The following is a 57,671-nucleotide window of genomic DNA, read 5'->3' on the forward strand; positions in this document are numbered from 1 at the left end:
GAGAAGATATTTAATACTCTTAAATGGGCAGGCTATTTAAAAGATTGGGATGGTCCAACAGAAGGAGAGAAACCATCAGCATACATAGTGATGCTTCAAGATTTAACCTTAAGTAAAAATAGTCTTTGGGATTCTGGATTAGCTGCACAAAGTATTCTTCTTGGTGCTGTAGAAAAAGGCTTTGGTGGTTGTATGTTTGGAAATGTAGATAGAAAAACCTTAGCTGAAGAGCTGCAATTAGGAGAGGAATACTCAATAATTATGGTTATAGCTTTAGGAAAGCCAAAGGAAGTTGTTAAATTAGAGCCTCTTAGTCAATCGGGAGACATAAAATACTATAGGGATGAAGATGGAGTTCACCATGTTCCGAAGAGAGCTTTAGAAGATCTAATACTAGATAAATAAAAGATAAAATTTTTTTAATTAGGAAAATCCCCTTAATAGATATTTAGAATAACTTGTATATCTATTAGGGGGATAAAATTTTCCCAGCTAGAGAAATTACTTTATCAGTTCTTTAATTTTCAATAGGCTTTGATTTAAGCCTTTAATAGCAAGTTCACCCTTTTGTAGGTTCTTAAGATCACCTGAGATAGTCTTGTTTATCGTATCTAACTCATTAATTTTCTGATTTATTTTAGCTGAATCTGAGTTACTGAAACCATCCTTAAGTGAAGAAAATAAGTCTATGTATGAATTAAAATAACTTATTAGTTTCTCTACAGCTTTTAGTTCTTCTTCTATGCCGCTTATATAGCTAGTTTTAAGGATTTCTAAAGTACTAGGAGGCTTTAGATTAGAAACCTCAGTTTTAAGAACAATTAGCTCTTCCTTATACTTTTCAAGTATAGTCTTGCCATCCCCATATATTTGTGTAAGGCTGCTAAGGGAGTCAGATATTTCTGAAGCAGTAGTCAGTTCTGAAATATTTTTTACAGAGTTGACCTTTGCAAAAGTTTCATCTATATAATTAGAGGTAGTTGTACATTTCTTTATGAAACTTTCACAATACTCAGATAAACTATTTAAGTATTTCTTTTCATCTTCTTTAATGTTATCCGCTCCTTTTAAGACATATTCAACGGATAGGTCAATAGAAGCTAACCCTCCTAATAGAATTAAGTTTTTGTAATTTTTACTTTCTATAAAGCTTTTTTGGTTGGATATATTCTGACCATCTGTAAGAATAATCGGTGCATTTAATTTTGCAGCTAAAGCACTACCAGATAACGCATCAGGAAAATTTGAGCCATTTGCAATTATTGCAGTATCAGTTTCTAAATTAAAATAATTAGATATACTTAGTGAAGTGTCATACCTATCATTACCAGAGATTCTTACTAATTCACTGTCATTTAAGGTTGGCACAAGTTTTCTTAGTTCATCTACTACTGAGTCTTTAATAGAACCTTGTCCACCTATCAGGTAAATCTGCTCAGGTTGTAAATTAGAGATAATATCCTTTGCTCCATCTGGCAGGTGGGCGGAATCTGTCATCAATATTGGATACTGCTTTGAGGCTGCAACACTGGATATACTAATAGCATCCGCAAAGCCATATCCATTTGCAATGACAACAGGAGTTCCCTTTTTAACATCTATAAAATCAACTATAATTTTATTTGTTTCAAATCTATTTCCTCCACCTAACCGCACTACATTACTATATCCAAGATTTTTAAAATGACCTATAAATTCATCACTTATAGACGCTTGTCCGCCTAATAAATAAATAGTTCCATTTTTATTTAAATGACTTTTTATGTATTCTGTGGAATCATAGCTTTCCGCTACTGTGTTTCCTAAAAGTAATATAGGGCCATTAAATTTTTTTGAAAGTAAACTACCAGAAAGTGCGTCAGGAAAGTCTTTTCCACTGGCTAGAATAACGGCATTATGTAAGCTATTACCAAAATTAGTTGATATATTAACTGAGGTCTTGTATCTATCCTGTCCAAAAATTCTCTTAACATTGTAGAAGTTTTTTGCACTTACTGTATTTGAAATGCTAATTACTAGAATAGATGCTGCAATTAAACTTAATATCTTTTTCAAAGTATACACAACTCCTTTACTGTATAATATTAAGATTTTACCACAAAAATACAAAAAATAGTATAGCCTATTTAATATTTTGGATATATAGGTAGTTAATATAAACATATTAATATATTTATAAAGAACACTGCAAAATAAATATATGTTTAAAAGTACTTTATGGTATAATTTACCTAACAATGTTTGTTTAAGGGGGTTGGCAATATGAGTAGATATGAAAGAAATATGAAAATGCTTTCTAAGGAGGAAAACTCTAAACTAAAAAGTTTTAAGGTCTGCGTTATAGGTTGTGGAGGACTAGGAGGATACATAATTGAAATGTTAGGCAGATTAGGAATTGGCCGCATAACTGCAGTAGATGGAGATGTATTTGATGAAAGTAATCTAAACAGACAACTTTTATCAAATTGTAACAATTTGGGGAAAAGCAAAGCAATGGAAGCAAAAGAAAGAATGAAACTAGTAAATCCTGAGATAGAGGTACAGACTATAACTGATAGGATAACAGAAGAAAATATATTAAGTGTATTTTCAGATCAGGATGTAATAATAGATGCAGTGGATAATATTAAGACTAGATTTTTGATAAAAGATGCTGCAGGAAAGCTAAATAAGCCAATGGTACATGGTGCAATAGCTGGTTGGTATGGACAAGTCTCAACTATATTTCCTGGAGAAAAAACCTTAGAGAAAATTTATCCTAGAAAGGTGGAGAAGGGCATTGAGAAAGAACTTGGAAATCCATCTTTTACTCCAGCATTAGTTGCATCCATAGAAGTAAGCGAAGTATTAAAAATATTGCTTGGAAGAGGAGAACTACTTAGAAATAAAGTACTGCGTATTGATTTATATGATCAAGTTTATATGACATTAGATATGTAAAGATATAAAATCAGTATACTTTATTTAATATTTTTCATGTTAAAAAATGGAGCTTATAAAAATAAAGTTTAAGCAAGTTATTTTTATAAGCTCTAACGTTATCTATAAAGTTAAACTAAGAATAAACTGGAAGTTTAGAGCAGGTAGTCATCGGATAAATTCACACAATATTTTTCTTCTAATCTAATAGGATAATAGGATTTTTTTGCCTTTCTTAATCCCTCTATACCTAAGTCCTGCTCTCTATTAATAAATTTCACATCAGTAAAATACTTTTCTACAAAGGTCTTATTTATAAAAGAATAAATTCCCCTTATATCGGATCGTCCTTTCTCTATATGAATTATAGCCATGTCTTTGTTTACAGATTCTCCTATTGTAAAGGCAGATATGACATCATCTACATAAATAGCAATTCCCTTTAGATTAAGGACATCCATATTTTTTATCAGTTCTTTTATACCTTTTAGTTCATAGGATAAATATTCATCACCATTATATTTTTCCTCATGCCAGATTTCTGCAGCCCTTATGCAATCTTCTCTTACAGATTCTTCAGAAAGGTCTTTAACAGAATAATCATAGGTTTTAGTAAAATAATTATAGTGATTTTTCTTACTGTGTAGTTTTTTACCGGATAAAGTTGCTAATTTTGAACTATCATATATATAGTCAAAATTATCTATATCATCTTCTACTTCTATATCATCACCATAAATATCTTTTAATTCCTTTAAAAATGATTTTTCTACATCTTTAAAGAGGTATTTCATCTTATTCTTTAATCTGTACTCTTTCAGTATTTCAATTACTTTTTTAAGATTTTCATTATTGTATCCCATAGGCTGCATAAAATGATAGTTTCCTTTGAAATCTTTCTTTTTAATAATTAGTACTCCGTTATAAATTGTATATGTTATATCACAGCCTTTTCTCCAAATAAGAAGATTAGCAAAGGAATATTCGCAGGTATTAAAATTATATTCGTTTAAATATCTATCAAAAATCCATTTATCATCAATAGTAAGGGGACTAAAGCAGAGTTCTTCATGATTCTCTTCTTCTTGTAGTTCATTATATTCTATTCTGTCACAGACACCAATAGTATTCAATGTTAGCATAAATACACTCCCTGTCTTTTTATTTACAAAATTTGCTTATATTACTCTTTAATTATATAACTATGTGTATATATTAGTGAAGTATGCACTTTTATGTTTTATGGTATAAAAAAGATACTACTATATATATTAATACTTAGAGTATATTTTGCAAACATCAATATACATAAGTATAGTAAGTAAAACTAAGAAATAAGGACATGAAAAGGTTTTATATATTAATTTCTTCCCATTCTGGTCTTAAAATGCTGTATAAATACATATCATGCCTTTTTCCGTCTCTATGTATAAATTCTCTGTAAGTCCCTTCTTTCTTAAAGCCTAGATTTTCATACAATTTCAATGCTGGTTTATTATAGGATAATACATTAAGGCCAATTCTGTGTAAATTTAATTCTTGAAAACCAAATTCCATTGTAAGTGCCAGGGCTTCCTTTCCTATTCCCTTACCTCTATAGGTATTATCGCCTATACCTATATATATTACTGCAGTACCGTTGTTCCATAGTATATTTTCAAAACCAGTTACGCCTACAAATTTATCCTCCTCAATAGTCCTTATTGCAAAGATGTATCTATCATTTGAATTTTTTATTTCCTTTAACATTTCATTAAGTTCACTTTCACACTTAGGAATTGCCGGAATCATATCATAAAGTCTTAAAAAGTTAATATCGTTATACCATGACTCAAAAATAGCTAAGTCACTTTCCTTTAAAGAAGTTAGTCGTACATTACTGCCTTTTAGTAAATTATTTATTAGCATTTTATCACCTTTCCGTTATTTAAGTAGACTTTATTTAAGTCAAGGTTTATTATAACTTATCATAATATGTGTATACAACATTATAGTTTTTTAACTGATAGTTGAAAAAAATGTCTTATATAGATTTTATGCATTTACTACTGGCATACATCTACCCATTGAGCACTAGTAATACTTTGCATATCTGAGGGAGTAATTTTAAGTGCTGCATTTATGGCACCAGCAGCAGGGTAAACATATTCGAAGTTCTGGAGGGATATATCTAAATAAATGTCCAGAGGATTTTTCAAACCAAAGGGACATACTCCGCCTACGGGGTGACCGGTGATTTCCTCTACCTCACTAAGGTCTAACATTTTGGCCTTAGTATTAAATGCTTCTTTATATTTCTTATTATTAATTTTAGCATCTCCACGAACTACAATAAGTATATCCTTTTCCTTTAATCGGAAAGCCAACGTTTTAGCAATTAATTTAGGCTCTACTCCTATTGCACTTGCTGCCTGATCCACAGTTGCACTGACATCATCTAGTTCAAAAACAGGGTCCTGATGAGTTCTTTCAATAAAGTAGTTTCTTACACTTTCTATGCTCATTATATTACCTCTTTTCACAAACAATTATTATTTATTAGTTTATTTTATAAAACAGCCCTTTGTCAAGTGTTAGGCAATATGGATTAAAATGTATTTTTACATAATCATTTAATGAAAGTTATCTTTCTTAGGAATTTAAAAAGCTTATCTATAATAAGATAATACTAATGTAAATATAAGTTCAAGGAGATAAAAAATGATTAGTATTAGCAAATTATTGTGTGGAACTGAAAATTATGGAGATAGTTTACGTTATATTAAGGGAGCTGCAGAGCAAAAGTATGGTGTAAGTGAAGGTAGAGGTCCGGTAGTAGTTTGGAATTGCACAAGAACTTGCAACTTAAATTGTATACACTGCTATGCAGATTCAAAAAATATGAAATATGAAGGAGAATTGACCTTACAGGAAGGAAAAGATTTTATAGAGGATCTAGCAAAATTTAAAGTGCCAGTTATACTTTTCTCTGGAGGAGAACCTCTTATGAGAAATGATATCTTTAATTTATTAGAGCATAGCAGTAAATATAATATCCGAAGTACTATTTCCACTAATGGAACTCTTTTAAGCAAAGAAGTCTGTCTTTCTTTAAAAAGATTTAATGTTGGTTATATTGGAGTAAGTTTAGATGGAGTAGGAAGTAGTCATGATAAATTTAGAAGAACTAAGGGAGCCTTTGATAAAGCTCTGCTGGGAATAAGGAATTGCCTAGAAAGTGGACAAAAGGCTGGACTGAGATTTACTATAAACCGGCATAACTTTAATCAACTAGAGGACATTTTTAGACTAATAAAAGAGGAAAATATACCAAGAGTATGTTTTTATCACCTGGTTTATTCTGGAAGAGGAAACGAAATGATAAAAGAAGATATTAGCCACGAGGAATCTAGAGAAGTTATGGATTTAATAATAAGAAAGACTTTAGAGTTTGGAGAAAAGACTGAAATACTAACAGTAGATAATCATGCAGATGCAGTTTACATCTATTTGCAGGCACAAAAAAGATATCCAAGCCTAGCTAATAGGGTGTTAAATCTTATAAAGATAAATGGAGGAAATCGCTCTGGCATGGCTTTTGGAAATGTAGATTTTAGAGGAAATGTTCACCCAGATCAATTTACCTCTCATTATAACTTTGGCAACATAAGAGAAAAAAGCTTTAGTGAAATATGGAAAAAAAGCTCTCATCCAATTCTTCAGGGACTTAGGGATAGAAAACCATTGTTGAAAGGACGTTGTAGCCACTGCAGATGGCTTAGCTTATGCAATGGTAACTTTAGATCAAGAGCAGAAGCCGTTACTGGAGACTTCTGGGAATCTGATCCCGCTTGTTATTTAACAGATAAAGAAATAGAGAGTTGAAAGGAGTAATATATGATTATATCATGGAATACCACTAATAAGTGCAATATGTATTGTGAGCACTGTTATAGGGATGCTGGTAAGGAAGACAGCTTAGAGCTTACTACTGAAGAGGGAAAGGCACTAATAGAGGAAATTGTTAAGGCGGGCTTTAAAATAATGATTTTTTCAGGAGGGGAGCCTTTGATGAGGGAGGATATCTTCCAGCTAATAAGTTATGCCTCCAGCTTAGGACTTCGTCCAGTATTAGGAAGCAATGGAACACTTATTTCCCCTAGTACAGCATTAAAATTAAAAGAATCAGGAATTAAGGCTGTAGGGATAAGTTTGGATAGCTTGAATGCAAATAAACATGATAGATTCAGAAACTACAGCGGTGCTTGGAGAGATACATTATACGGAATGAAAAATTGTAGGGATATAGGACTACCCTTTCAAATTCATACTACAGTGATGGATTGGAATAAAGATGAGGTACTGCACATTACTGATTTTGCTAGTGCAATGGGGGCAATAGCCCACCATACCTTTTTTTTAGTACCAACAGGTAGAGGAGAAAATATTGAAAAGGAAGCTGTAAATCTAGATGATTACGAAAGACTGCTTTCAGATATCATGAAAAAACAAAAAGAGATAGACATTGAGTTGAAGCCAACCTGCGCGCCTCAATTTATTAGGATTGCAGAAAACATGGGGATAAAACTTAGATTTAGTAGAGGCTGTCTTGCAGGCTTAAGCTATTGCATCGTAGGTCCAAGGGGAGATGTTCAGCCTTGCGCTTATTTAAAGGAAGTAGCAGGCAATGTAAAAGAAACTGACTTTAGTACAATATGGAAGGAAAGCAAAATTTTTAAGGATTTGAGGACCTTAGATTATAAAGGAAGCTGCGGTAGATGTAAATATAAGAATATCTGTGGGGGATGCAGGGCAAGAGCTGCATATAACAATGATGGAGACTATATGTCAGAAGATACTTTGTGTATATATTCATGAAAACTATAGCTATTTCAAAAATCTTTAATATGTAAAATAGTTCATCCAGTATTAGGTGTTCTAAGGAGGTGCAAAAATGGATGAAATTGACAAAAAATTATTAGATATTACACAAAATGGATTACCAATGGTAAGTAGACCCTTTTTGGCCCTAGCGGAGAAATTAAAAATTGAGGAAAGAGAAGTTATATATAGGCTGGAAAGTCTAAAAAATAAAGGATATATAAGAAGAATGGGTGGGGTCTTTGACTCTAAGAAATTAGGGTATTGTAGTACACTTTGTGCCATTAGTGTACCGAAGAATAAGGTAGAGTATGTATCAAAGGTTGTAAATAGTTACGATGAAATCACACACAATTATATAAGAGATCATACTTATAATATGTGGTTTACCATTATAGCGCCATCAAGAGAAAGGATAGAGGAAATCATGACTGCTATTAAAAAAGAAGGTGAGGTTTTAGATATGATTGATCTTCCAGCAGTGAGGCGTTTTAAAGTAAAGGCTTCTTTTAAGCTTTCGGAGGTATAGCTATGGTAAATGAAGTGCAAAAAAAAATTATTAATAGTTTATCTAAGGATATGCCACTTTCGCCAGAGCCATATAAAGCTATTGCTATGGAACTGAAAATTACTGAAGAAGAGCTGCTGGATAACTTACAACAACTACATCAAAAGGGAATTCTACGCAGGGTTGGAGCAGTTTTATACCATAGAGAGGCTGGATATAAAGGCAACGCCATGGTTGTATGGAAAGTACCAGAAGAGAGAGTGGATGAAGTTGGAAAGATAGCAAGCACCTTTAATGAAATCACCCACTGTTATGAAAGAACTACAGGGGAAAGATGGAGATATAATTTTTTTACAATGGTTCATAGTTGTAATTTACAGCAGTGTGAAGTAGAGATAAATAAGATTTCCAAGGCTATTGGTATATATGACTATAAGGTTTTGCATAGTATTAAAGAACTTAAGAAAAGCAGCATGAATTATTTTTAATTACTAAAAAACTTAAATCACTGCAATTATTATGCAGTGATTTTTTATTCTTAGGCTTTCTTATAATTTGTTATTATCATCAGATTGTCAAAGTATACATAGTTAAAGATATGAGGAGAGTTTTGCGATTTTGCAGTAAGACCAAAGTTTGGATCTACAGAAAAGTAGTTAATACTAGATACAGTTAAACTCTGAAGAAAGTCATTAAAAATAAGTCTTTTTGAATAGCTATGTTCTGCATCTAGTTCATTAACTGCACAGTAGTATAGAAAAGTCTCATAATCATAAATTACTTTGTAATTTAAACTATAACCATTGTAAAGGGTTATTTTAATGTTTCCTGCCAGAGATTCTGTTTTAATACTATGAATTTTTTCTATTTGATATTGAGTTAAATTAGGAAAACTATTATACAAAAACAAATTCTTTGATGGTAAGTAATTAAAAAGAACTTTACAGCTATTGCTGGATATAAAGGCAAAAATGTGATTATCATAAAGTACTATTTCTTCAGTAAACCCATAATCCGTTTCAAATATTATAGTTTTACTGGGCATATTATAGATTTTCACAATAAGTTTATTTAAGTCTGCTATTTTCTCTGCTGAAAAATGCTTCTCTTCACAGTAATTAAGAAATACGTTGTAGGTGCTTAAAAATTTAATTTCCTTTCCATTCACAGATATAGAATGTATGATAAACACCCCCCAATTCCCCTTGATAATTTGTTAACAAAACCTATTAAGTTTTATATTCTATTATATGAAAAAGGAATAAAAACTGTTAATATGAAAAATATTTTGGAGATTGAAGGAATAGCAGAAACTTGAAAGAATAATAATCAAAAATAGATAGTATTTAATAGTATGATAGTAAGAAAAGAATTTCAAGCTAGAGTAATTTCAGTAAGCTACTTCCAAATAAAATTTTGCTTCTAAAACTATAATTAGAGGAGTGATAATATGTCAGAAATTCTTGTGAATGTAACTAGAGGACCTTTAGTAGAAAGTATTCATAGAGGAGACATAGCTGTAGTTGATAGCAAAGGAAAGCTATTGTATTCAACTGGTGACCCATATAAGGTTACTTATATGCGATCAGCAGCAAAACCAATTCAAACTCTAAATGTAATCATAAGTGGTGCAGCAGATAAGTTCAATTTAAATGATAAAGAATTAGCCATAATGTGTGCATCCCATTATGGTGAAGATTTTCACAGAAAAGTTATAGAAGGAATAATGAAGAAAATTGGATTACCTATATGTAATTTACTCTGTGGAGCTACTTTATCATTAAGTACCGAATATACAAAGGAATTATTGTGGAATCATGCTAAACTTAATCCAACTAATACAGATTGTTCAGGAAAGCACGCAGGAATGCTTGCAGTGTCACTATTTAAAGGTTATAGTGTAAATGATTACAACCTAGAAACACATCCAGTGCAAAAAGAACTTAAGAAGATAACCTCAGAAATTTGCGAAATTGAAGAAGAAAAGATTTCAATTGGCACAGATGGTTGTACAGTTCCTGTCTATGGAATTCCATTGTATAATATGGCATTAGGCTTTGCTAAGATAGCCAACCCTGATGGTTTATCAGATAAATACAAGATTGCTTGTAGGAGAATATTTAAGGCTATGAATGACTGGCCTGAGATGATAGCAGGTACTGATGGATTTTGCACAGAGCTTATAAAAAATTCCCATGGTAAGCTTATAGGAAAGCTTGGAGCTGAAGGGGTTTACTGCATCGGAGTAAAAGGAATGGATTTAGGTATAGCTTTAAAAATTGAAGATGGAAGTTATAGGGCAGTTTGGCCTGCAGTAATGAAGTGCTTAGAGGAGCTGAAAATATTAGAAGACAGTGAACTTAATGCCTTAGATAGGTTTAGAAAGGGAAAGAATTTAAACAATATAAAGGTTCAGGTAGGAGAAGTTAAATCTGTATTTAATTTAAAGAAGCTTGATTAGTCAAGCTTCTTTTAGGTTATTTTAATTTCTTCAATTTCCTTAACTTTTATAAGGTCATTTATGGCTTTAGCTTTTATTCCAAAGTAAGTAGTTCCCCAAACTCCAACTAATATCATAATGGACCCTAGAAGATGATAATATTTAAATTGCTCATGTAATATTACAACTCCCGCTACTATAGATACTATTGTAGAAAGATTTGAGAAAACAGCAGATTTTGATGCCTCTATCTTTGACAGAGTAAAGTTAACTAGTAAGAAAGCTATAACAGAGGACAGAATCCCTAAATAAGTAATAGAAATAATGAAATCTTTATTATGCAGAGGCTTAAAGTAGTCTAGAAGAGTACCATAAATAGCATGATTAATAATCAATACTCCATTAAAGACTATAGCACCTAAACCCATCATAAAATAGGTTATTTCCATAGGTGTAAAGCTTGAAGAAAGTTTTCTTGACATTATATTAAAGGCAGCAGCTGATATTACAGTAATTATAAGTAGAACTATTCCCAAAATACTTGTACTGCCAGAATCAGTACTGTTCATAAAGGCAATGAAACCAACGCCTGCAACGGATATAGATATAAATGCAAACTGAGCTTTGGAAGCTCTCTCTTTAAGAAAGTAAGATGCCATTATTGTAACAATTACAGGTATAAGGGCTATCATAACTCCAGCTAAAGAGGAGGATGAGAATTTAATACCATAGGTCTCAAATATAAAATAAATTACTGGCTGCATTAGTGCGAGAAAAAACAAGTTTTTCACAGGTTTATTTCTGTAATCAACTTTCACAACCTTAAGCAGCACAAGAATAGTCATTACTGAAAAAGCCGCTAGAAACCTAAAAGATAGCAGGCTAAAAGGAGATGCCACATTTAATGCCTTTTTAGAAAAAAGAAAGCTTAAACCGAATATTAAAGATGTAGTTGTAGCTGATATATAGGGCAGCCAATTATGATTTTTAAACATATACGTCCTCCGAAAATAAGAAATTATTTTACATACAGATATATAATACAATCAAAATATATGGCATTGCAATAAAGAATTATAAATTTAAGAATCTGTTATAAGAAAAGTATTAATTTTATGTTAAATAATTGTAACAAAACTAATAAAAGTAAGTATAATAAATTGAGTAGCAATTTTTATTTGATAAAAGTTAACCTTGATTTGTAGAGGAACTTCTAAATAGCTTACATATTATTAATTAGAGGAGTGAATCTATGAAAAGGAAAAAAATTTTATCTATTTCCATTATTATTGTTTTTGTTGTGTATATAGGAGCTTCCCTAATGCTTGTTAGTAAAAAACCGGATATTTCAAGAATATCTAAGGCTCAGCAGATAGCAGAGTATAGCAAACCGGCAGTTGTTCGTATTGTTAGTGGTGCACTTATTCAATGGAAGTATACTCCTGATTATGATTACTACTTTTACTATTTAGATTCTGCAATTATGGAATACTTAAAGGCCTATGATTACAAAACCTTAGACCTTGGCGCAGGTTCTGGTACAATTATAAATCCAAATGGGTATATAATTACAAATGCACATGTAGTAGAAGTAGCTAAACTGGATAATACTCAGATAATAAAAAGAGAAATAGCTCAGATGAGTGTAGAGATTTCACAACTTTTTAGCTCTAAGTATGGAGTCAACTTTAAACCAGAGGCCTTAGCTACTTATCTAGAAAGTCACTTAAAAGCAGAAGCTTTGGAGAAGGTAATAAAGGTTATTCTTCCAGGTGGAGGAGACTTCTTAGATGGAGAAATAAAAAGTTATGGAGCACCAGTTGGCGAGGGAAAAGATGTTGCTGTTATAAAAATCGAAAAAACAAATCTTCCATCCATATTGCTTGGAGATTCGGAAAAGGTTCAGCTTCAAAGCAATGTATGGGTATTTGGCTATCCTGCAGCAGCAGATTCTCAGCTTTTATCAAAAGAATCCATACTTGTAGTTTCTATAACAGATGGAAAAGTTTCAGCTACGGATAAGAAGTCTACTCAGGGAGCACCAGTACTTCAAATAAATGCAGCAGCTACCCATGGAAACAGTGGTGGTCCAGTGATAAATGATGATGGAAATGTGGTAGGACTTCTAACCTTTAGGAGTGAAAATAACTCAAAGGAGACTCAAGGATTCAATTTTGTAGTGCCAGTAAATACTGTAAAGGAATTCGTAAATCAGGCCGGAGCTAAGAATGAGGAAGGAGACATAAATAAACTTTATAAGGAAGGCCTTCAGCTGTACTGGGCAGGGTATTATAAGGACGCTTTAACAAAATTTGAGGCAGTACAGAGACTTAATTCAAATCACTCAGAAATTAAAAAGTTTATATCGGAATGTCAACAAAAGAGTTCACAGAGCAAGATATTATGGTCAAAGTATAAAAGTATCGCTTTTGCTACAGATGGATTGGCAGTATTATGTATAGCAGCATTAGTTTACTTTGGTTTTTTCAGAAAGAAAGAAGCTGTGAGGGAAGAGAATATAGCTAACAAGGAATTTGAAAAAAATCAAGAATCAGAAAATATTGCTAGCAGTTCTACTGGGGCAAATGAAGATTTAATAAATAAGCCTCAATTGCAGAAACAGAGCACAGGTGAAAACATTAAAGCAAAATTATATGTTATATCTGGTCCAATTGAAGGTGCTGTTAAAGAATTTGGAGAGGGTTCTATTGTTATAGGAAGAGATCCTAGGCTTTGTAACTTAGTATTTCCACCGGACTGTATCGAAATCGGTAGAAAGCACTGCATTATAGCTTACAATTCTGAAAAGCAGATTTTTGTTCTAGGAGACTGCTCTTCAACTAGCGGCACATTCTTAGGTTCAGGAGAGAGAATAGATTCCCAATCAGAAAAAGAATTGAAGTCTGGAGATAGTTTTTATTTAGGAAAGAAAGAGTATTTATTTGAAGTATGGCTAGAGTAAGTAGAAGAAGTTACTAAGGCGGTAGAAAAACTACCGCCTTAGTCAGTTTTTTTTGTATCAGTTTTATCGTTAGTTTCTTTTCTGCGATGATATTGAGGACACATCCTGGAGCAGCTGCCACATCCACTGCAGTTGTCATTACGATTTTTTATAATTTTATATATTGTGTAGAAGGCATAAAAAACTACAGCACCGGCAACAGCAACTTCCCCAAGTTCTTTAAGACCCATAAAAATACCTCATTCCTATATTATAAAATAAAAATGAAACTACCCAAGCGGCGGCAAACTGATAAAGTATTGAGATTAAAGTCATTTTAGTGCCAAATTCCTTCTTCATAGTAATTATTGTTGAGGCACAGGGAGTATATAAAAGGATAAAGATTACAAAGCTTAAAGCGGACATCGGACTAAAATATTCAGTAATAGTTATGGAAAGATTACCACCGTATAAAACACCTAAGGTACCTGCAATAACTTCCTTTCCCATTAGACCAGTTAACAATGATACAGAGTTTTGCCAATTTCCAAAACCTAAGGGAATAAAAACAGGAGATATTAGTTTCCCAATAAAAGCCAGAAAGCTTTCGTTGATATTTACCATACCATGTAAATTAAAATTAGACAATACCCAGGTTATAATGGACATAGAAAAGATAATAGTACCAATCTTTTTTAGGAATCCCTTTCCTTTTTCCCAGGTATGTATAAAAAGTAATTTTGAATTAGGCATTGTATATTCCGGCAATTCATCAATATAGGGTTCATAATCTTTTTCCTTAACTAGAAGTTTCAATATTAAACTCAAAAGAAAAGCTAAAATTACGCCAGTAGAATACATAAATGCAAGAAGTATAATTTCTTTGCCCTGAAAAAATATAGTAGCAAAAAGCATGTACACAGGAAGTTTCGCATTACAGGACATTAAAGGTATAAGTAGGGCGGTAATATTGCGCTCTCTTTTATCTTCTATATTTTTAGCTGCCATTAAAGCAGGTACGGAACAACCAAAACCTAATATCATTGGTATGAACGACTTTCCAGATACTCCTCCCATATACATTATCCTATCCATTAAAAAAGCAGCTCTGCTCATATATCCACTGTCCTCTAGAAAGGAAAGCAGAGAAAAAAGAGTCAGTATAACAGGAAGAAACACTAACACAGAACTAATACCAGATAGTATTCCATCTATTAAAAGAGACTTAAACCATGGACTTTGATAATACAAAAGCTTATTGAGCAAAGGTATAGTATAATCGAAAAGTAAACTCCTTAGAATATCTGAAAGTGGAGTACCAACCCATGAAAATACTATCTTAAAAATTAAATAAATAATACCTATAAAAAGGGGATAAGCAAGGTACTTATTTAAAACAATTCTATCTATAATTTCCGTGGGCTTTTCAATTTTATGTTTATCAAGTTTTACACAGGAACTTAGCAGTTGCTCAATATATTTATAGGTATCTTTTTCAGTGTGTAGGTCTTTAGTTAAGGTTTTAGGGAAAATAAATTCATTGCTCTTAATATATTTATGTATGTGAGCTATCGTATCTTTGTCTGATTTATCTGCAATAATAACTGGTATACCAAGTGCATTAGACAACATGCCGCTGTCTATATGAATGCCATTTTTAGATGCTTTATCTAACATAGTTAAAATTAGCACCATTGGTATGTTAAGTTCTGTAAGCTGTAGTGTTAGGTAAAGGTTTCTCTCTATACTAGCAGCGTTAACAACATTTATTATTAAATCAACCTTATTTTTCTCTATATAATTGTTAAATATCTCTTCTGTTTTTGAATTTGTGTTTAAAGAATAAATTCCAGGGAAAGCTACTATTTTAGTATTTTTGTCTATATACCCTTCTTGTTTTTGGATCTTGGAATTTCCATCTTCTTCAGACTTTTGCTGCAACTCTGCTATTTTGTTGAAAAAAGTCTCCTGACCTACATTAGGATTACCAATTAAAGCACAAACAGTCATACTTTTCTCCTTATTTATAAGTTTTAAATAATATAATGATTTCAAATTTATCTAAGATAGATATAAAGAATAATCAAGTATTTTCCTTTATATCTATTATTATACGTTAACCTTACGCTTATTGCTACTATACAAGATCAATTTCTAGTACCATTAGATGAAAGGTTTTATATTTTATTTAATGAAAAGGATACCTTCAATAATTAATGTTAAAACTAATTGAACAAAAGACAAAATTACAACTAGCTTTGAAGTAATTTGTTATCCTCTTTTTATATTTGTTATAATAGGTTATAAAGTTTTTTATAGACGGGAGGAAGAATACATATGAGTCATGAGATTTATCAAAATAGATGGAGAATATTATCAGTGGTTTTACTAGGACCCTTTATGGCAACTTTAGATAGCAGTATTGTAAATGTAGCTCTTCCAGATATGGCTGAAAAGTTAAGTGTTGGAATTAATACAATACAATGGGTAGTAACCAGCTACCTAATAGTAATTTCTGCGTTGGTTTTAATTTTTGGAAGAATAGCGGATATAATTGGAAAAACAAGAGTTTTTCAGTATGGATTTGTTGTATTTTCTATAGGCTCACTTTTATGCGGAATTTCAACAACTATTGAATTTTTAATATTTTCCAGAATTATTCAAGCAATTGGAGCTGCTATGACTATGTCTTCTAACCAAGGGATTATTGCAGCAACCTTTCCGGCAAAGGAAAGAGGCAGGGCTCTAGGGTTATCTGGTACTACTGTAGCAATAGGAACGATGATGGGACCACCTTTAGGAGGAATTATGGTTCAGGCTATAAATTGGGAATCTATTTTTCTGATAAATGTGCCAATTGGCATAATAGCCTTTGTACTAGGGAAAAAAATACTTCCTAAGGAAAACTTAAAAGAAAATACAAATCAATTTGATTTTAAAGGTGCTGTACTGTTTATAGTAGCTATAGTAGCTTTATTTTGGGCGATGCTTAGTGGTGAAAAGATAGGTTGGACAAATAGATATATCATAACCAGTTTTACACTGGCAGCAATTTGCTTTATAGCTTTTTACACTGTAGAGAAAAAACAAGATAATCCTATGCTGGATTTTTCTATATTTAACAATAAACTTTTTAATGTAAGTATAATTTGTGCCTTTATATCTTTTATGGTTATATTTTGCAATAACATAATACATCCTTTCTATTTACAATACGTTATGAAGATATCTCCGGGAAGAGCTGGTGTACTTATGATGGTTTTTCCTATATGCGCAGGTATAGCAGCTCCAATAAGTGGGTATTTGTCTGACCGTATAGGAAGCGAAGTTTTAACTTTCATAGGTCTTACCATTACCACTATAGGTCTTATTTTAATAGGATTTTTAAACACCGAAGCAACTTATCTGCAGATAGCAAGCAGAATAGCAATTTTAGGCCTGGGAAATGGTATATTTCAGTCACCAAATAATTCTATAGTAATGTCTTTGGTCCACCGCAGTAAACTTGGCATTGTAGGAAGTATTAATGCACTGGTAAGAAATATGGGCATGGTGTTTGGAATAGCTTTTTCTGTAGCATTACTTTATAACAGAATGAGTTGGGAAGTAGGGTATAAGGTTATAAACTTTGTGCCAGGAAGACCGGATGTGTTTATTCATGCTATGAAATTTGTATATCTTTCAGCAGCTGCCTTATGTATTTTAGGAATGACACTTACTATTTTTAGAATAAGAGATAAGAAAAGAACACAGCTTGTGCTGCACTAAAGTACTTAGTGCAGCATTGAAAGGTAATTAACAATACTTTTAAAGAAATTAATATAGGACTTAGCATAATATTGTAGATCTTATTCAGTTAGATCCATTAGCTTAGCAGCCATAGAATTTAAATTATGTATTGCAGCATCCATTTGCTGAATTTGAGAAAGCTGTTCTTTAAAGGTATCTGTAGTTGAAGTTATGCTATGAGAAATATTATTTACGGATTTTTCGATTTTTGTTAGTGTACTATTAATTTCATTAATGGATTTGTTGCTTGAACTGGATAGCTTTCGTATTTCTTTGGCTACCACAGAAAAACCTTTTCCCTGTTCTCCAGCTCTAGAGGCTTCTATGGCAGCATTGAGGCCTAGGAGATTTGTTTGCGAGGCAATATTTTTTACAAAGCTAAGAACTTCATCTGTGTTTTTTGCATTATGAGCAGCTTCTTCAACTTCATATAGCACCGTATCATTTGCTTGGACAGCAGCCTCTATTCCAGAAGATATCAAGCTAGAAACTTTTGAAATATCTTCAATAGCTTCTGACAAGATTTTAGACAGCTTTAGAATCTCATAATGTCTTTTTAAACTTTTAACTAGAACTATACTTCCAATTATAACTCCCTTTTCATCTTTTACCGGAATTCCGGTGGCCTTGATTTCTACTCCAAATACTTCCTTTGGCACTATAAGAGATAGTGTCTTTTTGGCTTTAATGCATTCATAAGCTGCTCCACCTGGTCTTAAAGGGTCTCCAGGTTTAGCATTCATATTAATATTTTTACTATTTACTACCTTTATAAAATGTTCAGTTGAAGACATGGTAAAAGCGATTTCATCTTCAAAAAAATCCTGCATGTAGGGCATCATTTCATTAAAAGCCTGCTGGAGTTTACTTTCTATTCTTAGTTCTTCCACAATTATTCCCCCCTTAGTATGAATTAAATATTAATGTCTGTATTCCATATAGTTATATATATAATACCACAATAATTTTTACTATTAAAAAGGTTTTTATAAGTTTAATTAGGTGCAATTATATGAAAAATGATATAATATATAGAAGTAAAGTCAATTTTTAGAAAAAATATGCTTTGGGGGAATTATATAAATGACAAAAAAGAAGAGATATTTATTTACAGTAATGTTTTTCATGATAAGTACATTTTTTTTGGCTCAGCAAAAATCCCTTGCAGCTGAAGGTGAGAAAAAATATGTGCTTATATTGAATTCCTATAACGAAAGCTTCCAGTGGACAGGTGAAATTGTACAGTCAATAAAAGAATCTATAAAATATAACAAAGAAAAACTTTTTATTGATATAGAATATATGGATGGTAAAAGAAAGTGGAGTGAAGAATACTATGGAAAATTATATGAATTTTATAAGTATAAATATAACGACAGAAAATATGATGTGATAATTTGTAGTGACAATGATGCCTTGAATTTTCTTCTTAAATATAGAGAAAGTCTTTTTCCTAAAACACCAGTAGTATTTTGTGGCATTAACAATTTTAGTGAAGATAGTATAAAAGGAAAAACCCTATATACAGGTATAGTAGAAAATTTAGATTTTAAAAACACAATAGACGCTGCTTTAAGGCTTAATCCTAGGGTAAAAAAAGTAATTGTTTTAGCAGATACTACCACTACCGGCATGCAGGAAGTTTTACAATTACATAAAGTTATTCCTAACTATAAAAATTTAGATTTTATGTTTTACTACTGCTCTAATATGTCTGATATAAAAAAAACATTGTCTAGTGCAGAAAAAGATACTGTAGTACTGCTAATGGGTATAATAGAAGAAAGTCATGGCAAATATATACCTTCTAAGGAATTTGCGGAAATTGTTGCAAAATACTCACCGGTACCGGTATATACTCTATGGGAATTTAACTTAAATACAGGTGTATTAGGAGGTGCAATTACAAGCGGCAAATATCAAGGAGAGAAGGCTGGAGGGTTAGCAGGGGAGATTTTAAAAGGACAAAGTATAAAAAATTTGCCTATAATACGAGAATCTGAGAGTAGATACATGTTTGACTATAATGCTATGAGAAAGTTTAATATTAAAGCGCAAGATTTACCTACTAGTAGTATTATTGTAGGTAAACCAAGTACTAGATACAATATACCTAAAACATATGTTTTATATGGGCTGCTTGTTTTAATCATAATATCTATTATAGGTAACTACGTATTAGTATTTAACATAGCTGAGCGCAAGAAATCGGAATATCTTCTAAGAGAGAGAGAAGAACAGTATAGAAAGCTTTTTGAATTATCTCCAGACGCCATTTTGGTGAATAAAGATGGTATTATAAAGCTAGCTAATAAAGCGTCATTAAGACTTTTCGGAGTGGAAAGCTATGATCAGTTGTTAGAAAAATCCTTAGCTGATTTTATACCCTCCAGCATTGGAAATCCTCATCAGCTGAGGAAAATAGATAATAACTATAATAGTACAGTATTAAGAGAAGGAAAAATAATGAGAAAAAATGGAACTATTATAGATGTGGAAATATCAACTACTTCTTTTCCTTATAAGGGAGAGAATATGGTACTTACAGTAGAAAGAGACATAACAGATAGTAAGAGACTACTAGAGACTCTTGAATATGATAAAATAAAAACTGAATTTTTTTCTAATATTTCTCACGAACTTAGAACCCCATTAAATGTTTTATTAAGTGCAATTCAACTATGGGAATTATACCATAGGAAGGGAGAAGAATTTGATAAAAAAGGATATAAATATATAGATATAATGAAACAAAATTGTTTTAGATTGCTAAGGCTAATTAGCAATTTAATTGATATAACCAAAGTGGATTCTAATTACATCCAGCCTAACTTTGCAAGGCGTAACATAGTAAGTCTAGTGGAAGATATAACTTTGTCTGTAGCTGACTATATAGAAGACAAAAATATAAAACTTATTTTTGATACAGAGGTTGAAGAAAAATTTCTATTTTGTGATTCAGATAAAATAGAAAGAATAGTACTAAATCTACTCTCAAATGCTGTAAAGTTTACAAATCCAGGGGATTTTATTTGTGTAAATATTTATGACAAAGTTGATTATATTACCATTTCTGTTAAGGACACAGGAATAGGTATTCCTGAGGATAAGCTTCAAATAATTTTTGAGAGGTTTAAACAGGTAGACAAGTCTCTTTCAAGAAACAGAGAGGGAAGTGGAATAGGGTTATCCTTAGTAAAGGCTTTTGTAGAGATGCATGGTGGAAGAGTTTCTGTTAAGAGCAGTTATGGCAGTGGAAGTGAGTTTATTATAGAGCTTCCAGTTACAGAGCTGGCGGAAGAAGAGTGTGCGGTAGCTTTTGAAGAGAATAGTAATAAAAATTTTGATGAAAGAGTGACTATAGAGTTTTCTGATATTTATAAGGAGTAGGAAGCATAGTCTTTGCAATTATTATACACTGTGAAACTATAATAGCACTATGAATTTTAAGTGTATTCATAGTGCTATTATTAAAAAAATAAATCAGTTCTTAAAAAGTTTTGGTGTTTTCCATTTTCATTGAACCTCTGGAACTCTTAAGAGAATAACCTGAGGATATATATATGATTAAGACTTAATGCTGTTAGTTAATTAAAATGTCTTCAAGAAAGTCTAAATCTACTATTGTGATTAAATTCCTTTCAAAATCTATTATTCCTTCCTCCTTCATACTAATCAATTCTCTAGAGAGAGAGGGTCTTGGAATACCAAGCTGTTCCGCCATTTCTTTTTTTGTGCACTTTAGAGAAAAGGTTAGCTTATTTTCAATTTTATATTGGTCTAAAATATATGATGCAACTTTCTGTCTTATAGTCTGATAAGATATATTTCTTAGTTTCTTGTTTAGCATAAGAATTTTGTTAGATAAAAGTGTCATAAAATTACTTAAGAAATCAGAATTTATACTGCATAATTTCAATATGTTATCCTTTGATATAAACATAATTTGGCATTGTTCTGAGGCTAATATGGTTGCTGGGTAAGTATTTTTATTTGAAAATATTATAACCTCACCAAATATGTTTCCAACTTCTAATTTAGACATTGTAATTGTTTTGCCTGATCCATAAATTCTCTGAACTTCCACAGTACCTTTTATCACTATGCCGATACTTGAGCAGTGAGAGCCTTCAAGAGCTATAACTTCTCCTTTATTAAAATTGTTTAAACTATAATTAATATTTACTAGCGTTTCCTCTATAGATTTTTCGGAAAACCCCTTCATCAAAATACAATTTTTAAGTATATTTATTATTTCCTTCATAGAAAGTACCTCCTGATATTAAGTTTACTTGACAAAAGAATTATAGGTCTTAAAATATAATAGTGTAACATCTGTTACTGAATTTATATTTGTATTTTATTATAATAAAGTTATTAATACAAGTGGAGGGAACAATTATGATAAGAAGAATTGTAGATATAGATGAAAAAAAATGTAATGGTTGTGGACTATGTGTCCATGCCTGTCATGAAGGAGCTATAGAGCTTAGAGATGGTAAAGCTGTGCTTATCAGTGATGAATACTGTGACGGGTTAGGAGATTGTCTGCCAGAATGTCCTACAGATGCAATAAAGATTATCGAAAGAGAAAGTTTAGAATACAATGAGGAATTGGTTATGAAAAAAATAGCTGAGAAAAAACAGGCTGTAAAAGAAAATAGTTTACCTTGTGGTTGCCCTGGAACAATGGCTAAAAAGATAGAGAGAAAAAATCCTGTAGAAGAGACAAAATTAGATTGTGGCTGTCCTGGAACTTCTGCAAAAAAGATTGAAAGAAAGTCTTTAAATGTATTATCAGATATAAAACCAATGAAGAAGGTATCAACTGATAGTACTTCAACATCTGAATTAAATCAGTGGCCAGTTCAATTAAGACTTATAAATACACAAGCACCATATCTTAAAGGAGCTAATTTATTAGTTGCTGCAGATTGTACTGCTTATGCCTTTGCAGATTTTCATAAAGAATTTATAAAAAATCATATTACAGTTATAGGATGTCCTAAGTTAGATGATATTAAATACTATGAAGAAAAGCTAGCAGAGATTATTAAAGTAAATGATTTGAAAAGTATAACAGTAGTAAGAATGGAAGTTCCTTGCTGTGCAGGTATTGTAAATGCGGTAAAGAAAGCTATGCTTGATGCTCAAACTATTGTTCCTTATAGAGAAGTAACTATATCCACTGATGGAAATATACTATAAGTTATAGTATGGGTATGAGAATCTTTTGTATATAGAATAACCATGAAAAATTTTTATATTTAATTTATATAATTAAAGAAAGCACTATCAATTCTTAAATAGAATTTGAGAGTGCTTTTTATGTACATAATTTGATGAATATTTTCCTTTTCGTTTATGTTTACAACTTTTTTTATATATTGGCAATATCTTATTTAGTAAATACGGTATATATATATTTAAGGAGGAAAAAATACTTTTGTGCTTAACTATTTAGTAAACAAGGAGGAAAAGAATAATGGACGAAAAAAACAGGGAAATTTTAAAAAACTTTTACGAAAAAAAGGCAGATGCAGAAGTTGCAAGGGAACTAAGCACTGTTAAAAATCAACAGGACTCTTTGGAACATACTCTAAGTGAAATTAAATCTACTTTAGGAAATGTTATAAAGGATAAAAAGAATTCATCTGATAACCAGGGTCAGTCTCAACCACAGAATAATCAACAAATATCAAGTCAGCTTACACAGGAGATAGAAGGACTTAGAAACCGTGCGCAACAACAGCAGCAGCAAGTTCAGCAACAATTACAATCAACAATTCAACAGGCTATGCAGGCTTTAAATGAAGCTAATGATCAAATACAAGCAAACACTGCACTTACACAGGCTAACCAGCTTATAGACCAAGTTCAAGGACAATTAAACCAAATGGGACAGCAAGGACAGCAGGGGCAACAAAATCAACAAAATCAACAAGGTCAAAAACGCAATAATAGTTAAAATATAAAAAGATAGAAGGTTATTAGACATATGTTAAAAATAACCTTCTATCTTTGTTTTATATTAAATCAGAGTTAACCATTGATGTTTTGAGAAGTCCGATTTTCAAAATTACCATAGACAACAGGTTTATAGTTATTCACCATTATTCGTCCTTTACATAGAACTGTATGTATTTTAAATTTATTATCCATTAAAATTAAGTCAGCATCATAGCCTTCTCCAATTATACCTTTATTGTTTAGCTTTAAAAGCTTTGCTGGAGAAGAGGTTAAAGGAATAAGTGCCTCTTCAATAGATAAATCCTTATCTGATACACATTCCTTGATAATATCTAAGTTGGCAGAGGGTAGTTCAGTTGTAATTTTTAGAAGTTTGCCATTTTCATCAAATATTGGCATACTTCCTCCGGCATCGGAACTCATAGTAATATTGTAAGGAGATATACCTTCATTAAGCATGGTTTTATACACTTCTGCCGCACTAACTGCATCATCACCGCCTGGTTTTATTCCCGTTGTTATGTCTACAAACCCTCCACTCTTAGCGTATTCTACTGATTGTTTGTAGACAAGACTATTTCTATTTACATGAGTAGGCAGTAAGTTTTCAAGGGGAATTTCTGATTCGCTAGCAATATCAAAGACTGGAGTGAGTCCATTTTTTCCATCGCCAACGTGAATATGTAAGATACCACATTTGCCAGCAATCATTCCACCAACTCTAGCTTCACTAGCTAAGTGGATTAAATCATAGTCTGAAGGGTGACTGCCTCTATGATCAGAAATAGCAATTTCGCCAACACCAATTATTTTATCTACGAAGATAATATCCGTTCTTGCACTGTCTGTTATTGTTCTAGTAGGCATTTGGTAGCAACCGGTCCAGCAAAGGGTACTTAACCCTTCTTCTTCAAGACCTCTAGCTTTAGCTAATAGATTTCCCATACTTCTTGTACTACCATCAGTGCCAAGTAAGCCTATACAAGTAGTAACTCCGCTTAAGGTAAAGTCTGTTAAATTCAATTCTGGGGTTCTTGTTGCAAAACCACCTTCACCACCACCGCCTGTGATATGCACATGCAAATCGATTAATCCTGGCACAGCTATTAAACCATTACCATCTATTATTTGAATTTCGGGAAAGTTTTTAGTTGGAAGGTTTATTTCTGAAGATAAATAGACTATTTTATCAAAGCTAATTAATATATTATTTCTGCCTAAAGACTTAGGTGAAAAGACCTCTACATTTTTTATTAGAAGCATTGTTTCATCTCCTTTGATATTTGTAAATGAGTTATAATTCATAGGTATTTTTGCCAAGTTTTACTTTTTATATGCGAGAACTATTATTCCTAAAGAGTAGAGATAAGATTATGTAAAGATAAAGTTATACATTTAATATATTAAAATTATGTGTAAAATAGAAAAGATATGCTAAAATATTAATCGGAATTAAGTTTGTAGATATTACAGTGGTTTTTTAATAAGTTACAGAAAGGGTGATACAGTATGTTTTTTGTTGGAGTTTTTGGGATAGAGGATAAGCAAAAAGAGATAAAAACTATAAAAAACTTATCCTGTAAAAATTGCTCAAATAGTTCAGAATTAGTTCTATTCAAACAGTATAGTTTTTTTCATTTCTTTTTTATACCTATGTTTAAGTGGAATATAAGATATTACTTAATATGTAATGGTTGCAATACAATTTATGAAATTCCAAAGGAAAAGGGAATAAGGGCTGAAGAAGGGGATGATACTGCAATTACCTATTGGGATTTAAATAATGTTAACATACCATACTATGGTACTTATAATAATAAGCATAGATGTAAAAGTTGTGGAGAAGAAATAGAGGCAAATTTTGAATACTGCCCATACTGTGGAAAAAGACAATTAAGTTAATGGGATAGTCCTATAAGCATTCTATGTAGATTTTTAAACAATTTAAGAAGCGGCCTATAGGCCGCTTCCCTTAACATCCGTTATTTCCACCAAAAGGTATAACATTAAAACTCTTTCCGAAAAGTCCCTTTGTATAGACTATTTTAGCACCATCAAAGAGATAAGAACTATCAGGTTCAATTATAAATTTAATATCATCTATAGTATGAACTTCATCATCAGCTTGTGGCTCATCCAGAGCAGCACCTAGAACTGGGCCACCTCATCCAAAGCCTTTTACCATAAGTCTAACGCCACTTTTATTTTGTTTTTCTAAACTTTCTAATAAGGCGTTTTTTGTATTATCATCAAATAAAATATTCATAATCCAACCTCCTTACCCATACGGGGTATCTGTATCTTTATTTTATTATATTATTTAATTTATCCACTGTCAATAAAAATATGGTATGAAAATAATTTAGTAGTAACCTTAAAAATACTAACTATTAATATTCAACAGTTTCTTTGATATTAATACTTTTATGGAAAAAAATTCAATAATGTCTTTAAGTTTCTTTAAATTAATGCGAAAATTATACTAACAATATAAATAGGGGGTAAAACTATGAAAAGGAAAAAGGAAGAGAGTGGACCTAATCTGGAACGATGGATGCTTACCTATTTGGATTTAATTACTCTTTTAGCGGCCTTTTTCATCTTGATGTTTGCCATAAGCAACGTGGATAAAGAGAAATACAAGCAGCTTGCAATCAGCCTAAACCAGTCTATGGGCTCGCCAAATAGCAGTATTATTGATATGGGAAGTATTCCAGCTACAGCTAGTGAAAATCCACCTAATATTGTAGAAAATATTGAGCCAGGGGAAAAAGTAAAGCTTCAGGAGTTAAAGGAGAAAATAGATAAGTATATTAAAGAAAATAATCTAAGTGGGGATATAGAAACCACCATTGAAGATAGAGGATTAGTAATAAGTTTCAAGGATTCAGTGCTATTTGATAGCGGCACCGCCGTTATTAGACCTGAGTTTGAGAAAAAGGTTATTGAGGTAGGAAGGATGCTTACTACCTTAGGAAACAACTTTATAAGAGTTGAAGGACATACTGATAATGTTCCAATAAACAATTATCAGTTTGCTTCAAATTGGCAGCTTTCCGTTATAAGAGCTAGCAATGTCACTGAGTTTTTAATAAATAACTGTGGAATAAAAGCTGATAAAATAGGGGCTACTGGTTATGGAGAAAATAGACCAAAGGCATCTAATGACAATGAGGTTGGGAGAAGCAAAAATAGAAGAGTAGACATTGTAATAGTGAATACAAAATTTAATGAAGTTGAAAATAATAAGAATCAATAAAGTATACTAACACTGCGGCGGTACGTAGTGTTTTTTTTATATACCATTTTTAATTAACATCTAAAATACTGGTTTTTTAATAACTTTATTAAAAAAGCTACATAATATTACTGATAAAAGACGAACTTTAAGGAGGGTAATTCATATTGAAAAAAATATATATGAAAGAGGTAAAAGCTGGAGAGAGCGTAGATTCTACTTTTATGATATTGAAAAAGCTCTATCGTGACGGTAATAAAAGCATAGTGATTTTAGGAGATAGAAGTGGAGATACAAAGGCTTCTATTGAAGATAAGGAAGATATATTAAAAGTAGGCAATGTAATAAGGGTAAAAGGAACATTATCTAATATATTAGAAATTAAAAGCTTTGAAAGAATATCTGAATTTTCACTGGAAGATTATCTCCCTTATGTTGAAAGACCAATAGAGGATATTATGAGAGAAATAGACGAGATATCTAAGGAAGAATTTAAAAGCAAGGAAGCTATAGCGCTAAATGAATATTTTTTTAATAATCCTGTTTTTCTAGAAAAATTCAAGAAAGGTATAGGTGGAGTAAGTCAGCATCATAATTATATTGGTGGATTAGCAGAACATACCTTAAACGTAATGTATATTACTAAAATGCTAGCCTATAGATATGATGTCAGAAACAAAGAAATTGCACTACTATCAGCAAAGCTTCATGATATAGGTAAAACAGAGGAATATTTTGTGGAAGGACCTTTTTCCTTCACTTTAGCTGGAGAAATGGAAGGACATATAGTAATCGGAGTGAGGATGGTAGAAGAAGCTTTTAAAGCCGATGATAATTTTTATAGTGAAGATTTTAAAGAAAGAGTAAAGGGATGTATAGTTCAGCATCATGGTAAACTGGAATACGGCTCACCAAAAAAACCTAATACGGAGGAAGCGCATATTGTAAACTTAGCAGATCAAGCAGATGCTTTTTTAAATAAGATTTCACAGATTAAAAAAGGAGCAGCTCCTAATACTTGGTCAGAATATGATAGAAGAATTGAGGGTAAAATTTATATTTAAAATATAAAATCCAAATGAGGCTAGCCTTCATTTGGATTTTTATTTATGGAAAGGAGATAATTAAAAAAATTTATAAAACCTCTCTAATAACTCTCAAAATATTTTTATAAAATATTTTTTCTATTTCATCTTCTGAAAAACCATTTTTACTCAATCCATGGAATAGCTTATCCATTTCTGATATATTAGTAATTTCACTAGGTAGATCTACTCCGTCAAAATCAGAACCGATTGCTATGATATCGATGCCACCAATTTTTTTAATATGTTTAATATGGGTTATTATATCAGAAACTGTTGCAGGAATGTTATCTCCTAAAAAAGATTTTTCAAAATTTATGCCCATAACTCCACCTTTTTCTGCTAGAATTTTAATCATTTCATCTGTAAGATTTCTAGGGTGATTAGTTATAGAACGGGCATTAGAGTGGGAGGCTACAAAGGGTTTTTTAGACAGTCTAGCAACATCATAAAAACCCTTATCAGACAAATGAGATACATCTATAATCATGGACAGATTATTCATTTCACGAACTACTTCTTGTCCAAAGGATGTTAAGCCTCTATATACAAATTCTGGCTTACAGTTAGGATAGCCTATTTCATTAGGAAAGTTCCAAGTAAGAGTTATCAACCTCACACCTAATCTATAGAAGTTTCTCAGATTGTATAAGCTTCCATTAAGAGCGTCGCCACCTTCAATAGTTAAAAAAGCAGATATTTTTCCATTATTTTTATTTCTATTTAAGTCTCTATAGTTTTTTGCAATTGCTATACTGCTTTTATTTTTATCTAGTTCTAAGTAAAACTTATCAAGCATTTTTAGACAGCTGTCCAGGGGATTTTCAGTTTGCTTTTGATCAATATATAAAGCGAAAAATTGAGCTAGAGAGTTTCCTTTTTTCATTTTATCAATGTCTACGCTTAAGTTGTTTCTTAAGAGACCTGATTCATCTCCACGTTTTAAAAGCTCATATATAGTATCACAGTGAAAATCTATTAAATTCATAATCTAACCTCCTAAAGGTCATTTTTCACAATCTATTTATAAGGTTTTCAGAATTTTTGACTATTATATATTATATGCTATTTTATCATATAGGTAACTATCTTGGCGTATAGCTTCCCGTTAACCCTCTGATAGAAACTTCACCTGAAACAATTTTTTCAACTATTCCATCGGTGTACTGCACCGTTAATTCACCTTCATCACTTAAATCTACAGCTCTTGCATAGGTTTCCTTACCTCTATTGATTATTTTAATTTCTTTACCTAATAGAATAGAATTTTTTTTACAAATGCTAACGGAAGTTTTTATAGTTTCTTCCTTTTCAAACTCATCATAGAGTAGTTCAAAACTATTTAGTAGTTTACTGACAAGTTCTTTTCTTTTTATGTATTTTCCCGTTTCTAAGCTTATTGAAGTGGCAGTATTTTTTAGCTCCTCTGGAAAGTCCGAACTATCTGTATTTACATTTATGCCTATTCCCATGACTACATAGTTGACCTTATTTAATTCGCCACTCATTTCTGTAAGAATACCGCATACTTTTTTTTCATTTAATATTATATCGTTAGGCCATTTTACATAGGCATTTATATCTAGTTCATTAAGAGCTTTTATAACAGCAGCGGCCCCAACTTGAGTTACCTTCGGAACGTTAAGCGGATCAGTGTCCGGTCTTAAGATAATAGACAGCCATATTCCTTTAAATTTAGGAGAGGACCAATTACGACCAAGTCGACCTCTGCCTTCTGTCTGTTCCTCACTTATAATTACTGTTCCATGAGGGGCATTACTAAGGGCTAATTCTTTAGCTTTATTATTTGTTGAACCAAGGGTTTGAAAATACATAATGTTCCTGCCTATATATTTTGTAATTAATTTTTCATTTAACTCTTCAAATGAAAGCAGATCTGGGGAAGATATTAGTCTATATCCACGCTTTGATACAGATTCTATTTTATAGCCATCTTCTTTAAGTATATTTATATATTTCCATACAGCAGTACGAGTAACCCCTAATTCTTTGCTTATTCTTTGTCCGGATATAAAGCTTTTTTCATATTCCTTCAGCAAATGAAGGATTTTCTCTTTCATCTTATCACCTCTTCATATTGTCTTATTAATTATACTACAAAATTTTAATCTGTGTATTTATATAAATATATTTGTTAAGTTATTTACAGAAAAAAAGACACTAAATTTCCTTAGTGCCTTCTCAAAGATGAAATTCTGCTAAATACACTTCTCAATTAATTATATTTTATGCATTATGAGAAAGTTTTGAGCGTTTAGTAAATTTTTTGCCATTTCCATGTGCACCAATTTTTTCACCATTTATAATTCCTATATCTCCACCATGTTGAGGATACATCTTTCTTAGTTCAGCATTTGACTTATGGTCACTTCTTAAATGATTTTTATTGTTATCCATAAACAAGCACCTCCAAATAAAATCAAATTCACATTAATAATTTGCACTGTTGACATAATTATATACTAAGCAAAGTTTTTTACTAATGTATATAATGCTTTTATAATACAAATTTTTCACAGCAAGGAGATGATGATTTAGTTTAAAATTTATTTCATAATTCATATGTTCTAAAATTTAAAAAATTAGCTATAATTTTTATTATAAAGGCGTTATAATCTAGTTAAGGAACTTAATAATTAAATAGGGGGTTTTCTTATGTTAGACGGAAAAAAAATTCGTGAAATGAGATTAAGTTTAGGTTATACAACCTTAGATATTCAAAATCTCACGAAAAACCAAAAATTTGAAACTTCAATTTCAAAATCTTATTTAGAAGAGTTGGAAAGAGGAGATAAGAAAAATCCAAGTTTGGTAAAGGTAGTTGTTTTGGCCAAGGTATTAGGGTGCAAAGTGGACGAACTTATATTAAGTGCCTAATAGTAGAAGTAAAATAAGTATAAAACCTCTTTTTGTGGAAAATCTAATAAAGAAAGAGGTGATTTTATGAATGAAAAAAAGAAGCAGATAAGCTTTAATGATATTTCAAAGAGTTATTTAGTTGAATCTGGAGAGGAAGTGGAGAAAAGCTTTATAAAATCTTCAGATATTATAGAAGATAAGGATGGTAATTGTACTGTGTTAGGTGAGAAAATAGAGGCTAATGCATGCAGCATGTTAAAAGAGGACTATAAATTATAGTATTGTAAACAATGTTCTTAAAAATAGTGAATTTATGATAAGGCTGAGCCGCAAGGCTCTTTTTCTTTATATGAAAAATTAAGTTCTAAAGGAGGTGTTAATATGCTTGATATTTGTCTGTTAGGCTGTGGAGGAAGTATGCCTGTGCCGTATAGATATCTTACTTCCATGATAGTGTCTTATAAAGGAAGAAAATTGCTTATAGATTGCGGAGAGGGGACACAAGTAAGCTTGAAGATGCTAGGATGGGGAATGAAAACTATAGATACTATTTTATTTACTCATTTTCATGCAGACCATGTTGCAGGGTTACCAGGTCTGCTTTTAACAATAGCAAACTCAGATAGGACAGAACCGTTAAACATAGTAGGACCAGAAGGCCTTTGGGAAGTGGTAAATGGACTTAGAGTTATAGCACCGGTACTTCCCTATAAAATTAACATACTAGAGTTTAAAGGGCAGGGCAGAACTACCCAGAAGATTGGACACTTTAATATCAATATAATGTCTGTTGAGCATACCGTTCCTTGTTTTGCCTATTCTTTAGAAGTACCTCGAGGAAGAAAGTTTGATAAAAATAGTGCAATTAAAAATGATATACCTATGATATATTGGAATAGACTTCAGAAGGGAGAAGAAATATATCATGAAGGCAGACTGCTCACTCCACAGATGGTCCTTGGAGAAGAGAGAAAAGGACTTAAGGTTAGTTATAGCACCGATACAAGGCCTGTAGAAGGGTTGAAAAAATTTATAAATGAATCAGATATCTTTATATGTGAAGGAATGTATGGAAATGATGATGACATTTCAAAGGCTTTAGATAATAGACATATGCTTTTCTCAGAAGCTGCTGCTTTAGCCAAAGAGGGGAATGTAAAAGAGTTATGGCTTACCCACTTCAGTCCCTCTATGCCAAATCCTCAGGAGTATATAAAAAATGCTCAGAGTATTTTTTATAATACTACTATAGGAGAAGATAGACTTACCAAGACATTAAATTTTGAAAATTGAAAAGGCAATAGTGTTAGTCTACTGCCTTTCAAAGATCTTAAATTACTAGCATTTTTCCTTAAACTATTCATTTGTAAAAGATGCTTCTGCTAGAGATAGACTTTGTTCCTTAGAAAAGGAAGGTCTAATCCCATTAGCTTCAAGCTCTGTATAAAGTTTTTCCATACACTTCTTTGGTTGATAGTAGAACTGGCTCTCTCTTATTATAAAGAAATTCCATCCAACTCTTTGAAGAGTCATACGTCTATTATGGTTTTCGTCCCAATTTAAGGAGAAAGCAGTATTTTCACCACAACAGTCTACTGCTAGTCTGCTGTTAGTTCCTTCAATTACAAAATCGATCTTATACTTTCCAACTCTTACATCGGTTTTAACTTTATAACCTCTAGATTTCAATTCAGTATATATATCCTTTTTAAAACCAGAAGATAAAATACTATTACCTTCTACATAGATCACAGGTTTATTTTCATTATTGATAAAATAACCTAACAGTGACGCTCTTACACATTTTGAATTTAAGTCTTCAAAATCTACAGAGTGGAATAGGAACATTTGATTTTTAGCTCTACTAGAGGCAACGTTAAATCTTCTAATGTCTGACTCTTTAGTTAAGGCAGTAAACTTTGCATTTTTTGCTATTACAAGTGATAGAAACATAATGTCTCTTTCATCTCCTTGAAAAGAGTATGCATCGCCACAGAGAATTTTCCTATTTATCATTTCTTCAACACCAAGCTTTTCTTTTAACATGTTTTCTATAAGTTCACTTTGTGCTTCACCTAAAAGAGAGATAACTCCCATAGTCATATCCTTGTATTTATCATCTTTACAGCAGTCTATTACCTTATTTACTAATGCTTCAGCTTCCTTCTGATTAATATTTTTGCCACTATCTTTAAAGCCCTCTTCAACTTTGACAGAGAATACAGCAGGATTAAAGGTATCTCTTTTTTCAGGGCATCTTAAAGGTATAATTTCATTTGAATAGCATAAGTCATTACTGAAACCTATTATCTCAGGAGCACATCTAAAGTGTTCCTTAAGCACTAATCTGCTTGGAAATACTCTTAAGGCAGTATGATAAAGGCTTGTCTTTAAGTCGAACCATTCTCCATGAGGTATATCTTTAAGGTATCTGTTTATCAAGTTTTCAACCATTTCATTATCTTTACCAATAGCCTCAGGACTTATCTGACATTCATCGCCTACAATGACAGCTCTCTTTCCTCTAAGAAGAGCAGTTATTGCCGAAATATCACTTTGGCTGCTCTCATCCATAATTACTACATCAAATAAATCATTTTCTAACTTTATATTTTCAATTACTTTGTTCAAAGGCATAATCCAAACAGGGATCACCCCTTTACATTTTTCCATTTCCTTTTGGGCTAATTTTCTATATTTAGCAGCCTGTTTACCAGTACCTTTACCAATCCTTTTGATAGATTCTAACCAGGTAAATAGACTTCTCTTTTGAGATTCTGTTGTTCGAATTATTTGATTATACCAGGTCTTCTTAGCAACTATTTCTTTTATAAGAGTTTTTTCTCTTATTTTTTCAGCTTCCATATCTTTTTCAATTTGCTCTGGTCTTAATTTACAAATTTCATTTAATAAAGATACAGATGCTCTCCATTTCCAAGCTTTGTCCCAATTTATATACTCAGTATTTAAATCATTGCTTTCCCATTTTGTTAGCAGTTTTTTAGTTAGAACAGGGCAGGTCTCCTTTAATTTGCTAAGGATTCTACTTATTTGTTCTCCAGCGTCTTTTAATTCTTTAAGCCTCCATAGAGTATCATATAGTTTTCTGATTTTAATTTTATCAAAATCTGCTATCCAGTCTGATGCTTCCATTAAGTAATCATTGCTTAAAAACAACTTTCTTGCGTTTTCAATATATTTATTTAACTCCTCATACTCTTTTATATATTTTATAGATTGAAGGCCATTTAGCAGATACTCATAAGCCTGTTTATTGAATAAGTTCAAATCTACAGGTGTTTTAGAGTTTCCAAGCAGTTCTATAACGGCATTAGCATATTCTTCTTCCCAATCCAGTATTGATTGAAGTTCTATAACGTTGTCAGAAATAGTGCTTAACAAATTATTATCTGCTGTGGTTACTAATTTTCCCCCATATTCTTTTACTGTGTTATTCCACAAAGTCCTTAATTGTCTTTCTAAGTTTTCCTTTTCGATAGCTTTAGCAAATATATCACATTGTTCTTTTGAATTTATTGTTCTATAGTCTACTTCACACTCTTCTATTATGTAGTTAACATTACTATGAAATACCTTAAATATAGAGCTAAGTTTTCCTTTAGACTCTATATGTTTATAAATCACCTCAAAATCACTTTGAAGTTTATTTATATCCATATTGTTTGGAAATTTTATATTATGGGAATTTACAATCTGTTTAAGTACACTTATCTGTCTTACGTAATTATTTAAGTTTAGAATTATATCTTTCCAATACTCCTTAGAGGCATCGTTACTATAACAGGATTTCATAACAGATTTAAGCCAGCAGTTCTCTATTTGGCTTATTTTCTCTTTAGCCTTTATAGATAATTTTAACAGTTGGTCAAGATTACTTTCACTAGTATCTATAATCCAGTGATTTACATCTTCTCTGTACTTATGAATATTTAGTTCCAATTCCTGAAGCCTGTCCAGCTTATAAACTAGTTCTTCATAAGATGGAATTTTATAAAGCAAATCTCTTGTTTTATTTAACTTATCAATTTCATCTTTTTTACTTTCCCTTAGAAGTTTTATTAAAAGGTTAAATTCCTCCTCAGTAATGGGACATCTGGTTTTAAGATGGATTTCGTCTTCTATCCAATTATATTTTTCATTACTTCTTACCCATTTTGCCAATTCTGTTACTGATAGAGTCTCAGTTTTATAGCTTACAGTTTTATTTTCAAAGGATTCCGCTTCTTTTAAATCCTGCTTAAGGTGTTCTAGAGTTTTTCTACATTCCTTTAGCTCATTTTCCAATGGGGCAATTTCCTTTATCAATGAAGCTGGATCAATAGATAAGTTTTCAGTTATTTTTCTTACTGCTTCATCTAGTTCCTTTAAGGCCTTGGCATCATTACCAAGAAGGCTCATGCATAAAGCTTTAATTTCATCAGGAATTTTATTTGAAAGCACTTTAAGTGCCCTGTCAGTTTGGCTTGTAACTAAAACTCTTTTGCCATGGGCCATCAAGTGACATATTAAGTTTACAATTGTGTGACTCTTTCCCGTACCAGGAGGTCCTTGTACTACAACACCAAAATTTTTAGCTAATCTTTTAGTTATTTCTTCCTGTTCTTCATTTGCAGGAAGGGGAAATAGTAAATCTTTGCCGATGGATTCCCATTCATTGTAATCATCGTTAATTCCTACAGCGTTTATTTCTTTAACTAAAGCCTCTACTGTTTTTGGAATAGGCTTATTTTCATCTATATAATTTAAGATATCTCGTAATTCTATATCCCAAAGCCTTGTGTCTATATTCCTTAGAATAATACAAGGAGCATTATAGAAGGTTGGAAGCATTTCCGTTTTGATATCTGCTGTTGCTGTAATATCTTTTTTAAAATCAATTGATGAGGATGTATTACCTAGACTGTTTAAAATCCTTTGTAAAATATTTTCAATATCTTCTATTTTTCTTGCATCAATTCCCATATTCTTTATTTCAAGATTGATATTTATTAATTCATGGAGATTAGGTAAATCTAAACCCTCTAGCACTCCAAGCTCTAGATTCGTTATATTATTATAGGGCGTAAGAATAAATAGTCCTTTTTCAGCATTGAAGTTTAATGACATTTTTGTGGTGAAAATTGGATGTACAATTTTCTCATCATTTACTTTCCAAGTTAAAAGGCTGTGGCCCCAAACAATTTCTAAATCCTCACTATTTTTTTCTAATTCGCAATATATTTTAAAAAGTGAATTGTAAAGTTCTTTATGTTCTTTTCCTACCTGCAACCAATTTTCATCTTCATTTTTATTTAGCATACAGCCTTTTTTATTATATAAATCCGCTTCCCAAATAATCTTATTATATTTGGTTACATCGCGTATTATTTTTTTGTCCATGTTTTTTATACTAAGTAAGTATAAAAAAATATTTTTTATCTTCTCTCTTGTATTCAATTTGAACCCTCCTGTAAAAAATGTAACAATTCATCTTATTATACCATACTTAATGGATTTATTACTTTATTTTCTCAATAAATGTTATACCTGAGAGTTCCTTTGTCTAGTTGAGAGAGAGGTTTTATCCTATTAGATAAAATTTTGGTAAAAAGGGGAAATAAAAAACATATACTAATACTAGAGCAATTAGCAAGGAGTAGTGTATGTTAAAAAAACACTATAGAGGCATAGCATTAGCTAGTAAAGTATTTTTCTTAATATTAGGTTCTGTGCTTGTGTCAGTAGGACTAGAAATATTTTTAATACCAAATAATATAATTGACGGCGGAATAACTGGGATATCCATTATTTTAAGTTATTTAACAAGAGTGCCTCTAGGAATATTTATATTTTCACTAAATATACCATTTCTTATTTTTGGATATAGGCAAATAGGAAAAACCTTTGCCTTTACAACTTTATTTTCAGTAATAATGTTATCTATCGGAGTTACTCTTCTTAATCAAATTCCAAGGATAACTCATGATGTTTTACTAGCTTCCGTCTTTGGAGGAATAATATTAGGGGTGGGAGTTGGGTTAATAATTAGACATGGAGGTTCTCTAGATGGAACAGAAATAGTTGCTATAGTATTAGATGAAAATATAGCATTTTCAATTGGAGAAATAATTATGTTTTTTAATCTTTTTATATTAAGCAGTGCAGGATTGGTTTTCGGATGGGATAGAGCAATGTATTCCTTAATTACTTATTTTATTGCTTTCAAAGTAATTGATATAACCGTTGAAGGTTTAGATGAATCTAAGGCAGTATTTATTGTATCGGAGAGATATAAGGATATAACAGAAGCTCTAATGGCAAGGTTAGGTAGGGGAGTAACTTTACTTGATGGAAAAGGGGCCTATAGAAATACAAGAACTAATGTTATATATGTTGTTGTAACTAGACTGGAAATCGCTAAGTTAAAATCTATAGTACATGGTTTTGATAAAGATGCTTTAGTTACCATTGGAAATGTAGAAGTTACAGGGAAAAGGTACAAGAAAAAGCCAATACATTAGTTTTCATACTGAAACTGATAAGAGTTTACCTATCCGAATATGCAAATGATTTTTATCTGTTTATTAAGACGCTTAATAACGTTTTAATATTATGCTTAAAGAATAAATAACTTAAATTTGTGCATATTGATAGATATACTGATGAGTAAAGTAGGAGGATAAGTAGTGTTTACAGAAATATTTTTTTGCGAAAATAATGTAAGTAAGGGATTAGAAGAAATAGTAGAAAGGTTAGAAGAAGAATATCCAGATGTTATTGTGTATATAGAACCATGCTTAGGACGCTGCGGCCAGTGTATAGATAACTTATATGCTGTTATTGATGTGGAAATGATTATAGGGGAAAGTCCAGAGGAATTATACAAAAATATAAAAAAGGCATTAGAGGAGTAAAAAAGAACTCTAGCATTACTTATAAGTTGGAGTTCTTTTTATCCGATGACTACCCGCTCTAATACTCCCTCTTCTCCAAGAGGGAGTAAAGAGCGGCTACGTCCCTGGATTCGTTTAACTAAGGAATCAGGTGGGGTTGAAACCCCATCTGATTCGAGTTTTACTTCATTAAAAAGTGACAAAATTAATATATTTATATATTAACATAGAAAATAATGTATTTTTATGATATATTAAATTCATTAAAATGAAATACAAATATGACATCAGAAAAGAAGGGAGATAACATGGAAAACAAAACTACCTCATCAAATTTTATAAAAAATATCGTTATTGAAGACCTAAAATCAGGAAATTATAAAGAAATAATTACTAGGTTCCCACCAGAGCCAAATGGTTATTTACATATTGGTCACGCTAAGTCCATAATATTGAATTTTGAATTAGCGGATGAGTTTAAAGGCAAAACAAACCTACGTTTTGACGATACAAATCCAACTAAAGAGGATATAGAATATGTGGAGTCAATAAAAGAAGATGTTAAATGGCTTGGCTTTGATTGGGAAGAACTTCACTTTGCTTCAAATTATTTTGAGGAAATGTATAACAGAGCAGTACTTCTAATTAAGAAAGGAAAAGCTTATGTAGATGATTTATCTGCAGAGCAAATTAGAGAGCACAGAGGAACATTAACTGAGCCAGGAAAAGAAAGCCCATTTAGAAACAGATCTGCTGAAGAAAGTTTAGACTTATTTGAACGTATGAGAAAAGGTGAATTTAAAGATGGAGAAAAAGTCCTAAGAGCTAAAATAGACATGGCATCACCTAATATAAGTATGAGAGACCCTATTATATACCGTATAGCTCATGCTACACATCATAACACAGGAGATAAATGGTGCATTTATCCAATGTACGCTTTTGCACATCCATTAGAAGATGCAATTGAAGGTATTACTCACTCAATTTGTACATTAGAGTTTGAAGACCTTCGTCCACTATATGATTGGACAATTAAAGAATGTGAAATGGAAAATAAGCCTAAACAGATTGAGTTTGCAAGATTAAACTTAACTAATACAGTTATGAGTAAAAGAAAGTTAAAGCAATTAGTAGAGGAAAATTTAGTTGATGGCTGGGATGATCCTCGTATGCCGACTATAGCTGGTTTAAGAAGAAGAGGCTATACCCCAGAAGCTTTAAGAAACTTCTGTGGAGAAGTTGGAGTAGCAAAGTCTCAGAGTATAGTAGACTCTCAAATGCTTGACCATTTTGTTCGTGAAGACTTAGAGAAAAAGACTCCAAAAGTAATGGGAGTTATAAACCCAATAAAGGTTGTAATTACAAACTACCCTGAGGATCAAGTTGAAATGCTTGATGTGCCATACAATGTAGATATACCAGAGCTTGGTAGCCGCCAAATACCATTTTCTAGGGAAATATATATTGATTCAGAAGATTTTATGGAAAATCCACCTAAGAAATACTTTAGAATGTTCCCTGGCAATGAAGTAAGATTAAAAGAAGCTTATTTTGTTAAATGTAATGAAATTGTTAAGGATGAAAAGGGAAACATAGTGGAATTACAATGTACTTATGACCCTGAAACAAAGAGTGGATCAGGTTTTACAGGAAGAAAGGTTAAGGGTACAATTCATTGGGTAAGTGCTAAACATGCCATTCCTGCTGAAATAAGATTATACGAACCTTTAATATTAGATGAAGAAGATGACAATGAAAAGTCTTTCCTTGAACAGGTTAATCCTGATTCACTACAAGTGTTAAATGGCTTTGTAGAGCCAGCGTTGAAAAGTGCAAAACCACAGGATAAATTCCAATTTATAAGACAAGGATACTTCAATGTAGATCCTAAAAATACAACAGAGGATAAAATAGTATTTAACAGAATAGTACCTTTAAAGAGTTCTTTTAGAATTGAAAAATAGTTTTAATGGCGAAAAGCATGGGTTTAAATATCCATGCTTTTTCTTTTATATAAAACATTAGTATTAAAGAAAATTATAAGAGAACTTCTGTAGTTAATTTAAAAAATAATACAATAACTTACTTATATTGAAATTAATTATTAGGCTATTTATATTGAATTATCCACTATTAAATTAATACTTATGCTGGAGTTGAGAATACTATTAGTACTAAAACTTTATAAAAATTATGTAAGAGGATGGAGTCGTATATGATGCATATTAAAGGTGGTATTGAAAAAGCCTTATGGAGTGTTGCTATTCCAGGATTTGGACAATTGCTTAATAAAAAATATCTTAAAGGAACAATACTCATTTTTTTGGAATTTCTAATAAATGTAAAGGCTAATATTAACACAATAATTGTATTAAGTTTTTACGGCAAGACAGAATTAGCAGTAAAAGAAGCAAATTATCAATGGCTTATGTTCTACCCCTGCGTATATATGTTTGCTATTTGGGATGCTTATAGGGATGGTGGAGGGTATGATGAGCCTTTGCTATACTTGCCTTTTGCAGTTGCAGCATATGTAGAGACAATAGGTGTGATATATTCTAAGACTCTAAAAGCTTTTGGAGTTTTGTTAGGACCTATATTTTTACCTATGATTTTTATTTTCTTAGGGTTAATCATTGGTTTTTTTATAAGATTCCTGCTGCTTAGAAAAAACACTATGTTAAATATAAACAGTAAGACATAACAGTCCAATCAAGCATTTTTGATTTGGCAAAATATAATATACTACTGGATTCCGCACAAATTTCTGGTATAATTGTAAATTAGGTAGTTAGCTATTTTAGCTAATAAGAAAAATATTATTCTGTTTGGAGGCAAGTTATGTTTAAATGGAAGAATGAGTATGAAACAGGTGTGGAAAAAATTGATGAACAGCATAGGAAACTATTTGAAATTGCTAATAATGCCTATGAGCTTTTAAATAATGACCTTTATATTGATAAGTATGACAGAATTATTCAAATTATAGAGGAGCTGAAGGAATATACGGTTTTTCATTTTACCACAGAGGAAGAGTATATGGTTAGTATCGGTTATAAAAAAATCTTATCTCACAAAGTAGAGCATGATGATTTTATTAAAAAATTTGACGATATTGATTTCAATCGTATAGATTACGGTCAAAATGAATACATAATGGAAATGTTGGAGTTTATTTATAAGTGGATTGACGAACATATACTTATAAAGGATAAAGAGCATAGTCCAGGAAAAACTGCTTAAAGTAATTTAATAGTATTTAGTGTACAAATAAGCCTGTTTTTAAAGTTTTATAACAGGCTTATTTGTAAGGTTTTAATAATCTTACTTTTTAGTAAAATATTTACGATAGATTTTATTAGTACAACCATAATCAATTAGAACTACTTGATTATCTATTAGTCCCCAAGAGCTTAAATTTTTTACATCCCCATATAGAAGGTCAAAGGACTGTACTAATTGCTGAATATTTTTATAAAAAATATTATCTTCTCTTATTCCAAGTACATTGAAGACATTTTGCTTTCTCTCCTCTCTTTTTTTTGCAAGAGGAACTGCCCTTCGCATAATTAATATATCATCTTTGTACCATACTACTGGACATAAATATTTTTTTAAGTGATCCTGCACATGATTATAAATATAATGTTCAGTTTTACACTGTTTATCACCGCCAGCAAACTTTGACATCTTAATAACGTAATCATCATCCAATGCATATATAATTCTTCCAGCGCCTTCTCCTAAGTATTGAAAATTTTTATCAATCTCATCACTGTTCATTAAGAAAATTTCTTCAAAAAGCAACATTTCCAATGAACTCACTGTTTTACTACCTCCTTTCTCTATAATAAACTATTTAGAACCTAGGAATAGATTATAAACAATCATATACTTATGAACTTTATAAGTATATAATATTCAGATTGCAGTATTTGGTGATAATTTTCACAGAATTGGTTCAATATACAACCTCTCTCAAAACTTTTCAGTTGAGTTTTTATAGTCATTACCGAATAAATATAGTGTGATTATTATTAAAAACACTTCATTGTAATTAGACTGAAAAAAGAAAATTGGAGGGTAAAAGATGATTAGATATACTTGTCCTTGCTGTGGATATAAAACTTTAAGCGAAGAACCGCCAGGTACCTATGACATATGTACTATTTGTTTCTGGGAGGATGATAAACTTCAATTTGAAAATCCCGACTATGATAAAGGTGCAAATGGAGTTTCATTAAGACAGGCGCAGAAAAACTTTATAGAATTTGGTGCAAGTGATAAAAAGGTATTAAAGTATGTAAGAAAACCTAATAAAAATTCTGTAAAGGATGAAAACTGGAAACCATTATAAAAAGCATTTAATATGTTAACTTATAAGCCATGTATTTAGTTACATGGCTTATAAGTTAACATTGTAAAATCAGGTTTATCGGTAAAGATAAAGGCGAAGACGTTTTTTATTATGTAGTTCTCTTTTAGCTTTAATTATGGAATTAGATATAACCTTTGCAAAGGTATATACTTCCTTTAGCTTAATAACAGGTTTTTCTAGAAGTGTATACTCCAGTTTGTCTGCTACTATACAATTAATGCTTGTGTTTCCGATTTTTAAAGGTAAATTAGTTTTAGAAGACTTACCATATGTAATAGGATGATCTCTTAAATATAAGTGTCCTACGTCTTGCTTAAAGGATAGCACCGAGTCAATTGTTAGAATATGCAGCTTATCTTTTTTGAAATTTTCTAAGTTGCTTTCAATATTTAAAGTATGAATAGGAGAGTTTAAGGTTCCACATAGGCTAATATTAAGAGATTTTTTATTTTTATTAATTAGAGTTCCTGTAAGAGGTCCTAATAAATCTGCAACAGAGAAGCCTGTGCCTAAGCATAGAATTAATGTATTCTCCTGTATCAATTCATCTTTTATAAGCATCTTAGCAATATTATCCTCTGCATTTTTATCCGCTACATTTATCTTGTATGCAATCATAGTATATTCACCTTCTACTTATAATTTAGTTACAAAGATTGTTATTTTTATTATGTATTACTATCTCTAAATTTATAATAGGAAATTTCTATCTGTTGATTATTAATAAATTATAACGTCAAGATTTCCAGGGCAAAAAATTATTATAGACAACAAAAATGTTGACAAGCTAATTTGAAGAGTGTATTATAAATATATAATTAATAGCAATTAATATAAGCATGCGGGTGTAACTCAATGGTAGAGTGCTAGCCTTCCAAGCTAGTTACGAGGGTTCGATTCCCTTCACCCGCTCCAAAAAAAACTGATGACTTTTAGTCATCAGTTTTTTTATTTAAATTATGAATTTTTAAATATCAAATTTATAATCTTTACAACCTCATAAGCAATACCTGAGGCTATCAACGGTCCTACTGGTGCACCACCTAAAAGAGCTATTCCTACAATAGACCCTATTATAACACCAGACATAACGTCAATGCTGCCTTTCAAAAATCCAATACCTTTAGCAGCTAATACTGCTACAAATATTCCAGATAAAAGAGATACCATACCGTTAATGTTTAAAAGATTTTTTATGTTGGTAACAATAGAGTCTCCTGACTTTACTATTGGAACAAGCATCCACATCATTAAAAATATCATACCTACATCTAAAAAATATTTTTCTATAAACAGCAAAGGCTTTTCATTATTACTAAAGGTTAAAATTAAAATAATGATAGCTGCTATAGACATATTTTTATTCTTAGCAAAAAAGGAGAAGACAGCTAAAAGAATTAAAATTATTTTGCACAACATAAACTCACCTAAAAATTATTACTTACACTTACTATGTTATTTTATTATATTATTTTGTTTACAAATGTTTATAATTTTATAATGAATAAAGAGTATAAAGCTAAGTAAACGCATTATGGAAAACTATAAGAGGTATTTACAACTCTAATCCCACAAGAGTGGCTAGTGGAGGCATTGAAATTCATATTTTATCTAGCTATAATAATTATTGTGTCAAAAATTCAATATATAACTGAGGTGGAAAATCATGCATATGGAAAATAGACATAATACCTATAATACACTGCACCTCTGGCATAATTTTAGGCTTAAACTAGTAGGAGAGGGAATTATAGTTGGCGCATTATCAGGATTATTGGTAGTTGCTTATAGATTATCATTGCAAAAGATAGAAATGATAACCAAAAGTATATATTTAATGCAGCTGGAAAAAACATGGCTTATACCAATATGGTTTGTTTGTTTGATAATTGGAGCCTGCATTGTGGGGGCTATGGTGAAAAAAGACCCTATGATTAGTGGCAGTGGAATTCCTCAAGTAGAAGGAATACTATTAGGACTACTTACTGCAAATTGGTGGAAGGTAATTATAAGAAAGTTCATAGGAGGAGTTATTTCTATTGGAGCTGGTCTATCCTTAGGAAGAGAGGGTCCCTCTATACAGTTAGGAGCTTCTGTTGGACAAGGATTTAGTAAAATTTTTAAAAGGATAAAAATTGAAGAAAAGTATTTGATGACAAGTGGTGCAAGTGCAGGATTGGCCGCAGCTTTCAATGCTCCCCTGGCAGGAGTAATTTTTGCATTAGAAGAGATTCATAAAAACTTTTCTCCATTAGTATTAATTTCTGCAGCCTCTGCTTCAATAACAGCAGATTTTATTTCTAAAGAGTTTTTTGGACTAAAACCAGTCTTTCAATTTAATAATTTATCAGCACTTCCTTTAAATTATTACGGATATATAATTATATTAGGAATAATTCTTGGCTTTTTAGGGGCATTTTATAATAGTATTTTATTAAAAACTCAAAAGCTATATTCCAAGCAAAAGTGGTTACCTATTCAGTTTAGACCAATTATTCCCTTTATGCTAGCAGGAGTTTTAGGTTTAACTTTACCAGAGATATTAGGAGGAGGGCATGAATTAGTTATATCTTTAATTGAGAAGAGCTTTATGTTAAAATTTCTAATTGTCTTATTGGTAATAAAGTTTGCTTTTTCTATGATTAGCTTTGGGTCTGGTGCTCCAGGAGGAATATTTTTTCCTTTGTTAGTACTTGGAGCATTAATAGGTATTGTATATGTAAAAATTCTTATTTATGCCTTCGGTTTTGATTCTAATTATATAAATAATTTTATCATATTAGGAATGGCAGGTTATTTTACTGCTATTGTTAGAGCCCCAATTACAGGGAGTATCTTAATTACTGAAATGACAGGGTCCTTCACTCATTTACTTTCTTTAAGCACTGTTGCTATTATCGCTTATATTGTTGCCGATTTATTAAAATCTAAGCCAGTTTATGAGTCATTATTGGAGAGAATTTTAAATAATAACAATCATCATAATATAGTAAAAGACTCTAAGGCTAAAAATATAATTGAGATCCCAGTGCATCATGGTTGTTCCTTAGAAGGGAAAGAAATTAAGCAGTTTAATTGGCCTCAAAAATGCTTATTAGTAGCTATTAAAAGGGGAGAAAAAGAGATTATTCCAAAGGGAGATACGATTATTTATGCTGGGGACTATTTAGTTGTTTTGATAAATGAAGAGGATAGAGCAGAAATAACGAAAACTTTAGTTTATGCTGCGGAAACTCCTTAAAAAAGATTTTAAAAATTTAATATCTGCATTCTTAGACTGGCCTTTGAGGTAACCAAAACTAACCCCTATTGAGTAAACAATAGGGGTTAGTTTTAGTTAAAAAGAGAGGTTTAGGACTACTTAGTGAATTATTGCTTATAAATTGGCAATAATTATTAAACAGCAGCATAGTAATTTAGTATATAAATATAACAAATAATCTTATTTAGAGTAGGTGAAAATATGTCACACCACAATATTAAGTCTAGTTATAAAAAATTAGAGGAAAGGCTAAACCGATTTCCACAAGGAGCTCCTCCCTCTAAAACGCTATATAAAATTCTAAGTATTTTGTTTAGCGACAAAGAAGCTGAACTTGTTGCCCAGCTTCCAATAAAGCCCTTTACAGCAAAAACAGCAAGTAAAATATGGAATATGGAAGAAGCAAAAGCCCGTATAGTATTAAATCAACTAGCAAGCAGAGCTATATTACTAGATACAGACCATAACGGAGTGCAGGAATATATGTTGCCTCCACCTATGGCAGGTTTTTTTGAATTTTCCTTAATGAGAACTAGGGGAGATATTGATCAAAAACTTCTTAGTAAGTTATTTTATCAATATTTAAATGTTGAAGAAGACTTTGTTAAAGAGCTGTTTCTAAGTACAGAAACAAGACTTGGCAGGATATTTGTGCAGGAAAGTGTACTTTCAAATGAAAATGCAGTACATGTACTTGATTATGAGAGAGCTAGTGAGGTAATTAAAACCTCTTCTAATATAGGAATTAGCATGTGTTACTGTCGACATAAAATGCATCACTTAGATAGAGGATGCAGTGCTCCACTAGATATATGCATGACCTTCAACAATGTTGCAGCCTCGCTAATAAAACACCAGTATGCTAGAAAAGTAGATGTTTCAGAAGGTTTAGAACTATTACATCAAGCCTATGAGAACAATTTAGTTCAATGTGGAGAAAATGTAAGGCAAAATGTAACTTTCATATGTAATTGCTGCGGTTGCTGCTGTGAAGCTATGGTTGCAGCTCGTAGGTTTGGTATGCTGCAGCCGGTACATACTACTAACTTTATTCCTCAAGTTGATGTGAACACCTGTGTAGGTTGTGGTAAATGTGCAAAGGTATGCCCCATAGAAGCTATTGAGATGGTTAACTTAGAGAAGGGCAATAACATAGGGAAAAAGGCTAAAATAAAGGAAGATATATGTTTAGGCTGTGGTGTTTGCGTAAGGTCCTGTGCTAAAAAAAGTATTCAGTTAAAAAGCAGAGATAAAAGAGTAATAACACCAGTAAATTCAGTCCACAGGTCAGTTTTAATGGCCATAGAAAAAGGCCAATTGCAGAATCTTATATTTGATAATCAAGCCTTTGGCAGCCATAGAGCCATGGCAGCAATATTGTCTGTTATACTGAAACTTCCTCCAATAAAACAGGCAATGGCAAGCAAACAAATGAAGTCAGTATATCTAGAAAAATTAATTAGCAAATTAGATATATGAAGTTAAGACTTGAATCAGGTGGGGTTTCAACCCCATCTGATTCTTAGTCGTACGAATCCAGGGACATAGCCGCTCGCAACGTACTCTTGGAGAAAAGTAGCGAACCAAAATCTTTGATTTTGTGTGAGTCACTTTCACACCCTGCGAGGGAGTATTAGAGCGGGTAGTCATCGGATAAAATAAAGGTAGGCTAGCTCGGTGAATAGGTACAGAATTTAGCAGATAAAAATTTATACAATTAATAAAAAAACAAAGCTACAAAGTATATTATATACACTGTGGCTTTGTTTTTTATCATTAAAATAATGAGTGAAGCAAATAGGAGAAGCCAACTATAGAAGAAATAACTTACAAAAAAGTAAAAAACCAAGGGGTGGGAAAAATATTTATCATAATTGTTTAAAGCAATAGGATAAGCCTTTCTTAGTAACCATATTAAATATTATGGAAACCAAACAAAAAGTAAACTATTAAAAAATACATAAATCCATGCTTAACATAAATATAATATTAATAATATTATTATGAAAGGGCGTATATATATGTTTAATGTTTTTAAAGTTGAAGGTAAAAAATCACTAGGACTTCTTTTGCTGATAATAATTATAATTGAAGGGCTAGGTTTTATTTCTGGATTTTTAAGTATGACTAATATGAGTACATATAAAAATCTTATAAAGCCTACCTTTTCTCCACCTGGATGGGTTTTTCCTATAGTATGGGGCATATTATATTTGCTAATGGCTATCGCATTTTATCGTGTAATTCTTAAAGGAAAGTCAGGCAGTAATATAGGAAAAGCTAAACAATATTACTTTATTCAATTAGCATTAAATCTTATTTGGTCAATTATTTTCTTTAGATTTAAGCTTTATGGACTTGCTTTCGTAGATATATTACTTATGGTTATATTCATTTTATTAACTATATTTCAATTCTATAAAATCGATAAGATTTCTGCCTATCTATTAGTACCATATGTTCTTTGGGTGTCTTTTGCTGGTGTTTTAAATTTTTATATATGGATGTTTAATGAAATGTAAAAGAACTATTCTTATAAAAAAGCGATGAATTTTAAATGAAAGTTGGATATAATATTATCAAATATGTAAATAAAGGAGTAAGATATGCAGATATTAAACTTTATAGGTAGGGGAAGTGCCTTTAATACTCAGGAAGGTAATACAAGTTCATACATAAAACAAGAAAAAAATATGCTGTTATTAGACTGTGGTGAAAATATATTTACTAGAATAATGGAAAAGGGCTTAATGGAAAATATTAAAAATATGTATGTTCTTATAACTCATTTGCATCCAGATCATGTAGGAAGTTTAGGAACGTTGATATTTTATTGTTACTATATAAAGAAAATTAAAGTTAACCTTATATATGAGAAAGAATATGAACTTGTAAAAATGCTTCAACTACAAGGAGCAGCTAATTTTCTATATAATATTAGGAAGGCTGAAGAAACAGAAGGATTGGAAAGCTTGGATATTCTACAGTTGAAACCTTTTAAAATGGAACATGCTTCCGAGATAGATTCTTTTGGTTATCATATAGAATTTAAGGATAATAAAAAAGTTTTTTATGCAGGAGATACTAATAATTTAAGGACAGAGCTAATTGAAAAATTAGAAAGCTGCTACTATGACCAATTTTATGTTGATACTTGCTTAGCTGATTATCCAGGTAACACTCATTTATCATTGAATAGGATATGTAGTCTTATTTCTAAAGAATATAGAAGTAAAGTTTTTTGTATGCATCTAGATTGTCATGAGTTAATAGAAAAAGCTAAAGAAGAAGGATTTAATGTTGTAGAGGTGCTTTAGTGAAAGAAATACTAAGTATAACATTAAAGTAAGTTAAAAACTTTTTATTTAGTTGAATAAATTATTGATTTAAGTAAATAATAATAACAGAAAGTTATGAGAAGAACATAATGTTACTCTGCAAGGTGCAGTTGGAAGTTATGTTTCTTGTCACAACTTTGCTAAAAGGCAAGGGAGATAGCTTATCAAAAAGTTATCTCCCTTGTCATTTTTAAAATATGGTATAATAAAAGTCAATGTTCAAGAGAGAGGAGTATGAAGCTAATAATATGGAAGTACATATATTTTTAAAAGGAGAAAAAGATCCCGTTATCTATAAAGGAGATAGAATTGATATATTAGATTTTCAAATGAATGGGGTAAATTTCAAGCAGATAAGATACTTTAATAAAGGTTTTAGCAAGAGTGAATTAGTAGAAGAAACAATCATAGAAAAGATTTTAAAGAAGGATTAAAAAATTGACAGAAAGTTATGTATAAATCAAATATTTATGCATAACTTTTTTATATATTAAAGAAAGATTTAAGTGTTATTTAAGATATAGTTATGAGAATGTTTACAAAGAAAGAGTGTATAGTAGCTAGAGATACAGACTGATAACAGTGCAAAAATAAGCCCTCCTATAGTAAGAGTTTTATTTTAGGAACCTTCCTTTAGTTAATAATGGCATGTACAAAGCTAATTAATGACAATCAACATAATAATACATAAAAATGCATAAAAACTATTGAATAATTATATAAACCGTTATATAATTATTCATAGAGATATTATTATTGTAACTAGGCAGGGGGAAAATAAAATGTTAAAGAAGAGTTTAAAGAAATTTATTGCAATGTCACTAGTAGTAGGATCGATGGTTACTTTTGCTGCTTGTGGAAGCCAAAGTACTTCTACAAGCGGTAGCGGAGACAAATCCCAATCAGCATCTATGGAGAGAATTAAGAAGAATGGAAAGCTTGTACTAGGTACAAGTGCTGACTACCCTCCATATGAATTCCATAAATCAATAAATGGAAAAGACGAGATAGTTGGCTTTGATATTGAAGTAGCAAAGGAAATAGCAAAGGATCTAGGTGTAAAGCTAGAAGTAAAAGATATGAAATTTGATGGACTACTTGCAGCTTTAGATCAAGGAAATGTTGATATAGTTGTAGCTGGTATGACTCCAACTCCAGAAAGAGAAAAAAATGTTGATTTCTCTAATGTATATTATCAAGCAGTTCAAACTATAGTTGTAAGAGCTTCTGATAAAGACAAGATTAAATCAACAGATGATTTAAAAGGCAAGAAAATTGGAGTTCAAAAGGGTGCTATTCAAGAGCAAATAGCTCAAAAGCAAGTTTCAGGAGCACAGCCAGTAGCATTAGGTAAAATATCAGACTTAATGTTAGCATTAAAAAGCAATAGAGTTGATGCAGTAATAGTTGAATTACCAGTAGCTACATCAAATGTAAATGCTAATAAAGACTTAGTTATATCTGATATAAAGCTTCAAACTGAGGAAGCTGGTTCTGCAGCCGCTTTTAAAAAGGGAAGTTCAGATTTAGTAAAAGAGGTTAATAAGACTTTAGATAGATTAAAGGCTGAAAAGAGCGTAGATAAGTTTGTAACAGACGCAAACAACTTAGTAGAATAATTTTCAAGGAATAGTTCTAGTACCTTTATCATCTCCTATATAAAAAGGAGAGAGTTAACCTTAATTAGCAATAAAGAAAATGTTAGGCATAATCGGGGGCCTAACTTTTTCTTTCTACAGTAAAATATGTAATACTATGCCATACTAGGCAAATTTAATAACAATAAAAGATAGGGAGGACAAAATTTTGGATTTCAGTTTTTTATCTGAGTATTATTCATTTTTTATAAACGGAGTAAAGTTTACAATAGTCTTAGCATTTTTTACAGTACTTTTTGGATTTATGCTTGGATTACTTCTCTCACTAATGAGATTATCAAATAAAAAAATATTAAATGTAATAGCAGCATCTTACGTAGAATTTATTAGAGGAACTCCTCTACTTGTTCAGTTATATATAGTATTTTATGGATTGCCCCATTTAGGCATTGCACTTCCAGACTTTGCTGCAGGTATTATAGCGTTGTCAGTAAATAGTGCTGCATATATAGCAGAAATAATACGTGCTGGTATTCAAGCGGTGGATAAAGGTCAAATGGAAGCAGCAAGATCTCTTGGAATGAAATCAGGAATGGCAATGAGATATATAATTATACCGCAGGCAGTTAAAAATATTTTGCCAGCCTTAGGTAATGAATTTATAGTAGTTATAAAAGAATCTTCTATAGCTTCAATAATAGGTATACATGAACTTATGTACAATGCAGATACAGTTAGAGGTAACACTTTCAAACCATTTGAACCTTTAATAGTTGCTGCTATAATGTATTTCATATTAACCTTTAGTTTATCAAAAGTAGTAGGTGCCTTTGAAAGGAGATTGAAGACAAGTGATTAAAGTAAATAGTTTGCATAAAAAGTTTGATAAATTACATGTTTTAAAGGGAGTAGATGTACAAATAGAAAAAGGTGAAGTAGTTGTAGTTATAGGTCCTAGTGGATCAGGTAAAAGTACATTTTTAAGATGTTTAAACTTACTTGAAGAGCCAACGGATGGAGAAATTGTATTTGAAGGAATTTCAATAACTGATAAGAAAACTGATATAAATAAGTTGAGACAAAAGATGGGAATGGTGTTTCAACAGTTTAATTTGTTTCCACATCTATCAGTATTAGATAACATAACTATAGGGCCTAGAAAACTTAAAGGGATGACCGCTGAAGAAGCTAATAAGATAGCCTTTGATTTACTAAAAAGAATAGGACTTGATGATAAAGCAAATAATTATCCAGGACAGCTATCTGGAGGACAAAAACAAAGAATAGCTATAGCAAGAGCCCTTGCTATGGCGCCAGATGTAATGTTATTCGACGAGCCGACTTCAGCACTTGACCCTGAAATGGTAGGGGAAGTTCTTGATGTTATGAAGGAGCTTGCCTCTGAAGGAATGACTATGGTAGTGGTTACCCACGAAATGGGATTTGCTAGAGAAGTGGGAGACAGAGTCTTATTCATGGATGGAGGCGTAGTGGTTGAAGAGGATATTCCAGAGAATATATTCACAAATCCTAATCATCCAAGAACTAAAGACTTTTTAGCTAAAGTTTTATAGATGTTATAAGCAAGTTTTGCTTTAATAAAATTTTTATGAAAAATCAAAAGAATTGAAAGCACAGCTTACTATAAGCTGTGCTTTCTAAATATTAAAGGAGGATTATATGAAAGATTTAATAGTTAAAGAATTAGAAAGAATGAAAGAACAGCTTTGCAATATAAATGACTATATTTATAATAATCCAGAACTAGGAAATGAAGAATTTAAAGCAGTGGAAAAATTAACATCATTTCTGAAAGAAAATAATTTTAGTGTTGAATTAGGTATAATAGAAAGGCCTACGGCTTTTAAAGCTGTTTATGACAGCAAAAAGGAAGGTCCTAATATTGCCTTTTTATGTGAGTATGATGCACTGCCACAAATAGGCCACGGCTGCGGACATAATATGATTGGAACTATGGGAATAGGAGCTGCAGCAGCTCTAAGTAAGGTAGTGGAGGAGATAGGAGGGCAAATTACTGTTTTAGGTACTCCAGCAGAGGAGTGTGATGGAGCAAAAGTGGATATGGCGGAGAGAGGAGTGTTTAATAACGTAGATATTGCTATGATATTACATCCAGCAGAGTCTACTTTTGAAAGCGGCAACACTCTTGCTATGGACGCACTTCAATTTCAGTTTAAAGGAAAGGCAGCTCATGCCGCTGCTGAACCGGAAGCTGGTATTAATGCATTAGATGGCGTAATACAAACCTTTAATGGAATAAATGCTTTAAGGCAACATGTTACTTCTGATGTAAGAATCCATGGTGTTATAAAGGAAGGTGGAATTGCAGCTAATATTGTTCCAGATAACGCAGTTGCTCAATTTTACGTAAGAGCATCTACAAGAAAAAATTTAAACAGCGTAGTTGAAAAGGTTAAGAACATAGCTAAGGGTGCTGCTCTAATTACAGGAGCTGAGTTACAAATTAGCAATTACGAGATTTCCTACGATAACATGATAACCAACAAAACCTTATCTCAAACCTTTAATAACAATCTAAGATATGTTGGGGTGAAAGATATACTCCCACCTAGAGCCAGTTATGGATCTGTTGATATGGGAAATGTAAGTAATGTAGTCCCTGCAATCCATCCCTATATTGGAATTCATTGTGAAAATGCAGTATCTCACAGTAAGGAATTTGCAAATGCAACTATAACGGCGGCGGCTCATGAAGCACTTGTTAAAGGAGCAACTGCACTGGCACTTACAGGGTATGATGTAATTACTAACAATAATCTTTTAGAAAGGATTAAAGATGAATTCAGATCTAAGTAATAATTTTAGGAGAAAAACATTAATATAACTTTAAAGGGTTTTTCTCCATCATTAATATCTATTTGGTTGTAAAAAATATAAGCCACCTTAACAAAAATGTTACCCTTTTGGAGTTTTTATGTAAATAAAGATATCATTTCTTTTTTATTATTTAATAATGTAAACATTTAATGTTATTATTTAGTTGGTTACTATAAATAAAAGATATAGTTTACGGCAAAATAATATTAATAAATTCACCTTAGGAGGACGAGTTATGAAAAGGGGAGCAGTAGAAAGAAACTTTAGAAAAATAAAAAACCAAATAGGTCAGATAGAGGAAATAGTTAAGCATACTAAAACAAATGCATTATGGGAACATGAAGCAGCAATAAGAAAAAAAATAAGACTTTTAAAAGAATTTGAAGATGCAGGTATTAGAGATTATAATTATGTTTTTGACAAATACCTAGATATATTAGAGTATATATCAGAAAGACTTATAGAAGATTATAATAGAAAAAACAATACTAGCTTTAAGGTTCATGAAGTAATTAAAGATAACTTTGATAACTATTTAAAATCAGGAATTATGGGAGTACTGATAACCAGTCATATTCCAGCACTAGTATCTAAAGAATTTGACAGGGTATTTCCGGACAATCCAAAAAATGAATATGAAGATACCAGAAAGCTTAAAAGAAAGTTCTATCTTCACCTAGGAGAAACAAATACAGGAAAAACCTATAATGCTATGAGAAGATTAAAGGAAGGAGAAAATGGAATTTATCTTTCACCGCTTAGAATACTTGCTTTAGAAAATTTCGAAAGATTAAACAGTGAGGGAGTTAGGTGTAATCTCCTAACAGGGGAAGAAGAAATATTAGTTGAAGAAGCTAAACATATATCTTGTACAATAGAAAAATTAGACCTAGATAGAGATTACGATGTAGCAGTTATAGATGAAATACAAATGATAAATGATGATCAAAGAGGAGCAGCATGGACAAGAGCCCTACTTGGAATAAAGAGCAGAGAAGTACATATATGTGGAGCTTTAAATGCAAAAGATTTGCTTATTAGTATAATAGAAGATTGTCAGGACGAATATGAATTTAAAGAGTATAAGAGAAATATACCACTGGAAATGCAATATGAGAGTTTTTCCTATAAGAAAGCTGAAGATGGGGATGCTTTAGTGGTATTTTCTAAGAAAAGAGTATTAGAATTAGCTTATTACTATGCAGAATTAGGTATTAAAGCTAGTTTAATTTACGGGGATTTACCACCAGAAGTTAGAAGAAAACAATATGAACAGTTTATAAATAAGGAGACCACAATTTTAATAACTACTGACGCCATAGGTATGGGAGTTAACCTTCCTATAAAGAGAATAATATTTATGGATGTGAAAAAATTTGACGGAAACGAATTTAGGTACTTAAACTCTCAAGAAGTTAAGCAGATTGCAGGGAGAGCAGGAAGAAAAGGAATATATGAAATAGGCTATGTAGCATCCTATGGTGATAGTCAAAATTTTATAAAGGAAATGATAGATGCAGAGGATAGAAAAATCGAAGAAGCAGTGTTAGGTCCTAGTGAAGCTATTTTAAAAATCAAGAATTTATCTCTTAGAGAAAAACTAGCTTTATGGAGTACTAGAGAAGAGAAATATCAGCTATATAAAAAGATGGATATAGGAGAGTATTTAATAGTTTTAGATAGTATAAAGTCCTATAGGCTAGAACAAAGTATAGAGTGGAAATTATTAAAAATCCCCTTTGATGTATCTAGTTCAGCATTGATGGATACTTTTTTAAGTTATATAGATGAAGTGTTTATTGCTAAAAGTGCAACTATAACTAAACCACTTAGTAAATTTAAGGAACTTTATGAGCTTGAACTTTATTACCAAAAAATCAACTTATACTATTCATTTTCAAAGACATTGAATTTGAAATTTGATGAGGACTGGGTATATAATGAGCGTTTAGCTGTAAGTGAAGATATAAATAAGATATTAATAAGTATTTAGCATAAATGCTGAAAAGTAGCTGTTTGTAGAAACTAGTTCAAATCTTTAAATATAATTGACTATGAAGATTATTTTTTTACTATAAAAAAGTTTATTCATAGTCAATTAAGGACTACTTACTAAAAGGCCCAATTTCCATGTTTAAATATATCAACTATTTCTCCACTGTTAGTTTCTCCAGTAATATTAAGATCAGCAGATCCTATCATAAAATCAACGTGCGTTAACGAAATGTTTGCACCTGCTTTGCTAAGTTCTTCGCTGCTCATTTCACTACCACCTTCAAGGCAAGTTGGGTAGGCCTCTCCTAGAGCTAAGTGACAAGATGCATTTTCATCAAATAAAGTATTGTAAAAAATCACATCTGAATTGGAGATTGGCGAATCGTAGGGTACTAGTGCAACTTCTCCTAAGTAGCAAGAGCCTTCATCGGTGTCTAAAAGTTTTTTTAGGGTTTCATAGCCTTTTTCCGCTGAAAAGTCAACCACTTTACCTTCTTTAAAAATTAATGTGAAATTTTCAATGAGATTACCACTGTAGTTTAGAGGCTTGGTGCTTTTAACCTTACCATTGACGCCAGTTCTTAATGGAAGGGTAAACACTTCCTCTGTTGGCATATTTGCAACAAAATAGGTGCCCTTTGAATTATGTTCTCCACCACCAGCCCATAGATGTTTTTCAGGCAATTCTATAGTTAAATCTGTATCTTTTGAAAGAAAGTGAAGCTTTCTTAGTTTTTTATCATTTAAGAAATCTACTTTATTTTTAAGATTGTTTAAATGTTCACTCCAGGCTTCTAGTGGGCTATTTTTATCAACTCTTACTATTTTAAATATATTTTCCCAAAGTTTCTCCATAGCTTTTTCTTCAGGTAAATCTGAGAATACCTTTTTAGCCCAGGACCTTGTTGGAATTGAAACTACTGACCAAGAAACTGTACTATTCATTATATATTCTCTATATTTTTTCAAAGCAATAGATTTAGCTTTATTTGCTTCAGAAATTCTCTTTGAGTCCACATCTTTTAAAAGTTCTGGATTTGAAGCTGATATGGAAAGAAAGGCAGCATCATTTTTAGCAAGATATTCATAACCATCAGCCTTCCATTTAGGAAAACTACTAAAGGATTCCTCAGGAGCATTTAGAAACTTTATAAGAGTAAGTTCTTCATCATTCCATTCTACATGGACATCCTTAGCACCAGCATTATAAGCCTCTTTTGCAATAAGTCTTACAAAATCCGCGCATTCAATTGGTGAATTTATAACAAGTGTTTGACCCTTTTGAAGGTTAACTCCAACTCTAACGGAAAGTTCTGCATACTTTTTTAGAAAATCGTTTAAGTTATTCATTTTATCTCTCCTTTTTAAACTATAAATCCAATGATAATTATTAAGATTATACCACATTTAATTGATTTAAATACATATATTTAGCTAATGGAGGTAAATATATGCATTTATATATCTTAACTATAATAATTTTAATCTTCCTGTGTCAAATATTAATCTACCTACATATTATAACTAGTGTAATTCTAATTAGGAGTGTTAAGAGTGTATTTTAGAAATGAAGACTTTTATTACGACTACGAAGATGTTGAAGAACTAAGAGACTATGAAGAAGTATGTCCATTTTATGAAATGTGCCAGCAGTATGAGGAAGATTTGCTTATGAGACAGGAATTTAATCAGCCTCCAAGACCAGGATTTCCGAATTTCCCACCACCTCCAGGACAAGGAGCTCCAAACTTACCACCACCTCCAGGAAGAGTTCCTCAAAAACCATCAGCAGGATTTGGAGGACCTGGAGGACCACAGACTTTTGCAGTTTCTCCAGGCTCAATTAGACGCTGCAGAAACAGATTCGTATATATATGGCTGAGAAATGGCAATTCTTTTTGGGCATATTTAACTAGAATTGATAGAACAACTGCCTCTGGATACAGATGGAATGGAAGAAGATGGGTTTACTTTGGCGTTGACTTAAGAAGAATCGATGAATTTGTTTGTAGATAGTAAATAATATATTTAACTTATAGAGTAAATTAAAAAGGACCTAATGCTGACTATGGCATTAGGTTTTTTTATTTAATGCAGATAATATTTCATATTAATAGGAAAAATAAAAATTTAGAAGAAAAATTAACAAAAATTTGATATAATTACTAGAATAAGATAAAATTAATGCAGATGCACTAAAGATTTATTACTAGGAAGGAGCTTAAAAAATGGTTGCGATAAAAATATCAGATGACATTAGAAGTGTACTTGGAAAAGTTCTAACAATTGGATATGTTGAAGCACAGGTAGAGGTAAAAGACAGTAATGAAAAGTTATGGGAGGAAATTTCTACTGTTTGTAATAGAATTGCTGAAGATAATTCCCTTCAGGATGTTTTAAAAATAGAGAATATAGCTGCTGCAAGAGCTGCATATAAGAAGCTAGGAAAGGATCCTAGTAGATATAGGGTTTCCTCTGAATCTCTGGCAAGACGTGTAGTAAAGGGAAAAGGACTTTATAAGGTAAACAATATAGTAGATATTAATAATCTAATTTCAATAGCATCATTTCACCCTGTATGTGCTTATGATATGGATAAAATAGATTCAGAAATTTACTTAAATATTGGAGAAGAAGGAGACTGCTATGAAGGAATAGGAAGAGGAGATATTAATATATCCTGCTTACCAGTATTTCAAGACAGTAAGGGAAAGT

The 57,671-nt window shown here is 31.4% G+C and carries 55 protein-coding genes and 1 tRNA gene (2 of these 56 cut by a window edge); 37 read left to right on the forward strand and 19 right to left on the reverse strand.

All coding sequences use genetic code 11. The features are described from left to right. Positions 1–405, forward strand: partial view of a nitroreductase family protein gene (locus N4T77_RS02080; RefSeq protein ID WP_261670072.1) — the 3' portion only. The gene continues 168 nt to the left of window position 1, outside the view; only the last 405 of its 573 coding nucleotides appear in the window; its start codon lies beyond the left edge, outside the window; the stop codon is at positions 403–405. A 96-nt stretch (positions 406–501) separates the two neighbouring features. On the opposite strand, the gene N4T77_RS02085 is transcribed toward N4T77_RS02080, so the two are convergent. After that, a complete protein-coding gene (locus N4T77_RS02085; protein WP_261670073.1) occupies positions 502–2,055 on the reverse strand; it encodes a cell wall-binding repeat-containing protein in 1,554 nt (517 codons plus the stop codon). Between the two features lie 207 nt (positions 2,056–2,262). Between N4T77_RS02085 and N4T77_RS02090 the strand changes: the two genes are divergently transcribed. Continuing rightward, positions 2,263–2,940, forward strand: coding sequence for a HesA/MoeB/ThiF family protein (locus N4T77_RS02090; RefSeq protein WP_261670074.1), 678 nt, complete (start codon positions 2,263–2,265; stop codon positions 2,938–2,940). Between the two features lie 134 nt (positions 2,941–3,074). Here the strand turns inward: N4T77_RS02090 and N4T77_RS02095 are convergent, their stop codons facing one another. The 3 genes from N4T77_RS02095 to N4T77_RS02105 form a co-directional block, all read right to left on the reverse strand. Next, on the reverse strand, positions 3,075–4,061 hold the full coding sequence (locus N4T77_RS02095; RefSeq protein ID WP_261670075.1) for a DUF2156 domain-containing protein: 987 nt from the start codon (positions 4,059–4,061) through the stop codon (positions 3,075–3,077). A 211-nt stretch (positions 4,062–4,272) separates the two neighbouring features. Then, positions 4,273–4,827, reverse strand: coding sequence for a GNAT family N-acetyltransferase (locus N4T77_RS02100; protein WP_261670076.1), 555 nt, complete (start codon positions 4,825–4,827; stop codon positions 4,273–4,275). A 137-nt stretch (positions 4,828–4,964) separates the two neighbouring features. Next, entirely contained in the window at positions 4,965–5,423 is a 459-nt protein-coding gene (locus tag N4T77_RS02105) for a YbaK/EbsC family protein (RefSeq protein WP_261670077.1), read from the reverse strand. A 196-nt stretch (positions 5,424–5,619) separates the two neighbouring features. Between N4T77_RS02105 and nirJ1 the strand changes: the two genes are divergently transcribed. The 4 genes from nirJ1 (at position 5,620) to N4T77_RS02125 (ending at position 8,775) form a co-directional block, all read left to right on the forward strand. Continuing rightward, on the forward strand, positions 5,620–6,783 hold the full coding sequence (gene nirJ1 / locus N4T77_RS02110; RefSeq protein WP_261670078.1) for a putative heme d1 biosynthesis radical SAM protein NirJ1: 1,164 nt from the start codon (positions 5,620–5,622) through the stop codon (positions 6,781–6,783). 12 nt (positions 6,784–6,795) lie between these two features. Further along, complete coding sequence (gene nirJ2 / locus N4T77_RS02115; protein WP_261670079.1) at positions 6,796–7,776, forward strand: putative heme d1 biosynthesis radical SAM protein NirJ2; 981 nt, start codon at positions 6,796–6,798, stop codon at positions 7,774–7,776. A 76-nt stretch (positions 7,777–7,852) separates the two neighbouring features. Beyond that, positions 7,853–8,308 carry an AsnC family transcriptional regulator gene (locus N4T77_RS02120; RefSeq protein WP_261670080.1) on the forward strand — a complete coding sequence of 152 codons (456 nt, stop codon included), beginning with the start codon at positions 7,853–7,855 and terminating at the stop codon, positions 8,306–8,308. A gap of 2 nt (positions 8,309–8,310) precedes the next feature. Continuing rightward, positions 8,311–8,775, forward strand: coding sequence for an Lrp/AsnC family transcriptional regulator (locus N4T77_RS02125; RefSeq protein ID WP_261670081.1), 465 nt, complete (start codon positions 8,311–8,313; stop codon positions 8,773–8,775). 50 nt (positions 8,776–8,825) lie between these two features. On the opposite strand, the gene N4T77_RS02130 is transcribed toward N4T77_RS02125, so the two are convergent. After that, positions 8,826–9,479 carry a hypothetical protein gene (locus N4T77_RS02130; RefSeq protein WP_261670082.1) on the reverse strand — a complete coding sequence of 218 codons (654 nt, stop codon included), beginning with the start codon at positions 9,477–9,479 and terminating at the stop codon, positions 8,826–8,828. A 258-nt stretch (positions 9,480–9,737) separates the two neighbouring features. On the opposite strand from N4T77_RS02130, the gene N4T77_RS02135 reads away from it, so the two are divergent. Next, positions 9,738–10,748, forward strand: coding sequence for an asparaginase (locus N4T77_RS02135; RefSeq protein WP_261670083.1), 1,011 nt, complete (start codon positions 9,738–9,740; stop codon positions 10,746–10,748). An 11-nt stretch (positions 10,749–10,759) separates the two neighbouring features. Here N4T77_RS02135 and N4T77_RS02140 read toward each other — a convergent pair whose 3' ends face one another. Further along, positions 10,760–11,722: a DMT family transporter gene (locus tag N4T77_RS02140; protein ID WP_261670084.1), complete on the reverse strand. Its 963-nt coding sequence runs from the start codon at positions 11,720–11,722 to the stop codon at positions 10,760–10,762. Positions 11,723–11,979: 257 nt separating this feature from the next. On the opposite strand from N4T77_RS02140, the gene N4T77_RS02145 reads away from it, so the two are divergent. After that, positions 11,980–13,689, forward strand: a complete 1,710-nt coding sequence (locus tag N4T77_RS02145; protein WP_261670085.1) for a trypsin-like peptidase domain-containing protein — start codon at positions 11,980–11,982, stop codon at positions 13,687–13,689. 38 nt (positions 13,690–13,727) lie between these two features. On the opposite strand, the gene N4T77_RS02150 is transcribed toward N4T77_RS02145, so the two are convergent. Together N4T77_RS02150 and feoB are read right to left on the reverse strand one after the other, a co-directional pair. Next, entirely contained in the window at positions 13,728–13,919 is a 192-nt protein-coding gene (locus N4T77_RS02150) for a FeoB-associated Cys-rich membrane protein (RefSeq protein ID WP_261670086.1), read from the reverse strand. Then, positions 13,909–15,678 (reverse strand): ferrous iron transport protein B, encoded by a 1,770-nt coding sequence (feoB, locus tag N4T77_RS02155; protein WP_261670087.1) that lies wholly within the window; start codon positions 15,676–15,678, stop codon positions 13,909–13,911. The genes N4T77_RS02150 and feoB overlap by 11 nt, the downstream gene beginning before the upstream one ends. Positions 15,679–16,005: 327 nt before the next feature. Between feoB and N4T77_RS02160 the strand changes: the two genes are divergently transcribed. Next, positions 16,006–17,436 carry an MFS transporter gene (locus N4T77_RS02160; RefSeq protein WP_261670088.1) on the forward strand — a complete coding sequence of 477 codons (1,431 nt, stop codon included), beginning with the start codon at positions 16,006–16,008 and terminating at the stop codon, positions 17,434–17,436. A gap of 80 nt (positions 17,437–17,516) precedes the next feature. Here N4T77_RS02160 and N4T77_RS02165 read toward each other — a convergent pair whose 3' ends face one another. Continuing rightward, complete coding sequence (locus N4T77_RS02165; protein WP_396125083.1) at positions 17,517–18,299, reverse strand: methyl-accepting chemotaxis protein; 783 nt, start codon at positions 18,297–18,299, stop codon at positions 17,517–17,519. Between the two features lie 241 nt (positions 18,300–18,540). On the opposite strand from N4T77_RS02165, the gene N4T77_RS02170 reads away from it, so the two are divergent. Further along, complete coding sequence (locus tag N4T77_RS02170) at positions 18,541–20,847, forward strand: ABC transporter substrate binding protein (protein WP_261670090.1); 2,307 nt, start codon at positions 18,541–18,543, stop codon at positions 20,845–20,847. Positions 20,848–21,040: 193 nt separating this feature from the next. On the opposite strand, the gene N4T77_RS02175 is transcribed toward N4T77_RS02170, so the two are convergent. Beyond that, positions 21,041–21,721 (reverse strand): Crp/Fnr family transcriptional regulator, encoded by a 681-nt coding sequence (locus tag N4T77_RS02175; RefSeq protein ID WP_261670091.1) that lies wholly within the window; start codon positions 21,719–21,721, stop codon positions 21,041–21,043. A gap of 137 nt (positions 21,722–21,858) precedes the next feature. Here N4T77_RS02175 and N4T77_RS02180 point away from each other — a divergent pair, with 137 nt between their 5' ends. Both N4T77_RS02180 and N4T77_RS02185 read left to right on the forward strand, forming a co-directional pair. After that, complete coding sequence (locus N4T77_RS02180) at positions 21,859–22,665, forward strand: ATP-binding protein (RefSeq protein WP_261670092.1); 807 nt, start codon at positions 21,859–21,861, stop codon at positions 22,663–22,665. 277 nt (positions 22,666–22,942) lie between these two features. Next, positions 22,943–23,425, forward strand: coding sequence for a hypothetical protein (locus N4T77_RS02185; protein WP_261670093.1), 483 nt, complete (start codon positions 22,943–22,945; stop codon positions 23,423–23,425). Positions 23,426–23,499: 74 nt separating this feature from the next. Here the strand turns inward: N4T77_RS02185 and iadA are convergent, their stop codons facing one another. Then, the gene (gene iadA / locus N4T77_RS02190; protein WP_261670094.1) at positions 23,500–24,690 is read right to left on the reverse strand and encodes a beta-aspartyl-peptidase; all 1,191 of its coding nucleotides are present in this window, start codon (positions 24,688–24,690) and stop codon (positions 23,500–23,502) included. A 246-nt stretch (positions 24,691–24,936) separates the two neighbouring features. On the opposite strand from iadA, the gene N4T77_RS02195 reads away from it, so the two are divergent. From N4T77_RS02195 to N4T77_RS02205, 3 genes are all read left to right on the forward strand, one after another. Further along, positions 24,937–25,329 (forward strand): zinc ribbon domain-containing protein, encoded by a 393-nt coding sequence (locus N4T77_RS02195; RefSeq protein WP_261670095.1) that lies wholly within the window; start codon positions 24,937–24,939, stop codon positions 25,327–25,329. Positions 25,330–25,936: 607 nt separating this feature from the next. Next, positions 25,937–26,686: a flagellar motor protein MotB gene (locus N4T77_RS02200; RefSeq protein WP_261670096.1), complete on the forward strand. Its 750-nt coding sequence runs from the start codon at positions 25,937–25,939 to the stop codon at positions 26,684–26,686. 146 nt (positions 26,687–26,832) lie between these two features. Continuing rightward, positions 26,833–27,729, forward strand: coding sequence for an HD domain-containing protein (locus N4T77_RS02205; RefSeq protein ID WP_261670097.1), 897 nt, complete (start codon positions 26,833–26,835; stop codon positions 27,727–27,729). 70 nt (positions 27,730–27,799) lie between these two features. Here N4T77_RS02205 and N4T77_RS02210 read toward each other — a convergent pair whose 3' ends face one another. The 3 genes from N4T77_RS02210 to N4T77_RS02220 all read right to left on the reverse strand — a co-directional run bounded on the left by N4T77_RS02210 (position 27,800) and on the right by N4T77_RS02220 (position 30,168). Continuing rightward, positions 27,800–28,738: a dipeptidase gene (locus N4T77_RS02210; RefSeq protein ID WP_261670098.1), complete on the reverse strand. Its 939-nt coding sequence runs from the start codon at positions 28,736–28,738 to the stop codon at positions 27,800–27,802. Positions 28,739–28,835: 97 nt separating this feature from the next. Then, positions 28,836–29,831, reverse strand: a complete 996-nt coding sequence (locus N4T77_RS02215) for a biotin--[acetyl-CoA-carboxylase] ligase (RefSeq protein WP_261670099.1) — start codon at positions 29,829–29,831, stop codon at positions 28,836–28,838. 166 nt (positions 29,832–29,997) lie between these two features. Continuing rightward, complete coding sequence (locus tag N4T77_RS02220) at positions 29,998–30,168, reverse strand: hypothetical protein (protein WP_261670100.1); 171 nt, start codon at positions 30,166–30,168, stop codon at positions 29,998–30,000. A gap of 258 nt (positions 30,169–30,426) precedes the next feature. Between N4T77_RS02220 and N4T77_RS02225 the strand changes: the two genes are divergently transcribed. The 3 genes from N4T77_RS02225 (at position 30,427) to N4T77_RS02235 (ending at position 31,923) form a co-directional block, all read left to right on the forward strand. Further along, on the forward strand, positions 30,427–30,648 hold the full coding sequence (locus tag N4T77_RS02225) for a RodZ family helix-turn-helix domain-containing protein (RefSeq protein ID WP_261670101.1): 222 nt from the start codon (positions 30,427–30,429) through the stop codon (positions 30,646–30,648). Between the two features lie 66 nt (positions 30,649–30,714). Beyond that, positions 30,715–30,909, forward strand: coding sequence for a hypothetical protein (locus tag N4T77_RS02230; protein WP_261670102.1), 195 nt, complete (start codon positions 30,715–30,717; stop codon positions 30,907–30,909). A 102-nt stretch (positions 30,910–31,011) separates the two neighbouring features. Continuing rightward, complete coding sequence (locus N4T77_RS02235) at positions 31,012–31,923, forward strand: ribonuclease Z (RefSeq protein WP_261670103.1); 912 nt, start codon at positions 31,012–31,014, stop codon at positions 31,921–31,923. 63 nt (positions 31,924–31,986) lie between these two features. Here N4T77_RS02235 and N4T77_RS02240 read toward each other — a convergent pair whose 3' ends face one another. After that, on the reverse strand, positions 31,987–36,087 hold the full coding sequence (locus N4T77_RS02240; protein WP_261670104.1) for an AAA domain-containing protein: 4,101 nt from the start codon (positions 36,085–36,087) through the stop codon (positions 31,987–31,989). A gap of 206 nt (positions 36,088–36,293) precedes the next feature. On the opposite strand from N4T77_RS02240, the gene N4T77_RS02245 reads away from it, so the two are divergent. The 5 genes from N4T77_RS02245 to N4T77_RS02265 all read left to right on the forward strand — a co-directional run bounded on the left by N4T77_RS02245 (position 36,294) and on the right by N4T77_RS02265 (position 40,769). After that, positions 36,294–37,151, forward strand: coding sequence for a YitT family protein (locus N4T77_RS02245; RefSeq protein WP_261670105.1), 858 nt, complete (start codon positions 36,294–36,296; stop codon positions 37,149–37,151). A gap of 165 nt (positions 37,152–37,316) precedes the next feature. Continuing rightward, the gene (locus N4T77_RS02250) at positions 37,317–37,544 is read left to right on the forward strand and encodes a YuzB family protein (protein ID WP_261670106.1); all 228 of its coding nucleotides are present in this window, start codon (positions 37,317–37,319) and stop codon (positions 37,542–37,544) included. A gap of 287 nt (positions 37,545–37,831) precedes the next feature. Beyond that, on the forward strand, positions 37,832–39,490 hold the full coding sequence (locus tag N4T77_RS02255) for a glutamine--tRNA ligase/YqeY domain fusion protein (protein WP_261670380.1): 1,659 nt from the start codon (positions 37,832–37,834) through the stop codon (positions 39,488–39,490). A 251-nt stretch (positions 39,491–39,741) separates the two neighbouring features. Beyond that, complete coding sequence (locus tag N4T77_RS02260) at positions 39,742–40,230, forward strand: hypothetical protein (RefSeq protein ID WP_261670107.1); 489 nt, start codon at positions 39,742–39,744, stop codon at positions 40,228–40,230. Between the two features lie 137 nt (positions 40,231–40,367). Beyond that, positions 40,368–40,769, forward strand: coding sequence for a bacteriohemerythrin (locus tag N4T77_RS02265; protein ID WP_261670108.1), 402 nt, complete (start codon positions 40,368–40,370; stop codon positions 40,767–40,769). Positions 40,770–40,850: 81 nt separating this feature from the next. On the opposite strand, the gene N4T77_RS02270 is transcribed toward N4T77_RS02265, so the two are convergent. After that, positions 40,851–41,351, reverse strand: coding sequence for a hypothetical protein (locus tag N4T77_RS02270; RefSeq protein ID WP_261670109.1), 501 nt, complete (start codon positions 41,349–41,351; stop codon positions 40,851–40,853). 265 nt (positions 41,352–41,616) lie between these two features. Here N4T77_RS02270 and N4T77_RS02275 point away from each other — a divergent pair, with 265 nt between their 5' ends. Continuing rightward, the gene (locus N4T77_RS02275) at positions 41,617–41,883 is read left to right on the forward strand and encodes a CPCC family cysteine-rich protein (protein WP_261670110.1); all 267 of its coding nucleotides are present in this window, start codon (positions 41,617–41,619) and stop codon (positions 41,881–41,883) included. A 75-nt stretch (positions 41,884–41,958) separates the two neighbouring features. Here the strand turns inward: N4T77_RS02275 and N4T77_RS02280 are convergent, their stop codons facing one another. Beyond that, the gene (locus N4T77_RS02280; RefSeq protein ID WP_261670111.1) at positions 41,959–42,522 is read right to left on the reverse strand and encodes a spore protease YyaC; all 564 of its coding nucleotides are present in this window, start codon (positions 42,520–42,522) and stop codon (positions 41,959–41,961) included. A 223-nt stretch (positions 42,523–42,745) separates the two neighbouring features. On the opposite strand from N4T77_RS02280, the gene N4T77_RS02285 reads away from it, so the two are divergent. Continuing rightward, positions 42,746–42,819, forward strand: a tRNA-Gly gene (locus N4T77_RS02285). A 42-nt stretch (positions 42,820–42,861) separates the two neighbouring features. Here the strand turns inward: N4T77_RS02285 and N4T77_RS02290 are convergent. After that, the gene (locus N4T77_RS02290; RefSeq protein ID WP_261670112.1) at positions 42,862–43,323 is read right to left on the reverse strand and encodes a DUF441 domain-containing protein; all 462 of its coding nucleotides are present in this window, start codon (positions 43,321–43,323) and stop codon (positions 42,862–42,864) included. Between the two features lie 247 nt (positions 43,324–43,570). On the opposite strand from N4T77_RS02290, the gene N4T77_RS02295 reads away from it, so the two are divergent. From N4T77_RS02295 to N4T77_RS02340, 10 genes are all read left to right on the forward strand, one after another. Further along, positions 43,571–45,145 (forward strand): ClC family H(+)/Cl(-) exchange transporter, encoded by a 1,575-nt coding sequence (locus N4T77_RS02295; RefSeq protein WP_261670113.1) that lies wholly within the window; start codon positions 43,571–43,573, stop codon positions 45,143–45,145. Between the two features lie 222 nt (positions 45,146–45,367). Further along, positions 45,368–46,645, forward strand: coding sequence for a 4Fe-4S dicluster domain-containing protein (locus N4T77_RS02300; protein WP_261670114.1), 1,278 nt, complete (start codon positions 45,368–45,370; stop codon positions 46,643–46,645). 542 nt (positions 46,646–47,187) lie between these two features. Next, entirely contained in the window at positions 47,188–47,688 is a 501-nt protein-coding gene (locus tag N4T77_RS02305; protein WP_261670115.1) for a TspO/MBR family protein, read from the forward strand. Positions 47,689–47,772: 84 nt separating this feature from the next. After that, on the forward strand, positions 47,773–48,483 hold the full coding sequence (locus N4T77_RS02310) for an MBL fold metallo-hydrolase (RefSeq protein WP_261670116.1): 711 nt from the start codon (positions 47,773–47,775) through the stop codon (positions 48,481–48,483). 269 nt (positions 48,484–48,752) lie between these two features. After that, entirely contained in the window at positions 48,753–48,938 is a 186-nt protein-coding gene (locus tag N4T77_RS02315) for a hypothetical protein (protein WP_261670381.1), read from the forward strand. 348 nt (positions 48,939–49,286) lie between these two features. Continuing rightward, positions 49,287–50,123, forward strand: a complete 837-nt coding sequence (locus tag N4T77_RS02320; RefSeq protein WP_261670117.1) for an ABC transporter substrate-binding protein — start codon at positions 49,287–49,289, stop codon at positions 50,121–50,123. 187 nt (positions 50,124–50,310) lie between these two features. Beyond that, positions 50,311–50,961, forward strand: a complete 651-nt coding sequence (locus N4T77_RS02325) for an amino acid ABC transporter permease (RefSeq protein ID WP_261670118.1) — start codon at positions 50,311–50,313, stop codon at positions 50,959–50,961. Then, complete coding sequence (locus N4T77_RS02330; protein WP_261670119.1) at positions 50,954–51,676, forward strand: amino acid ABC transporter ATP-binding protein; 723 nt, start codon at positions 50,954–50,956, stop codon at positions 51,674–51,676. The genes N4T77_RS02325 and N4T77_RS02330 overlap by 8 nt, the downstream gene beginning before the upstream one ends. Positions 51,677–51,782: 106 nt before the next feature. Continuing rightward, complete coding sequence (locus N4T77_RS02335; RefSeq protein ID WP_261670120.1) at positions 51,783–52,940, forward strand: M20 family metallopeptidase; 1,158 nt, start codon at positions 51,783–51,785, stop codon at positions 52,938–52,940. A gap of 256 nt (positions 52,941–53,196) precedes the next feature. Continuing rightward, a complete protein-coding gene (locus tag N4T77_RS02340; protein ID WP_261670121.1) occupies positions 53,197–54,954 on the forward strand; it encodes a helicase-related protein in 1,758 nt (585 codons plus the stop codon). Positions 54,955–55,073: 119 nt separating this feature from the next. On the opposite strand, the gene N4T77_RS02345 is transcribed toward N4T77_RS02340, so the two are convergent. Continuing rightward, positions 55,074–56,306, reverse strand: a complete 1,233-nt coding sequence (locus N4T77_RS02345) for an aminopeptidase (protein ID WP_261670122.1) — start codon at positions 56,304–56,306, stop codon at positions 55,074–55,076. Positions 56,307–56,510: 204 nt separating this feature from the next. Between N4T77_RS02345 and N4T77_RS02350 the strand changes: the two genes are divergently transcribed. Both N4T77_RS02350 and N4T77_RS02355 read left to right on the forward strand, forming a co-directional pair. Next, on the forward strand, positions 56,511–56,972 hold the full coding sequence (locus N4T77_RS02350; RefSeq protein WP_261670123.1) for a hypothetical protein: 462 nt from the start codon (positions 56,511–56,513) through the stop codon (positions 56,970–56,972). A 212-nt stretch (positions 56,973–57,184) separates the two neighbouring features. Further along, positions 57,185–57,671 carry the 5' portion of a B3/4 domain-containing protein gene (locus tag N4T77_RS02355; RefSeq protein WP_261670124.1) on the forward strand. It continues 179 nt past the right edge of the window, so the window shows 487 of its 666 coding nt (coding positions 1–487); its start codon is at positions 57,185–57,187; its stop codon lies off the right edge, out of view.

It is taken from the genome of Clostridium sp. CX1 (genome assembly GCF_025398335.1).
GTDB classification, from domain to species: domain Bacteria; phylum Bacillota; class Clostridia; order Clostridiales; family Clostridiaceae; genus Clostridium_AM; species Clostridium_AM tanneri.

Bases quoted from the DNA above. Each gene is read 5' to 3' on its own strand.
- N4T77_RS02090 (WP_261670074.1), top strand. From the start codon at position 2,263: ATGAGTAGATATGAAAGAAATATGAAAATGCTTTCTAAGGAGGAAAAC.
- N4T77_RS02095 (WP_261670075.1), bottom strand. From the start codon at position 4,061: ATGCTAACATTGAATACTATTGGTGTCTGTGACAGAATAGAATATAAT.
- N4T77_RS02100 (WP_261670076.1), bottom strand. From the start codon at position 4,827: ATGCTAATAAATAATTTACTAAAAGGCAGTAATGTACGACTAACTTCT.
- N4T77_RS02105 (WP_261670077.1), bottom strand. From the start codon at position 5,423: ATGAGCATAGAAAGTGTAAGAAACTACTTTATTGAAAGAACTCATCAG.
- nirJ1 (WP_261670078.1), top strand. From the start codon at position 5,620: ATGATTAGTATTAGCAAATTATTGTGTGGAACTGAAAATTATGGAGAT.
- nirJ2 (WP_261670079.1), top strand. From the start codon at position 6,796: ATGATTATATCATGGAATACCACTAATAAGTGCAATATGTATTGTGAG.
- N4T77_RS02120 (WP_261670080.1), top strand. From the start codon at position 7,853: ATGGATGAAATTGACAAAAAATTATTAGATATTACACAAAATGGATTA.
- N4T77_RS02125 (WP_261670081.1), top strand. From the start codon at position 8,311: ATGGTAAATGAAGTGCAAAAAAAAATTATTAATAGTTTATCTAAGGAT.
- N4T77_RS02135 (WP_261670083.1), top strand. From the start codon at position 9,738: ATGTCAGAAATTCTTGTGAATGTAACTAGAGGACCTTTAGTAGAAAGT.
- N4T77_RS02140 (WP_261670084.1), bottom strand. From the start codon at position 11,722: ATGTTTAAAAATCATAATTGGCTGCCCTATATATCAGCTACAACTACA.
- N4T77_RS02145 (WP_261670085.1), top strand. From the start codon at position 11,980: ATGAAAAGGAAAAAAATTTTATCTATTTCCATTATTATTGTTTTTGTT.
- N4T77_RS02150 (WP_261670086.1), bottom strand. From the start codon at position 13,919: ATGGGTCTTAAAGAACTTGGGGAAGTTGCTGTTGCCGGTGCTGTAGTT.
- feoB (WP_261670087.1), bottom strand. From the start codon at position 15,678: ATGACTGTTTGTGCTTTAATTGGTAATCCTAATGTAGGTCAGGAGACT.
- N4T77_RS02160 (WP_261670088.1), top strand. From the start codon at position 16,006: ATGAGTCATGAGATTTATCAAAATAGATGGAGAATATTATCAGTGGTT.
- N4T77_RS02165 (WP_396125083.1), bottom strand. From the start codon at position 18,299: ATGATGCCCTACATGCAGGATTTTTTTGAAGATGAAATCGCTTTTACC.
- N4T77_RS02170 (WP_261670090.1), top strand. From the start codon at position 18,541: ATGACAAAAAAGAAGAGATATTTATTTACAGTAATGTTTTTCATGATA.
- N4T77_RS02175 (WP_261670091.1), bottom strand. From the start codon at position 21,721: ATGAAGGAAATAATAAATATACTTAAAAATTGTATTTTGATGAAGGGG.
- N4T77_RS02180 (WP_261670092.1), top strand. From the start codon at position 21,859: ATGATAAGAAGAATTGTAGATATAGATGAAAAAAAATGTAATGGTTGT.
- N4T77_RS02185 (WP_261670093.1), top strand. From the start codon at position 22,943: ATGGACGAAAAAAACAGGGAAATTTTAAAAAACTTTTACGAAAAAAAG.
- iadA (WP_261670094.1), bottom strand. From the start codon at position 24,690: ATGCTTCTAATAAAAAATGTAGAGGTCTTTTCACCTAAGTCTTTAGGC.
- N4T77_RS02195 (WP_261670095.1), top strand. From the start codon at position 24,937: ATGTTTTTTGTTGGAGTTTTTGGGATAGAGGATAAGCAAAAAGAGATA.
- N4T77_RS02200 (WP_261670096.1), top strand. From the start codon at position 25,937: ATGAAAAGGAAAAAGGAAGAGAGTGGACCTAATCTGGAACGATGGATG.
- N4T77_RS02210 (WP_261670098.1), bottom strand. From the start codon at position 28,738: ATGAATTTAATAGATTTTCACTGTGATACTATATATGAGCTTTTAAAA.
- N4T77_RS02215 (WP_261670099.1), bottom strand. From the start codon at position 29,831: ATGAAAGAGAAAATCCTTCATTTGCTGAAGGAATATGAAAAAAGCTTT.
- N4T77_RS02220 (WP_261670100.1), bottom strand. From the start codon at position 30,168: ATGGATAACAATAAAAATCATTTAAGAAGTGACCATAAGTCAAATGCT.
- N4T77_RS02225 (WP_261670101.1), top strand. From the start codon at position 30,427: ATGTTAGACGGAAAAAAAATTCGTGAAATGAGATTAAGTTTAGGTTAT.
- N4T77_RS02230 (WP_261670102.1), top strand. From the start codon at position 30,715: ATGAATGAAAAAAAGAAGCAGATAAGCTTTAATGATATTTCAAAGAGT.
- N4T77_RS02235 (WP_261670103.1), top strand. From the start codon at position 31,012: ATGCTTGATATTTGTCTGTTAGGCTGTGGAGGAAGTATGCCTGTGCCG.
- N4T77_RS02245 (WP_261670105.1), top strand. From the start codon at position 36,294: ATGTTAAAAAAACACTATAGAGGCATAGCATTAGCTAGTAAAGTATTT.
- N4T77_RS02255 (WP_261670380.1), top strand. From the start codon at position 37,832: ATGGAAAACAAAACTACCTCATCAAATTTTATAAAAAATATCGTTATT.
- N4T77_RS02260 (WP_261670107.1), top strand. From the start codon at position 39,742: ATGATGCATATTAAAGGTGGTATTGAAAAAGCCTTATGGAGTGTTGCT.
- N4T77_RS02265 (WP_261670108.1), top strand. From the start codon at position 40,368: ATGTTTAAATGGAAGAATGAGTATGAAACAGGTGTGGAAAAAATTGAT.
- N4T77_RS02275 (WP_261670110.1), top strand. From the start codon at position 41,617: ATGATTAGATATACTTGTCCTTGCTGTGGATATAAAACTTTAAGCGAA.
- N4T77_RS02280 (WP_261670111.1), bottom strand. From the start codon at position 42,522: ATGATTGCATACAAGATAAATGTAGCGGATAAAAATGCAGAGGATAAT.
- N4T77_RS02290 (WP_261670112.1), bottom strand. From the start codon at position 43,323: ATGTTGTGCAAAATAATTTTAATTCTTTTAGCTGTCTTCTCCTTTTTT.
- N4T77_RS02295 (WP_261670113.1), top strand. From the start codon at position 43,571: ATGCATATGGAAAATAGACATAATACCTATAATACACTGCACCTCTGG.
- N4T77_RS02300 (WP_261670114.1), top strand. From the start codon at position 45,368: ATGTCACACCACAATATTAAGTCTAGTTATAAAAAATTAGAGGAAAGG.
- N4T77_RS02305 (WP_261670115.1), top strand. From the start codon at position 47,188: ATGTTTAATGTTTTTAAAGTTGAAGGTAAAAAATCACTAGGACTTCTT.
- N4T77_RS02310 (WP_261670116.1), top strand. From the start codon at position 47,773: ATGCAGATATTAAACTTTATAGGTAGGGGAAGTGCCTTTAATACTCAG.
- N4T77_RS02315 (WP_261670381.1), top strand. From the start codon at position 48,753: ATGGAAGTACATATATTTTTAAAAGGAGAAAAAGATCCCGTTATCTAT.
- N4T77_RS02320 (WP_261670117.1), top strand. From the start codon at position 49,287: ATGTTAAAGAAGAGTTTAAAGAAATTTATTGCAATGTCACTAGTAGTA.
- N4T77_RS02335 (WP_261670120.1), top strand. From the start codon at position 51,783: ATGAAAGATTTAATAGTTAAAGAATTAGAAAGAATGAAAGAACAGCTT.
- N4T77_RS02340 (WP_261670121.1), top strand. From the start codon at position 53,197: ATGAAAAGGGGAGCAGTAGAAAGAAACTTTAGAAAAATAAAAAACCAA.
- N4T77_RS02345 (WP_261670122.1), bottom strand. From the start codon at position 56,306: ATGAATAACTTAAACGATTTTCTAAAAAAGTATGCAGAACTTTCCGTT.